General features: G+C 64.7%; 49 protein-coding genes (2 of these 49 cut by a window edge). 19 read left to right on the top strand and 30 right to left on the bottom strand.

Features of this window, described 5'->3' with window-relative positions; translation table 11 throughout:
* The 11 genes from AC0L3S_RS14885 to hpaR form a co-directional block, all read right to left on the bottom strand.
* Positions 1-479 carry the 5' portion of an alpha/beta fold hydrolase gene (locus AC0L3S_RS14885; RefSeq protein ID WP_473279570.1) on the bottom strand. The gene continues 412 nt to the left of window position 1, outside the view, so only the first 479 of its 891 coding nucleotides appear in the window; its start codon is at positions 477-479; its stop codon lies beyond the left edge, outside the window.
* 12 nt (positions 480-491) lie between these two features.
* Positions 492-1319, bottom strand: coding sequence for a metal-dependent phosphohydrolase (locus tag AC0L3S_RS14880; RefSeq protein WP_473279569.1), 828 nt, complete (start codon positions 1317-1319; stop codon positions 492-494).
* Between the two features lie 210 nt (positions 1320-1529).
* Complete coding sequence (locus AC0L3S_RS14875; protein WP_473264041.1) at positions 1530-2408, bottom strand: transglutaminase family protein; 879 nt, start codon at positions 2406-2408, stop codon at positions 1530-1532.
* A complete protein-coding gene (locus AC0L3S_RS14870; protein ID WP_473264042.1) occupies positions 2405-4930 on the bottom strand; it encodes a circularly permuted type 2 ATP-grasp protein in 2526 nt (841 codons plus the stop codon). Before AC0L3S_RS14870 ends, AC0L3S_RS14875 begins: the two co-directional genes overlap by 4 nt.
* A gap of 27 nt (positions 4931-4957) precedes the next feature.
* On the bottom strand, positions 4958-8227 hold the full coding sequence (locus AC0L3S_RS14865) for a transglutaminase family protein (protein WP_473279568.1): 3270 nt from the start codon (positions 8225-8227) through the stop codon (positions 4958-4960).
* A gap of 248 nt (positions 8228-8475) precedes the next feature.
* On the bottom strand, positions 8476-9780 hold the full coding sequence (locus AC0L3S_RS14860) for a methyl-accepting chemotaxis protein (protein ID WP_473279567.1): 1305 nt from the start codon (positions 9778-9780) through the stop codon (positions 8476-8478).
* The gene (locus AC0L3S_RS14855) at positions 9758-10279 is read right to left on the bottom strand and encodes a PAS domain-containing protein (protein ID WP_473279566.1); all 522 of its coding nucleotides are present in this window, start codon (positions 10277-10279) and stop codon (positions 9758-9760) included. The genes AC0L3S_RS14860 and AC0L3S_RS14855 overlap by 23 nt, the downstream gene beginning before the upstream one ends.
* A gap of 186 nt (positions 10280-10465) precedes the next feature.
* Positions 10466-11989 (bottom strand): UxaA family hydrolase, encoded by a 1524-nt coding sequence (locus tag AC0L3S_RS14850; protein WP_473279565.1) that lies wholly within the window; start codon positions 11987-11989, stop codon positions 10466-10468.
* Positions 11990-12187: 198 nt separating this feature from the next.
* Complete coding sequence (locus AC0L3S_RS14845) at positions 12188-12964, bottom strand: HpcH/HpaI aldolase family protein (protein WP_018456947.1); 777 nt, start codon at positions 12962-12964, stop codon at positions 12188-12190.
* A gap of 141 nt (positions 12965-13105) precedes the next feature.
* Complete coding sequence (locus AC0L3S_RS14840; RefSeq protein ID WP_473279564.1) at positions 13106-14191, bottom strand: malate/lactate/ureidoglycolate dehydrogenase; 1086 nt, start codon at positions 14189-14191, stop codon at positions 13106-13108.
* 118 nt (positions 14192-14309) lie between these two features.
* The gene (gene hpaR, locus AC0L3S_RS14835) at positions 14310-14828 is read right to left on the bottom strand and encodes a homoprotocatechuate degradation operon regulator HpaR (RefSeq protein ID WP_473279563.1); all 519 of its coding nucleotides are present in this window, start codon (positions 14826-14828) and stop codon (positions 14310-14312) included.
* Between the two features lie 110 nt (positions 14829-14938).
* On the opposite strand from hpaR, the gene hpaH reads away from it, so the two are divergent.
* From hpaH to AC0L3S_RS14805, 6 genes are all read left to right on the top strand, one after another.
* Positions 14939-15745, top strand: a complete 807-nt coding sequence (gene hpaH / locus AC0L3S_RS14830; protein WP_473279562.1) for a 2-oxo-hept-4-ene-1,7-dioate hydratase — start codon at positions 14939-14941, stop codon at positions 15743-15745.
* A gap of 30 nt (positions 15746-15775) precedes the next feature.
* The gene (locus AC0L3S_RS14825; protein ID WP_473279561.1) at positions 15776-16174 is read left to right on the top strand and encodes a 5-carboxymethyl-2-hydroxymuconate isomerase; all 399 of its coding nucleotides are present in this window, start codon (positions 15776-15778) and stop codon (positions 16172-16174) included.
* The gene (gene hpaE, locus AC0L3S_RS14820; RefSeq protein ID WP_473279560.1) at positions 16167-17705 is read left to right on the top strand and encodes a 5-carboxymethyl-2-hydroxymuconate semialdehyde dehydrogenase; all 1539 of its coding nucleotides are present in this window, start codon (positions 16167-16169) and stop codon (positions 17703-17705) included. The genes AC0L3S_RS14825 and hpaE overlap by 8 nt, the downstream gene beginning before the upstream one ends.
* 127 nt (positions 17706-17832) lie before the next feature.
* Positions 17833-18816 (top strand): 3,4-dihydroxyphenylacetate 2,3-dioxygenase, encoded by a 984-nt coding sequence (hpaD, locus tag AC0L3S_RS14815; protein WP_473279559.1) that lies wholly within the window; start codon positions 17833-17835, stop codon positions 18814-18816.
* 3 nt (positions 18817-18819) lie between these two features.
* Positions 18820-19689 carry a fumarylacetoacetate hydrolase family protein gene (locus AC0L3S_RS14810; RefSeq protein WP_473279558.1) on the top strand — a complete coding sequence of 290 codons (870 nt, stop codon included), beginning with the start codon at positions 18820-18822 and terminating at the stop codon, positions 19687-19689.
* 25 nt (positions 19690-19714) lie between these two features.
* Positions 19715-21343: a thiamine pyrophosphate-dependent enzyme gene (locus tag AC0L3S_RS14805; RefSeq protein ID WP_473279557.1), complete on the top strand. Its 1629-nt coding sequence runs from the start codon at positions 19715-19717 to the stop codon at positions 21341-21343.
* On the opposite strand, the gene AC0L3S_RS14800 is transcribed toward AC0L3S_RS14805, so the two are convergent.
* The 5 genes from AC0L3S_RS14800 to AC0L3S_RS14780 form a co-directional block, all read right to left on the bottom strand.
* Entirely contained in the window at positions 21321-22562 is a 1242-nt protein-coding gene (locus AC0L3S_RS14800) for an MFS transporter (protein ID WP_473279556.1), read from the bottom strand. The two genes, AC0L3S_RS14805 and AC0L3S_RS14800, sit on opposite strands and share 23 nt — an antisense overlap.
* A 54-nt stretch (positions 22563-22616) precedes the next feature.
* On the bottom strand, positions 22617-23270 hold the full coding sequence (gene alkB / locus AC0L3S_RS14795) for a DNA oxidative demethylase AlkB (RefSeq protein ID WP_473279577.1): 654 nt from the start codon (positions 23268-23270) through the stop codon (positions 22617-22619).
* A gap of 9 nt (positions 23271-23279) precedes the next feature.
* The gene (locus AC0L3S_RS14790; RefSeq protein ID WP_473279555.1) at positions 23280-24026 is read right to left on the bottom strand and encodes a 2OG-Fe(II) oxygenase; all 747 of its coding nucleotides are present in this window, start codon (positions 24024-24026) and stop codon (positions 23280-23282) included.
* 156 nt (positions 24027-24182) lie between these two features.
* Positions 24183-24869, bottom strand: a complete 687-nt coding sequence (locus tag AC0L3S_RS14785) for a DUF2848 domain-containing protein (RefSeq protein ID WP_473279554.1) — start codon at positions 24867-24869, stop codon at positions 24183-24185.
* On the bottom strand, positions 24862-26211 hold the full coding sequence (locus AC0L3S_RS14780; protein ID WP_473279553.1) for an amidase: 1350 nt from the start codon (positions 26209-26211) through the stop codon (positions 24862-24864). The genes AC0L3S_RS14785 and AC0L3S_RS14780 overlap by 8 nt, the downstream gene beginning before the upstream one ends.
* Positions 26212-26384: 173 nt before the next feature.
* On the opposite strand from AC0L3S_RS14780, the gene AC0L3S_RS14775 reads away from it, so the two are divergent.
* From AC0L3S_RS14775 to AC0L3S_RS14760, 4 genes are all read left to right on the top strand, one after another.
* Positions 26385-26798, top strand: coding sequence for a Zn-ribbon domain-containing OB-fold protein (locus AC0L3S_RS14775; RefSeq protein WP_473264060.1), 414 nt, complete (start codon positions 26385-26387; stop codon positions 26796-26798).
* A gap of 4 nt (positions 26799-26802) precedes the next feature.
* Positions 26803-27942, top strand: coding sequence for a thiolase C-terminal domain-containing protein (locus tag AC0L3S_RS14770; RefSeq protein ID WP_473279552.1), 1140 nt, complete (start codon positions 26803-26805; stop codon positions 27940-27942).
* Positions 27943-27947: 5 nt separating this feature from the next.
* A complete protein-coding gene (locus AC0L3S_RS14765; protein ID WP_007593675.1) occupies positions 27948-28862 on the top strand; it encodes an SDR family oxidoreductase in 915 nt (304 codons plus the stop codon).
* 131 nt (positions 28863-28993) lie between these two features.
* Positions 28994-30106, top strand: a complete 1113-nt coding sequence (locus AC0L3S_RS14760; RefSeq protein WP_473264062.1) for an SMP-30/gluconolactonase/LRE family protein — start codon at positions 28994-28996, stop codon at positions 30104-30106.
* A gap of 121 nt (positions 30107-30227) precedes the next feature.
* On the opposite strand, the gene ppc is transcribed toward AC0L3S_RS14760, so the two are convergent.
* From ppc to AC0L3S_RS14745, 3 genes are all read right to left on the bottom strand, one after another.
* Positions 30228-33017 (bottom strand): phosphoenolpyruvate carboxylase, encoded by a 2790-nt coding sequence (ppc, locus tag AC0L3S_RS14755; RefSeq protein WP_473279551.1) that lies wholly within the window; start codon positions 33015-33017, stop codon positions 30228-30230.
* Between the two features lie 979 nt (positions 33018-33996).
* Complete coding sequence (locus AC0L3S_RS14750; protein WP_473279550.1) at positions 33997-34479, bottom strand: cupin domain-containing protein; 483 nt, start codon at positions 34477-34479, stop codon at positions 33997-33999.
* Between the two features lie 188 nt (positions 34480-34667).
* Entirely contained in the window at positions 34668-35546 is an 879-nt protein-coding gene (locus AC0L3S_RS14745) for an SDR family oxidoreductase (RefSeq protein WP_473279576.1), read from the bottom strand.
* 124 nt (positions 35547-35670) lie between these two features.
* Here AC0L3S_RS14745 and AC0L3S_RS14740 point away from each other — a divergent pair, with 124 nt between their 5' ends.
* A complete protein-coding gene (locus AC0L3S_RS14740) occupies positions 35671-36294 on the top strand; it encodes a TetR/AcrR family transcriptional regulator (protein ID WP_473279549.1) in 624 nt (207 codons plus the stop codon).
* A gap of 150 nt (positions 36295-36444) precedes the next feature.
* Here AC0L3S_RS14740 and AC0L3S_RS14735 read toward each other — a convergent pair whose 3' ends face one another.
* The 4 genes from AC0L3S_RS14735 to AC0L3S_RS14720 all read right to left on the bottom strand — a co-directional run bounded on the left by AC0L3S_RS14735 (position 36445) and on the right by AC0L3S_RS14720 (position 40219).
* Positions 36445-36624, bottom strand: a complete 180-nt coding sequence (locus AC0L3S_RS14735) for a hypothetical protein (RefSeq protein WP_473279548.1) — start codon at positions 36622-36624, stop codon at positions 36445-36447.
* A 596-nt stretch (positions 36625-37220) separates the two neighbouring features.
* On the bottom strand, positions 37221-37625 hold the full coding sequence (locus tag AC0L3S_RS14730) for a YccF domain-containing protein (protein WP_473264068.1): 405 nt from the start codon (positions 37623-37625) through the stop codon (positions 37221-37223).
* Positions 37626-37726: 101 nt separating this feature from the next.
* Positions 37727-39271, bottom strand: a complete 1545-nt coding sequence (locus AC0L3S_RS14725; RefSeq protein ID WP_473279547.1) for an acyl-CoA synthetase — start codon at positions 39269-39271, stop codon at positions 37727-37729.
* A gap of 138 nt (positions 39272-39409) precedes the next feature.
* Positions 39410-40219: a crotonase/enoyl-CoA hydratase family protein gene (locus AC0L3S_RS14720; RefSeq protein WP_473279546.1), complete on the bottom strand. Its 810-nt coding sequence runs from the start codon at positions 40217-40219 to the stop codon at positions 39410-39412.
* A gap of 116 nt (positions 40220-40335) precedes the next feature.
* On the opposite strand from AC0L3S_RS14720, the gene AC0L3S_RS14715 reads away from it, so the two are divergent.
* Both AC0L3S_RS14715 and AC0L3S_RS14710 read left to right on the top strand, forming a co-directional pair.
* A complete protein-coding gene (locus tag AC0L3S_RS14715) occupies positions 40336-41208 on the top strand; it encodes an SDR family oxidoreductase (protein ID WP_473264071.1) in 873 nt (290 codons plus the stop codon).
* A gap of 221 nt (positions 41209-41429) precedes the next feature.
* A complete protein-coding gene (locus AC0L3S_RS14710) occupies positions 41430-43010 on the top strand; it encodes a fatty acid--CoA ligase (RefSeq protein WP_473279545.1) in 1581 nt (526 codons plus the stop codon).
* Positions 43011-43174: 164 nt separating this feature from the next.
* Here AC0L3S_RS14710 and AC0L3S_RS14705 read toward each other — a convergent pair whose 3' ends face one another.
* Entirely contained in the window at positions 43175-44449 is a 1275-nt protein-coding gene (locus AC0L3S_RS14705) for an acyl-CoA dehydrogenase family protein (protein WP_473279544.1), read from the bottom strand.
* A gap of 210 nt (positions 44450-44659) precedes the next feature.
* On the opposite strand from AC0L3S_RS14705, the gene AC0L3S_RS14700 reads away from it, so the two are divergent.
* Positions 44660-45439, top strand: coding sequence for an enoyl-CoA hydratase-related protein (locus tag AC0L3S_RS14700; protein WP_473279543.1), 780 nt, complete (start codon positions 44660-44662; stop codon positions 45437-45439).
* Between the two features lie 154 nt (positions 45440-45593).
* On the opposite strand, the gene AC0L3S_RS14695 is transcribed toward AC0L3S_RS14700, so the two are convergent.
* The 3 genes from AC0L3S_RS14695 to AC0L3S_RS14685 are packed head-to-tail and all read right to left on the bottom strand — an operon-like array spanning position 45594 to position 47745.
* Entirely contained in the window at positions 45594-45971 is a 378-nt protein-coding gene (locus AC0L3S_RS14695) for a DUF6285 domain-containing protein (RefSeq protein ID WP_473279542.1), read from the bottom strand.
* 2 nt (positions 45972-45973) lie between these two features.
* Positions 45974-46960, bottom strand: a complete 987-nt coding sequence (locus AC0L3S_RS14690) for a phosphotransferase family protein (protein WP_473279541.1) — start codon at positions 46958-46960, stop codon at positions 45974-45976.
* Positions 46957-47745: an enoyl-CoA hydratase/isomerase gene (locus AC0L3S_RS14685; protein WP_473279540.1), complete on the bottom strand. Its 789-nt coding sequence runs from the start codon at positions 47743-47745 to the stop codon at positions 46957-46959. The genes AC0L3S_RS14690 and AC0L3S_RS14685 overlap by 4 nt, the downstream gene beginning before the upstream one ends.
* Before the next feature lie 167 nt (positions 47746-47912).
* Between AC0L3S_RS14685 and AC0L3S_RS14680 the strand changes: the two genes are divergently transcribed.
* The 3 genes from AC0L3S_RS14680 to AC0L3S_RS14670 all read left to right on the top strand — a co-directional run bounded on the left by AC0L3S_RS14680 (position 47913) and on the right by AC0L3S_RS14670 (position 50735).
* Entirely contained in the window at positions 47913-48692 is a 780-nt protein-coding gene (locus tag AC0L3S_RS14680) for an SDR family NAD(P)-dependent oxidoreductase (protein ID WP_473279539.1), read from the top strand.
* Between the two features lie 108 nt (positions 48693-48800).
* On the top strand, positions 48801-49181 hold the full coding sequence (locus AC0L3S_RS14675; RefSeq protein WP_063993157.1) for a VOC family protein: 381 nt from the start codon (positions 48801-48803) through the stop codon (positions 49179-49181).
* A gap of 276 nt (positions 49182-49457) precedes the next feature.
* Entirely contained in the window at positions 49458-50735 is a 1278-nt protein-coding gene (locus AC0L3S_RS14670; protein ID WP_027568951.1) for an acyl-CoA dehydrogenase family protein, read from the top strand.
* 167 nt (positions 50736-50902) lie between these two features.
* Here AC0L3S_RS14670 and yghU read toward each other — a convergent pair whose 3' ends face one another.
* Complete coding sequence (yghU, locus tag AC0L3S_RS14665; protein WP_473279538.1) at positions 50903-51784, bottom strand: glutathione-dependent disulfide-bond oxidoreductase; 882 nt, start codon at positions 51782-51784, stop codon at positions 50903-50905.
* A gap of 303 nt (positions 51785-52087) precedes the next feature.
* Between yghU and AC0L3S_RS14660 the strand changes: the two genes are divergently transcribed.
* Together AC0L3S_RS14660 and AC0L3S_RS14655 are read left to right on the top strand one after the other, a co-directional pair.
* The gene (locus AC0L3S_RS14660) at positions 52088-53221 is read left to right on the top strand and encodes a nitronate monooxygenase (protein ID WP_473279537.1); all 1134 of its coding nucleotides are present in this window, start codon (positions 52088-52090) and stop codon (positions 53219-53221) included.
* Between the two features lie 168 nt (positions 53222-53389).
* Positions 53390-54898, top strand: a complete 1509-nt coding sequence (locus tag AC0L3S_RS14655) for an acetyl-CoA acetyltransferase (protein WP_473279536.1) — start codon at positions 53390-53392, stop codon at positions 54896-54898.
* Positions 54899-55044: 146 nt separating this feature from the next.
* Here the strand turns inward: AC0L3S_RS14655 and AC0L3S_RS14650 are convergent, their stop codons facing one another.
* Both AC0L3S_RS14650 and AC0L3S_RS14645 read right to left on the bottom strand, forming a co-directional pair.
* Complete coding sequence (locus AC0L3S_RS14650) at positions 55045-56247, bottom strand: efflux RND transporter periplasmic adaptor subunit (protein WP_473279535.1); 1203 nt, start codon at positions 56245-56247, stop codon at positions 55045-55047.
* Positions 56234-57671, bottom strand: the final stretch of a protein-coding gene (locus AC0L3S_RS14645; protein WP_473279534.1) for an efflux RND transporter permease subunit. 1742 nt of this gene lie beyond the right edge of the window; 1438 of the gene's 3180 nt are visible here — the last part of the coding sequence; the start codon falls outside the window, past its right edge; its stop codon occupies positions 56234-56236. The genes AC0L3S_RS14650 and AC0L3S_RS14645 overlap by 14 nt, the downstream gene beginning before the upstream one ends.

The raw sequence follows: 57671 nt of genomic DNA, 5'->3' as shown, positions 1-57671 counted from the left end.
CGGCCGCGCTCGTTGTGGAAGAGATATTGATACCAGAGCGCCGCCTCCTCCGGTGGCGAAGCCGGCTCCATCGAACGCGCGATGTTCTGGATGTTGTAGGAATTGCCCGAGACGAGGCCGATCACGCGCTCCGGATGCAGCACCGAGACCACGCAGGCCGCGCGCCCGCCCCAGTCGTAACCGCCGACCACCGCGCGCGAGATTCCAAGCGCATCCATGAAAGCCAGGAGATCGGCGCCAAGCGCCGCCTGCTCGCCGGAGCGCAACGTCGCAGCGGAACGGAATCGCGTCGGCCCGTAGCCGCGCAGCCAGGGCACCAGCACCCGCGCGCCCGCCTGCGCAATGATCGGCGCGGTCTCGGCATAGGCGTTCACGTCATAGGGAAAGCCGTGACCCATGATGCAGGGCCAACCGTCCGGCGCACCGTATTCGCGATAGGCGATGTCGAGGATATCGGTGGTGATTGTTTTGTGTTGCATTAGAAGGCGAAGCTATTTTTGCGGGCCCGACAACGTGATATCACGCTCGGCGCGGAACACGTTGCTGTAGAGGTTGGCGATCCACTGCCGCCCAATCTCGGTCTTGTTGAGGTAGCCGATCTCGGTCTGGATGTGCGGCGCGACGCTGTTCCAGTAGAACTGAGGATAGCGGTTCACGATGTCGGCGGGCGAATCGTAGCCGAGCTGGCGGTTCATACCGACTTCTTCGAATTCGTAGTAGAGCGCGTTGGCCTTGCGCAGATAATTGGGGTCGCCGAGCTGGCCGATGAAGTCGGCGGCGCGCAGGATCGAGGCGTCGTCGTCATAGTCCTGGCCCTGGCGGGCCGGAAAGCGGGTGCCCTCGATGGCGCGGGCGATGCGTTCCGGATCAAGCCCTGGGATATGCTGCAGGCGGCGCATGACGTACAGCTTGGACCGGTCGACATGATACATCATCAGGCTGGCATCTGATGAGCCGCGGGGCAGCGAGACCTTGGTGCCTGCCGCATCGACCACAAAACCGTCCTCGTCATCCTCCTCGAACAAGCCGCGGACATAACCGATGTCATGGGCAAGACACGCGATCAGGACGTGGACGTAATCCTCGGCCGAGAGATGAATATGAAGATACCGGCCGCTCAGGATGGAATGGCCCGCCAGCGTGACCAGCATCGTATGTTCGATATTATGATAGAGAGCGTCGCTGTTTCCGATGCATTCCATCGCGGTACGGGTCGCGCTCTCGACTATGTTTGCCGGAGAATCGCCGTACCTGCGGCGCATGAACGAACCCAGCGTTTTCTCCAGGGATTCCGCCGCCAGTCTCGGTAACGTCATCATGGATGCAGCCCCGTCTGTCGGTGGTTTTCCACGCCAATACCCGACGTCTCATTCTCGTCCTCGACGCAGGCGCCAGCATAGCCCATCTTGGCCGACTGGCCAAACCCGGGAGCGTAAACACGGAAATATGTTGCGGTTTGTGCCCCGCGATATCACGGTTGCGCTGCGGGCCCGACACACCTTGGCAGGGCGTCGCCGGAGGGCCCGCAATCATTCCACCAGCAGCACGTCGACGGCGACGTCGAGCTTCTGCTTTGGCGAACCGACGATGATGCCGTCGACCGGTGAAACGTCGGAAAAGTCGCGGCCGACCGCGAGCACGATATGGTCGCCAGCAACCATGAGATCGTTGGTCGGATCGAAATCGACCCAACCAAGCTCCTCCCCGCACCACAGCGACACCCAGGCGTGGGTGGCATCGGCGCCCTGCAGGCGCGGCTGGCCCGCCGGCGGAATGGTGCGAAGATATCCACTGACATACGCGGCGGGTAAGCCCAGCCCGCGCAAGCCCGCAATCATCACATGGGCAAAATCCTGACAGACGCCATGGCGCTTGACGAAGACCTCGTCGAGCGGCGTCGAAATCACCGTCGCCTTCGGGTCGTAGCGAAATTCGGCGCGGATGCGATGCATCAGATCGACCGCCCCGCCGAGGATGCCCGCGCCGGGCGCGAAGCTTTCCGCCGCATAGGCGCTGACCGGTCCCAGCACCGGCACCAGCGGGCTCGCAAAGACATAGCCGACCGGCGAGGACGGCCCGAGGCTGGTCGCCTCGAAGGCGATGTCGCGAATGCTCTCCCAGCCCGGACTGGCAGCGGCGCGCGCCGGCGGCTGGCGCGACACCTTCACGCGAGAGCGGGAATCGATGCGCAGAGTGCGATGCGCGGCCTCGATCACGACACTCTCGGTCAGGGTGCCGAAGAAATCGCGCCGGACGCTACGCTCCGCGGCGCGCGGACGAATCTCGACCTTGTGCGAGATCAGCTCCTGGCCATGGCCGCTCCTCGGCTCCAGCCGCAGCGTGCAGCGGGCGAAGCTGACCGGGCTCTCGTATTCGTAGGTGGTGAGGTGACGGATATCGTAGATCACGCCAACCCCGTCAGCTTTTCCGGCCGGCTCGCATTGGGACCGTGCGGGAAGTAGTGCTGCCCGACCGCCTCGGCGAGGCTGAGCAGATCCTGCTCCAGGGCGAACAGCGTCTTGACCTCGAGCTTCTCGGCCTCCGCGGTCGCGAGCATCGCCTGCATCGCGACCGCAAGCCGCTGCGGCTTCTCGATCAGGCCGTGCTCCTTCAGGCTCGGCAGCGCGGCGATATGCTCGTTCAGCGCCGTCACCTGGAACGCCACCGAGCGCGGATTGTAGCTGTCGAGCACGGCGAGGTCGCGCACCGGCGCCAGGATCGGCGCCAGCAGATAACGCGAGCGGTACGTGATCTGGCAATCCACCAGCGTCAGCAGAATATCGAGATCCTCGTCGCCGGCCTCGTCATAGGCAAACTGCCGGGCAAAACGCGTGGTGTTGATGGCGCGCTCGGTGCGCCGACCGATATCGAGGAAGCGCCAGCCGGCCGCACGGTTCATGTTCTCATGCGCAAGGCCGGCAAAGCTCGCGAGCTCCTGCAAAGTCAGCTCGGCCGCGCTCAGCACGCTGTCGTCGTCCTCGACCTCGACGGCAAGACGCTCGGCCATCTCGGTGATGACTTGCCAGGCATCGGGCGACAGCCGCTCGCGCAAGGAGGTCGCCGTGCGCTGGGCCGCGCGGACCAGCGACAGTGCCGAGCCGAAACGCTCCGGGCTCTGCAGTGCTTCGGCGACGATGCGGCCGGGCGCCGCGCGCGAGGTCTGTGAAATCGCGCCCCAGGTCACCAGCAGGCGCTGGATACGCTCCGCCGATTGCAGCGAGGCCGCGGTGCCCTTGTTGGGCCCGCTCGGCGAGCCCAGCGCCCGCACCAGCCGCAACGTCGCCTCGGCGCGTTCGAGATAGCGGCCGAGCCAGAACAGATTGTCAGCCGCGCGGCTCGGCAGCACGCCGGCGATACGGCGGATGCGCACCTTGTCGGTGGCGGGCAGCAGCGTCGCGGTCGAGACCTGCTTGTCCGAGACCACCCAGACGTCGGCGGAACGCGCGCCGTCGCCCATCGACACCGCACGCGCATCGGGCTGCTCAGCGATCCGGCAGAAGCCGCCGGGCATGATGGCCCAGCCGTCGGGCGTCGCGGCTGCGAACACGCGCAGCACGAAGGGACGCGGCGTGATCTGCCCCTGCTCCCACACCGGCATGGTCGAGAGCCGCACCACCTCCTGGCCGACATAGTCCATGCCGCGCGCGGCGATGGCGTCGCTCAGGCGCCGGCGCCCGGCGGCGTCGAGCTCGCTCGCGAGCACGGGACCGTTGCTGTCGAAACCGGGAACGCCGCGCCGATAGGCGCCTTCGATCGCGACCTCGTCGAGCCGCGACAACACCTCGTCGCGCGCCGAGCGCTGGCCGCACCACCAGGTCGCGATGTGCGGCATCTTCAGCTCTTCGCCGAGCAGGCGACGGCTGAGCGCCGGCAGGAAGCCGAGCATCGCCCGCGCCTCCAGCACGCCCGAGCCCGGCATGTTGGCGACGACGACGCCGTCCTTGCGCAGCACGTCGATCAGGCCGGGGACCCCCAGCCGCGAGGAGGCATCGAGCTCGAGCGGATCGAGCGAATTGGAATCGACACGGCGCAGCAGCACGTCGAGGCGCTTGAGCCCCGCAACCGTGCGGATGTGGATATGGTTGTCACTGACGGCGAGATCGTCGCCCTCGACCAGCAGGAAGCCGAGATAGCGCGCCAGCGTCGCGTGCTCGAAATAGGTCTCGCTGAAGCTGCCCGGCGTGAGCACGCCGATCCGCGGCTCGTCGCGGTCGGCGCGCGCACGAAGGCTGTCGCGAAACGCCTCGAAGAACGGCGCGACACGCGGCACGTTCATCGACTTGTAGAGATCGGAGAAGGCGCGCGAGAGCACCAGGCGGTTCTCCAGCGCATAGCCCGCACCCGACGGTGCCTGCGTGCGGTCGCCGAGTACCCACCAGCGGCCGTCGGGCCCGCGGCCCACATCGGCGGCATAGAGCGAGAGATAGCGCCCTCCCGGCGGCGGCACGCCGCAGACGGGACGGAGATATTCGGGGCTGCCGGCGATCGCGGCCGCCGGCAGCGCGCCTTCGGCGACGAGGCGGCCCTCGCCATAAATGTCGCGCAGCACGAGCTCGAGCAGCTCGGCGCGCTGGGTGATGCCGTCGGACAGCTGCTTCCAGTCGGCCTCGTCGATCAGCAGCGGCAGATGGCTGATCGACCAGGGCCGGTCGGCGCTCTCGCCGGGCGCGCGATAGGTGACGCCGGCCTCGCGGAGATGACGGTCCGCCATGCCAAACCGCCGCTCGACCTCGTCGGGCGCGAGCGCGCCGAAAGCATCGAAGAAGCGGCTCCAGACCGCGCGGGGCTTGCCGTCCGGGCCGAGAAACTCGTCGGGGATGCCAGGCAGGCGCCTATAGTCGCGGACCCATTGCGCGAAACGGCGCTGGCCGTCACGTTGACCTTGCGCCTGACCCGCCTTGTCGTCCTCTTCGGCTGCGCCCTCGGCCATGCGCCTCTCCCTGCCCCCGCATCATACTCATTGCAGGAGCGGGGACCGCAAGTCGAGGGTCAGCGGAAACTCATTTGTGCGTTCCTCGGGCGGCGGCTGCATCGGGCCCGGCGTATGGCCGTGGTCCTGGAATCGCGCCAGCCGCCGCGCCTCGGCCTCGTAGGTGTTGACCGGCTTGGTGTCGTAGCTGCGGCCGCCGGGATGGGCGACGTGATAGACGCAGCCGCCGAGCGAGCGGCCGTTCCAGGTGTCAATAAGATCGAATGTCAGGGGCGCGTGAACGGGAATGGTCGGGTGCAGGCCGGAGGCCGGCTGCCAGGCCTTGAAGCGGACGCCGGCCACGGCCTCGCCGGAGCGGCCGGTGGCGGTCATCGGCAGGCGGCGGCCGTTGCAGGTGACGATATGGCGGCCCTCGACGAAGCCTTCCACCTTGACCTGGAGCCGCTCGACCGATGAGTCGACATAGCGCACGGTGCCGCCGGCCGAGCCCTCCTCGCCGAGCACGTGCCAGGGCTCCAGCGCCTGCCGCAGCTCCAGCGTGACGCCGCCATGATGGATGCGGCCGAAGGCGGGGAAGCGGAATTCGAGCTGGGCCAGATACCATTCAGGCTCGAACGGATAGCCGGACTGCTTCAACTCGGTCAGCACTTCGAGGAAATCTTCCCAGATGAAGTGCGGCAGCATGAAGCGGTCGTGCAGCGCGGTGCCCCAGCGCACGAACTTGCCTTGTTGCGGCTCACGCCAGAATTTTGCGATCAGCGCGCGGATCAGCAGCTGCTGCGCTAGCGACATGCGCGGATCCGGCGGCATTTCGAGCGCGCGAAATTCGACCAGGCCGAGGCGCCCGGTCGTGCCGTCCGGTGAATAGAGCTTGTCGATGCAAATCTCGGCGCGATGGGTGTTGCCGGTGATGTCGACGAGGAGATGCCGGAACAAGCGATCCACCAGCCACAGCGGCGCCTGAGTGCCCGGCGGCGGCACGTGCGTGAGCGCCACCTCGAGCTCGTAAATGCTGTCGTGGCGGGCTTCGTCGATGCGCGGTGCCTGGCTGGTCGGGCCGATGAACAGGCCGGAGAAGAAATAGGACAGCGACGGATGACGCTGCCAGTGCAGGACCAGGCTCTTCAACAGATCAGGCCGGCGCAGGAACGGCGAGTCCTGCGGGCTCGATCCGCCGACCACGACGTGATTGCCGCCGCCGGTGCCGGTGTGGCGGCCGTCGACCAGGAAGCGATTGGCGCCGAGGCGCGTTTTGCCGGCATCCTCATAGAGCCCGGCGGTGATCTCGACCGCCTCGCGCCAGTTCTTGGCCGGCTGGACGTTGACCTCGATCACGCCGGGATCGGGCGTCACCTTGATGACGTCGACACGCGGATCGAACGGCGGCGGATAACCCTCGACATGGACCTGGAGCTGCATCTCCTCGGCCGTCGCTTCGAGCGCCGCGATCATCTCGAGATAATCCTCGATCTGCTCGACCGGCGGCATGAAGGCGCAGAGCACGCCGTCGCGGACCTCGACCGACATCGCGGTGCGAACCGGCACGGAGGTGTTGAGCTCTTCGGGCTCGAGCCGCTCCGGCGAGTCCGGACGCGCCGGAAGGCTGAACACGGGCAGCTTGCCGCGGGCCTCCATCGGATCCCGCTCGACGATGTAGGGATATTGATCGGGCGGGACATAGCCGAGCGAGTCCAGCGGCAGGCGCAGGCCGAGCGGCGAATCCCCCGGCATCAGGAACAGATGACTGCGCCGGAGCTGCCAGCGCTCGCTGCGCCAGCGTGGCGCCGCATTCCAGCGCTGCACGGGCAGCACGAAGCCGCGAGGATTGTTGAGCCCCTGCTCGAACACCCGCGCCATTCGCGCGCGGGCCTCCGGATCGGACAATTTGGAATCGGACGGATCGACGTTGACGGGAAGCTCGGCTTCCTTCTGCAGCCAGTACGCGGTGTCCTCAAAGGCCGGCATGATGTAGCCGGGATCGAGCCCGAGCCGCAGCGCCGTGCCCTCCACGAACGCCTTGACGTCCTTGGCCTGCGCCGGCCGCGGATTTTCGATGCTGGCAATGAGGTCGGCATTCTTCCAGATCGGCACGCCGTCCTTGCGCCAGTACAGTCCAAACGCCCAGCGCGGCAGGCTTTCGCCGGGATACCATTTGCCTTGCCCGAAGTGCAGCAGGCCCCCGGGTCCGAAACGCGCGCGCAGGCGGCGGATCAGATCGTCGGCGAGCCCGCGCTTGGTCGGACCGACCGCGTCCGTGTTCCACTCGGCGCCTTCGAGATCATCGACGGAGACGAAGGTCGGCTCGCCGCCCATGGTCAGACCGACGTCCTGCGCTGCAAGATCGCCGTCGACCTGCTCGCCGAGATCGTTGAGCCGTATCCAGGATTCGTCCGAAAACGGCTTTGTGATGCGCGGCGCCTCGCGAATGCGCTTGACGCTCATGTCGAAGGCGAATTCGACCTCGGCGAAGCCGGCGCCGCCGGAGATGGGCGCGGCCGAGCGGTAATGCGGCGTCGCCGCGACCGGGATGTGGCCCTCGCCCGCCAGCATGCCCGAGGTCGCGTCGAAGCCGATCCAGCCCGCGCCCGGCAGGTAGACCTCGGCCCAGGCGTGCAAATCGGTGAAATCGTTCTCGACCTCCGGCGGCCCCTCGATCGGATCGATGTCGGGACGGACCTGGATCAAATAGCCGGAGACGAAACGGGCGGCGAGACCGAGGTGACGGAAGGTCTGGATCAGAAGCCAGGCAGAGTCACGGCATGAGCCGGCCGCGGAGGAGAGCGTCTCCTCCGGCGTCTGCACGCCCGCCTCCATGCGGATGACGTAGCCGATCCTTTTCTGCAGCTCCCTGTTGAGATCGACCAGGAAGTTGACGGTGTTCGGGGCTTCGGGCGGGATCGTGTCGAGATATTTCGCGAACAGCCGATCGGGCTTGACGGTCTCGAGATAAGGCGCGAGCTCCGTCTTGAGATCTTGCGTATATTCGAACGGAAAGCTGTCGGCATAGGGCTCGACGAAGAAGTCGAACGGATTGACCGTGGTCATCTGCGCCGTGAAATCGACCTCGATCTTGAGCTCGGTCGTCTTCTCCGGGAAGACGTAGCGCGCGATCCAATTGCCCAGCGGATCCTGCTGCCAGTTCACGAAATGATTGGCCGGAGTGACCTTGAGCGAATAACTCAGGATCGGCGTGCGGGTATGCGGCGCCGGCCGCAGACGGATGGTCTGCGGGCCGAGATCGATCGGACGGTCGTATTTGTAGTGCGTGACGTGGTGTAATGCGACGTAGATCGACACGGGGTGCGGTACTCCAGCAGCTTTTTTGAGCAGAACACCGCTGGTGACCTCGATCAAGCACTAACAACGGGCAAACGGTGCCTACGAAGTATCTCCGTTGTCCACGGAGCAATCGCAGCGTCATGGCCGGGCTCGTCCCGGCCATCCACGACCTTCACGGTCCCCAAGAACGTGGATGCCCGGGACGTCTAGCGCGAAGACGCGCTTCGCGCTTCTGCCCGGGCACGACGACCTCATGCGGGGTAACGTTACGCCGCTGAGGTCAACCGTTGCAGGAACTGCGTCACCTCGCGCCGGAGCGTCTCGACCTCGCCATGGACGCGTTCGGAGGCGCTGTTGACGCGGCTCGCCACACGGCCGGTGTCGGCGGCGGCTTCGCTGATGCCTGTCACGTTGGAGGACATTTGCGAGGTGCCGGCGGAGGCTTCCTGGACGTTGCGGGCGATCTCCCGGGTGGCGAGACCCTGCTGTTCTATCGAGGCCGCGATCGAGGCGGTGATGCCGTTGATCTCGGTGATGGTCTGCGCGATCGCCTCGACGGCGGCGACCGAATTGGTGGTCGATTGCTGCATCTCGCCGACCTTGGCGCTGATCTCCTCGGTCGCCTTCGCGGTCTGGTTGGCGAGGCTCTTGACCTCGGATGCGACCACGGCGAAGCCCCGGCCGGCCTCGCCTGCCCGCGCGGCCTCGATGGTGGCGTTGAGCGCCAGGAGATTGGTCTGCTCGGCGATCTCGCTGATCAGCTTGACCACGTCGCCGATCCGCATCGCCGCATCCGCGAGCGTGCGGATCTCGCTGCCGGCACGATTGGCTTCGTTCACCGCCCGCCCCGTGCTCGCGGTCGAGCCCGCGACCTGGCGGCTGATCTCGGCGATCGATGACGCGAGCTGCTCCGCGGCGCTCGCGACGGTGGCGACGTTGCGCGAGGCCTGGTCGGACGCACTGAGCACGCCGGAGGTCTGCCGGCTGGTCTTCTCGGCCGCGGCCGCCATCTGGCCGGCGTCGGATTCAAGATCAGTTGCCGCGCCCATCAGCGTGCCCGCGACCTGGTCGAGATGCGTGCCGAACTGCTTTGCGAGGTCCGCGATTTCGACCACGCGGCGGCCGAGGCTGTCGGTGCCGGAATTGATGACCGTGGCCGAACGGCGGAACGAGCCGGGTAGTCCGCGTGCGAGGATCTTGCGGAAATATTTACCGCGGCTCGCATAGTCCATCGACGCCGAAGCTTCCCGCAAATAGGCATCGGTGATGTCGAGCATGTCGTTGACCGACTTCTGAATGGCGCCGATGCGTCCGGCCTGGCGGATGCTGAGGATCCGCGCCTCGAGGTCGCCACGTGCGGCCTTGCGGCACACGTCCGCCGCCTCGTCGACGGCCACCGCCGTGCGATGCTGGCACCAGACGGCATAGGCGAGCAGCGCGACCGTAACGCCTAACAACGCCGCGCCGGAAATTCCGGTTGCCCCAGTCAGCGAGAGCACGAACGCAACGACGGCAAGAACGGATGCGAGCGCGGTCGCTCCCTGCGCCTTAGAGAGAGAGCACAAATTCATCGTAACCGACACCCTGTTTGTTGAGCAGCCTGACCATCGCCTCGAAGCTCGCATGCATGCCGTCCTTGGCATTGGCATGCCGCGCCTCCTCCGCGAACAGCGCCTTGTAGATCGGCTTGACACGCTCGATCTGCGCCGGATCGGGCTTGCGACGGTTGGAGTGATAGCCGACGATATTGCCACGCTCGTCGAATGTCGGCGTGACGTGGGCGACCACCCAGTAATGGCTGCCGTCCTTCGCGAGGTTGACGACGTAGGCGAAGATCTCCTGTCTGGACTGAACCGTGTCCCACAGCAGCTTGAAGACGGAGCGCGGCATCTCGGGGTGGCGGATCAGGCTGTGGGGCGCACCCATCAGCTCCTGCCAGGAGTACTTCGCCATGCGGATGAAGACATCATTGGCGTAGGTGATGCGGCCCTTGAGATCGGTCTTCGACACGATCAGCTCCTCCTCACCGAGGAGATTTTCCACGCCGGTCGGCCGTATCGTACGCGTCATCGTTGACGAATCCTCACGAAGGGCGAACGCCCCGAATGAGTGGAGCTCGCATCCTCCCAGGGATTACGGCAGAAGATGTTAATCAGGTGTGACCGCGGGAGCCCCCGCGATCGCTTGACGGCTCCGTATCATTACTTAGGAGCGTCGCTTGCAGTGCGGTGCTACCGCCGACGCGCAACGACGGGATTACATCGTCGCGCCCAGCACCCACGGCGCGAACTCGGCGCCGCCGAAATCAAAACTCTCGCTCTTGGTTGGCTGTCCGGACGCGGTCTTGAGGATGAGATCGAAAATGCGCTGGCCGCACTGCTGGACGCTCTCCTCGCCTTCGAGGATGGTGCCGCAATTGACGTCCATGTCCTCTTCCATGCGCTTGTACATGGGCGTGTTGGTGGCGAGCTTGATCGAGGGCGCCGGCTTGCAGCCGAACACGCTGCCGCGGCCCGTGGTGAAGCAGACCAGATTGGCGCCGCCGGCGACCTGCCCGGTCGCGGCAACCGGATCGTAGCCGGGCGTGTCCATGAAGACGAAACCCTTCTTGGTGATGGGTTCGGCGTAGCGCAGCACCTCGACGAGGTTGGTGGTGCCGGCCTTCGCCATCGCGCCGAGCGACTTCTCCAAAATGGTGGTGAGACCGCCGGCCTTGTTGCCCGGGCTCGGATTGGCGTTCATCTCGGCGCCTTCGCGCGTCGTGTATTCGTCCCACCAGCGCATGAGATCGACCAGCTTCTCGCCGACCTCGCGGCTGACGGCGCGGCGCGTGAGCAGATGCTCGGCGCCATAGGTCTCCGGCGTCTCCGACAGGATCACGGTGCCGCCGTGACGTACGATGAGATCGCTGGCCGCGCCGAGCGCTGGGTTGGCGGAGACACCGGAATAGCCATCCGAGCCGCCGCATTGCAGCGCCACGGTCAATTCGCTGACCGGAACGGACTCGCGCTTGACCTTGTTGGACTCCGCGAGTGCCTCGCGCACGAAGGCGATGCCGGCTTCCACCGTCTTGCGGGTGCCGCCGACCTCCTGGATGTCCATCGCGCGCAGGCGGCCGGCGAGCTTCTGCTCCTCCATCAAGCCGCCGATCTGGTTCACCTCGCAGCCGAGGCCGAGCACGATGACGTGGGAGAAGTTCACGTGCCGCGCATAGCCACCGAGCGTGCGGCGGAGCAGCGCCAGGGGCTCGTTCTGCGTCATGCCGCAGCCGGTCTTGTGGGTCAGCGCGACCACGCCGTCGACATTGGGGAAGTCGGCCAGCGGATTGTCGCCGGTGAACGGATTCTTCTTGAACACGTCGGCGACGAGGCTTGCGACATGCGCGCTGCAATTCACCGAGGTGAGGATGCCGATGTAGTTGCGCGTGGCGACGCGGCCGTCCGGGCGGCGGATGCCTTCGAAGCTCGCCGGCAGATCGAAATTCGGCGTCGGCTTGACGTCGGCGCAATAGGCATAGTCCTTGGCGAAATCGCCCATGCCGCAGTTCTGCACGTGCACGTGCTGGCCCGGCGCGATCGGCACCGTCGCAAAGCCGATGATCTGGCCGTAGCGTATCACCGGCTCGCCAACTGCGATCGGCTTGATCGCGACCTTGTGGCCGGAAGGAATGCGCTCGACCGTGGTCACGCCGTCGGCCACTACCGTTCCCGGCGGCAGACTCGCGCGCGCGATCAGCACGCCATCATCGGGATGCAGGCGAATGACGGGGCTGATGGTCATGGGAGGTCTCCTTGGTCTTCTTTCTTCACCTCTCCCGGTTCTTACGGAGAGAGGTCGGATCGCGCCCGGCGATGCATCGTCCGGGGCGATCCGGGTGAGGGGCAAGCGGCGCGCTCGATCGATGGATTAGTCGTGTTGAGAGAGCCCCTCACCCTAACCCTCTCCCCGTAAGAACGGGGAGAGGGAAAAGGGAAGAGATCAGGCCTTGCCGCCGGAATCCTTCCGCGTGGCATTCACCTGCATCTTGGCGTAAGTCGTCATCAGGCCGACCTCGTTCGAGAGCGTCACCAGCTTGAAGCCCATGTTGATGGCGCGTGCGGCACCCTCGGCGCCGCTGCAATGGATGCCCGGGTTGAGGCCGCGCTTGCCGCACTCCTTGATGATCTTCTCGTAGATCGCCAGGATCTCCGGCTCGGTGCGATCGAGCTTCGGTTCGAGGCCGTAGGAGAAGCCGAGGTCGGACGGGCCGATATAGACGCCGTCGATGCCTTCGACGTCGAAGATCGCTTCCATGTTCTCGACCGCGGTTTTGGTCTCCATCATCGGCAGCAGCACGATGTCGTCGTTGGCCGTCTTCTGGTAGGAGCCCGCGGTGCCGTACATGCCGGCGCGGATCGGGCCGTTGGAGCGCACGCCCTTCGGCGGGTACTTGGCATAGGAGACGAGGTTCCTGGCTTCCTGCGGCGTGTTGACCATCGGGCAGATCACGCCATAGGCACCGCCATCGAGCACCTTGCCGATGATGCCGGGCTCGTTCCAGGGCACGCGGACCATCGGCGTGATCGGGTGCTTGTCCATCGCCTGGAAGCACTGCACCATCGACAGATAATCCTGCACGCCGTGCTGCATGTCGACGGTGACGCTGTCGAAGCCGCATTGCGCGATCATCTCGGCCGAGAAGCCGGAGGGAATCGCGAGCCACGCGTTGACCACGGCCTTGCCCGACTTCCAGATTTCCTTGACCTTGTTCGCCACGTTGCCTTCCTTCTTTGTTGTTTGGACCGTGTTATTTGGACCGTGTGATTTGGACTATCGTCACCATGACGAGCGTCGCGACAGCACAACCGCTGTTACCGCGAACTGGCGCGTCGCGCTACGCTCGCAATGACGCAAGACCTATGCGGTCGCCCTCTGGATGCTGACTTCGCTGACGCCGACCTCGCGGGCGGTATTCACTATTGCCGCCCAGGTGTCATCCGGCAAGGGGATGCCGTTTTGGGTCCGCTCAGCCCGGGTTTTCCGCTCGGGATCGCCGGGGATCAGCACCTGGTCGACCCCGGCCGCCGGCTTGGTGGCACGGATGAAGTCGGCATAGCGCGACACCTCTGCGTCGAAGACATGGGAGGTATCGACCACTTTCGGATCGACGTAGAAGGCCAGCATGCCGTTGGCGAAGCGTCGACCGCCGGACGTGGCCCCGGTTCCGGTCAACGCGCCGCCGAGCAGCTCGCACATGAAGGCAAGGCCCGAGCCCTTGTGCTCGCCGAACGCACGGATCGCGCCCGTTCCCTTGGTGTGATCGCGCGGCCCATCCGGCGTGTAGGGGCCGTAGAGCACGGCCGGCTCCTCGCTCAGGCTGCCGTCGGCATCGACCAGCGCGTCCTTCGGCAACTTCTTGCCGCCGCGGCTTGCGACCAGCACCTTGCCCTCAGCCACGACCGAGGTTGCAAAGTCCAGCACGATCGGATCCTGGCCCTCGCGCGGAATGCCGACGCAATAGGGTGCGGTGGAGAGCCGTTTCTCCACGCCGCCGAACGGCGCCACCAGCAACGAGCCTGCGGCATTGACGAAATGAACCGAGATCAGTCCTTCGGCGGCGGCCATCTCGGCCCAATCGCCGACCCGGCCGATATGGCCGGCATTGCGCAGCGCGACTGCGGCAAGTCCCGCCTTCCTGCACTTCTCGATGCCGATCCGGACCGCTTGCGGCGTCACGGTCTGGCCGTAGCCGAACTTGCCGTCGATCACCGCGAGCGAAGGCGTGTCGAGCACCAATTCGGCGTTCTGGTTGGGCACGACCGCGCCGGACCTCTGCCAGCGAATATAGACGGGGACGCGGATCACGCCGTGGCTGTCATGGCCGGTCAGATTCGCCGTGGTTAGATAAGTGGCGATGCGCCGGGCTTCGTCGGGCGACGACTGCGCATGCGCGAAGACCTCGGTGACGAAGTCGATCAGCTTCTGAACCTGGATGGTGACCATGAGGGTCTGTTTGCCTCTACCTCGGCGCCGATTTTGCAGTCATCGGCTTGAGCGGCACTTGAGCGAAAAAAAGCGGCGATGTCCACGATTGTTGCCGCGCTCTTGCGCATATCAGCTTTCACTCCTCGGCACTTGCCTCCTCGCTCGCGCCGAGCCCTGCGAGACTCTGTTCGAGCTCGCCGAGCATCTCCTGCAACTCGACGAGCTTGCGTGCGCCAAAGCGTCGCGTGATCTCCGCATAGATCGCTTCGGAGGACGGCGCCACGGAGGCCATCAGCTTCACGCCCTTTTCCGAGATCGAGACCATGCTGCGGCGCTGGTCCGCCTTCGCGGTCTTGCGCTCGATCAAATTGCGCGCCTCCAGATCACGCAGGATGCGCGACAGGCTCGGTCCGAGCAGGAACGCGGTGCGCGCCAGTTCCGTGACCTCGACCGTGTCGATCGCCGCCAGCGCGCGCAGAATGCGCCATTGCTGCTCGGTCAGGCCATGCTCGCGCAACGAGGGACGGAATTGCCGCATCACCGCTTCGCGTGCCCGCAGCAACGACATCGGCAGCGAACGCGAGAAGTCGCGCATCGGCACCTGCCGGACGGCGGGCTCGCTTCCGTTCGCAGGATCAGCCGGTCTCTTCGTCATGACGCCCTTTCAAGCCGCGAAACGTTTGCAGTGCAGCAAGCCAATTTGCGATTGACGCATTCACTTAACATGTTAAGTATCTTCCCGCACCACGGTTTGTAAGATCACAAATGGCGCTTTCCAACGACGATATCCGAGCTTGCGCGAGCCGTCTGCACCAGGCGGAGAAGACCCGTACGCAGATCCGGCAGCTCTCGCAGGACTTTCCCGACATCAGCATCGCTGACGCCTACGCGATTCAGAAGGCCTGGGTCGACGTCAAGATTGCCGAGGGGCGCATCGTCAGGGGGCACAAGATCGGCCTGACCTCGAAGGCGATGCAGAGCGCGCTCGGCATCAACGAGCCGGATTCCGGCGTGTTGCTCGACGACATGTTCTTTGCCGATGGTGGCCTCGTCCCGACCGAGCGCTTCATAGCCACGCGCGTGGAAGCCGAGCTCGCCTTCGTCATGAGCAAGCGCCTCGCGGGCCCCGACTGCACGCTGTTCGACGTGCTCAACGCCACCGACTTCGTGGTACCGGCGTTGGAGATTCTGGACACGCGCATCGAGCGCGTCGATCCCCGGACCAAGGCGACGCGAAAGATCTTCGACACCATTGCCGATAACGCGGCGAACGCCGGCATCGTGCTCGGCGGACGGCCGATCCGCCCGCTGGAGGCTGATTTGCGCTGGATCGGCGCGCTGTGTTTCAAGAACGGCCAGCTCGAAGAGACCGGACTTGCCGCCGGCGTGCTCAACCATCCCGCCACGGCCGTTGCCTGGCTCGCCAACAAGATCGCGCCGCTTGGGCTAGCGCTCGAGCCCGGGCAGGTCGTGCTCGCCGGCTCCTTCATCCGTCCGATCGAGACCCGCAAGGGCGACACAATTCAAGCCGATTATGGCGCCTACGGCTCGGTCAGCTGCTACTTCGCTTAGACGAACAAAAAGACAGGGAGTGAAACCGCGATGCCGCATTTCACGATCGAATATTCGGCCAATCTCGACGACCGCCTCGACATCGGCGCGGCGTGCGAGGTGGTGCGCAAGGCCGCGGTCGAGACCGGCATCTTCCCGCTCGGCGGCATCCGCGTCCGCGCCGTCAGATGCGTGCATTATGCGATTGCGGACGCGCGGCAGGACTACGGCTTTCTCGACATGGTGCTGCGCATTGGCGAGGGCCGCGATCTGCCAACCCGCAAGCAGGCCGGCGAGCACGTGTTCCAGGCGCTCTCACGGCATCTCGATCCCGTCTTCGCAAGCTCGAAATTCGCGCTCTCGTTCGACATGCAGATCAACGACAAGGACACGAGCTGGAAGCGCAACAACATCCACGACGCCCTGAAAGCGGAGGCCGCCCATGGATAAGCCCACGCCGAAAACCGATGTGTTCCAGGCCAATCGCGACCGAATCGCACCGCTGCTGAAGACGCTGCGTGCCGACGGCATCGGGCACATGATCGACGGCAAGATCGTGCCGTCGATTTCAGGCGAGACCTTCGAGACCAAGTCGCCGGTCGACGGCGCGACACTCGCAAGCGTCGCCCGCGGCAATGCCGAGGATGTCGATCGCGCCGCCACCGCTGCTGCGCTGGCCTTCAAATCCTGGCGCGACATGGGCCCAGTGATGCGGAAGAAGCTGCTGCATCGGGTCGCCGACGCCATCGAGGACAATGCCGAGGACATCGCGGTGCTCGAATGCATCGACACCGGCCAGGCCTATCGCTTCATGGCCAAGGCCGCGATTCGCGCCGCCGAAAATTTCCGCTTCTTTGCCGACAGGTGCGGCGAGGCGCGCGACGGCCAGAACACGCCGAGCGACGAGCATTGGAATGTCTCGACGCGCGTGCCGATCGGCCCGGTCGGCGTGATCACGCCGTGGAATACGCCGTTCATGCTTTCGACCTGGAAGATCGCCCCTGCCCTCGCCGCCGGCTGCACCGTCGTGCACAAGCCGGCGGAATGGTCGCCGGTCACGGCGGCCATTCTTGCAAAGCTCGTCAAGGAAGCCGGCGTGCCCGACGGCGTGCTCAATACCGTCCACGGCTTTGGCGAAGAGGCCGGCAAGGCGCTGACCGAGCATCCCGCCATCAAGGCGATCGGCTTCGTCGGCGAAAGTTCGACGGGCTCCGCGATCATGGTTCAGGGCGCGCCCACCTTGAAGCGCGTGCATTTCGAGCTCGGCGGCAAGAACCCGGTGATCGTGTTCGACGACGCCGATCTCGACCGCGCGCTCGATGCCGTCGTGTTCATGATCTACTCGCTCAACGGCGAGCGCTGCACGTCGTCGAGCCGCCTGCTGATACAGGCCGGCATCGCCGAGAAGTTCACCGAGAAACTCACGGCGCGCGTGAAGGCACTGAAGGTCGGCCATCCCCTCGATCCCGCCACCGAGATCGGGCCGCTGATCCACGAGCGGCATCTGGCAAAGGTGTGCTCCTATTTCGACGTCGCACGCCAGGACGGCGCGACCATTGCGGTCGGCGGCAAGGCTTATGATGGCCCCGGCGGCGGCCATTATGTCGAGCCGACCCTGGTGACCGGTGCACACGGCAAGATGCGCGTGGCGCAGGAAGAGGTGTTCGGCCCCTTCCTGACCGTGCTGCCCTTCAAGGACGAAGCAGACGCGATCGAGATCGCCAACGACATCCGCTATGGCCTGACCGGCTATGTCTGGACCAACGATGTCGGCCGCGCTTTGCGTGTCGCGGATGCGCTGGAGGCCGGCATGATCTGGCTGAACTCGGAAAACGTCCGCCATCTGCCGACGCCGTTCGGCGGCATGAAGGCATCAGGCATCGGCCGCGACGGCGGCGATTACTCGTTCGATTTCTACATGGAAACCAAGCACGTCTCGCTGGCGCGGGGCACGCACAAGATTCAGAAGCTGGGAATCTAACTGTCATTCCGGTGCGGCTCGAAGAGCCGAACCCGGAATCCATCGCGCAGCAGAGTTCGTGGAAGAATGGATTCCGGGCTCGCGCTCCGCGCGCCCCGGAATGACAAGAGCCGAGAGGGGAAACGCAATGCCCGTACCGCAACATGTCTTCGAGCCGCCGTTCAACATCATCCGCTCCAGCCACGCTGTGCTGGACGTGACCGATCTGAAGCTCAGCCGCGAGTTCTATGAAAGCGTTGTCGGCCTGCATGTCGAGGACGCCGACGACAAGGTCGTCTATTTGCGCGCGGCCGAGGAGCATCAGCATCACTCGCTGGTGTTGCGCAAGGCGGCGGCGCCTGCCTGCAACCGCCTCGGCTTCAAGGTCGGCAATGACGGGGATCTGGACAAGGCTGCAAAGTTTCTGTCCGAGAACGGCCTGGGCTACGCTTTCGTCGATCAGCCCTTCCAGGGCCGCACGCTGCAATTCACCGACCCCTTCGGCTTCCAGATCGAGCTGTATGCGTCGATGGACCGGCGGCCGCACCTGCTGCGCCGCTATGACCTCTACAGGGGTTGCCATCCGCAGCGGCTCGACCATTTCAACGTGTTCGCCGCCGAGGTGCAGGACACCGTCGAATTCTATGCCCGGCTCGGCTTTCGCCTCACCGAATACGCCGAGGAGGACGGACCGAACGGGCGCATTGCGGCTGCCTGGATGCATCGCAAGGGCAATGTCCACGATTTCGCCATCACCAACGGCAAGGGCCCGCGGTTGCACCACTTCGCGTACTGGACGCCGACGGCGATGAACATCATCCATCTCTGCGACGTGATGGCCTCGCAAGGGTTCGTGAAGAACATCGAGCGTGGCCCCGGCCGCCACGGCATCTCGAATGCGTTCTTCCTCTACGTCCGCGACCCCGACGGACACCGGCTCGAGCTCTACACCAGCGACTATTTCACCGGCGATCACGACCACGAGCCGCTGCGCTGGTCGTTGCGCGATCCGCGCCGCCAGACATTGTGGGGCGCGCCCGCCCCGCGCTCCTGGTTCGAGCAGGGCTCGCCGTTCTCCGGGCAGACGGTGCGCGAGCCGAAGTTCGTGGCCGACGTGCTGGTGGCGGATTAAGCAATGAACCTCCCTCGCCTCACCACCTATTCCGTCAAAGGTGCAACGAAGTACGGCGCCGTCGTCGACGGCGGCATTGTCGATCTCTCCGCGCGCCACGCCAAAGATTATCCGACGTTGCGCGAGGTGATCGCCGCAGGAAAGCTCGCGAGCCTCGCCGAAGAGGCCGCCGGCCGCACGCCCGATCACGCGCTCGGTGACATCACCTGGCTGCCGCCGGTGCCCGCGCCGGAAAAGATCATCTGCATCGGCGTCAACTATCCCGACCGCAATGCGGAGTACAAGGACGGCCAGGACGCGCCGAAATATCCGAGCATGTTCATGCGCTCACCGCGCTCCTTCGTCGGCCACGACACGCCGCTGGTGCGCCCGCGCGCCTCCGCGCAGCTCGACTATGAGGGCGAGATCGTGCTGGTGATCGGCAAGCAAGGTCGGCACATTCCGGAAAGTTCTGCGCTCGACCACATCGCCGCGCTGACGCTCTGCAACGAAGGCTCGGTGCGCGACTGGCTGCGCCATGCCAAGTTCAACGTGACGCAGGGCAAGAACTTCGATTCCAGCGGCAGTCTCGGCCCGTGGCTGGTGCCCTACACACAGGAATCGCAGGTCGCCGACATCTGCCTCACCACGCATGTCAACGGCGAGCTGCGGCAGGACGACCGCACCAGCCGATTGATGTTTCCGTTCCGCTATCTCATCAGCTATATCTCGACCTTCGCAACGCTCGTTCCCGGCGACGTCATCGTCACGGGCACGCCAACCGGCGCCGGTGCGCGGTTCGACCCGCCGCGTTATCTGAAGCCCGGAGATGTTATCGAAGTCGCGGCCGAGGGCATCGGATCTTTACGCAACGGCGTCGTCGACGAAGCCTGAACAATAATCGAAATGGAATAGTGCCATGACCACCCTCACCGGCGGCGAAGCGATCGTAAGCGGCCTTGTCGCCCACGGCGTCGACACCGTGTTCGGCCTGCCCGGCGCGCAGGTCTACGGCCTGTTCGACGCCTTCCACCAGGCGCAGCTCAAGGTGATCGGCGCGCGGCACGAGCAGGCCTGCGGCTACATGGCGTTCGGCTATGCGCGTTCCAGCGGCAGGCCCGGCGTGTTCAGCGTGGTGCCCGGCCCCGGCGTGCTCAACGCCAGCGCCGCGCTGCTCACCGCCTTCGGCTGCAACGAGCCGGTGCTGTGCGTCACCGGCCAGGTGCCGACGCAGTTTTTGGGCAAGGGCCGCGGCCATCTGCACGAGATGCCGGACCAGCTCGCGACCCTGCGCACCTACGTGAAATGGGCGGATCGGATCGAATATCCCGGCAACGCGCCGACCACCGTCGCGCGCGCCTTCCAGGAGATGACGTCGGGACGACGCGGCCCCGCCTCGGTCGAGATGCCCTGGGACGTCTTCACCCAGCGCGCGGATACGGCCGCCGCAAAGGTGCTGGAGCCTTTGCCGGCGCCGCAGCCCGACCCCGATATGATCAAGCAGGCGGCAGCGCTGATCAGGAACAGCAAGGCGCCGATGATCTTCGTCGGCAGCGGCGCAATCGAAGCGCGCGAGGAGATTCTCGAACTGGCCGAGATGATCGACGCCCCTGTCGTCGCCTTCCGCAGCGGTCGCGGCATTGTCTCCAATGCGCATGAGCTTGGGCTCACGATGGCGGCGGCCTACAGACTGTGGCCGACAACCGATGTGATGATCGCAATCGGCACGCGCGCCGAGCTGCCGGCGTCGGGCTTCCGCTGGCCGTATCAGCCGAAGGGGCTGAAATCCATTCGTATCGATATCGATCCGGCCGAGATGCGCCGGCTCGCTTCCGATGTCGCTATCGTCGCCGACGCCAAAGCCGGCACGGCCGATCTCGTCGCAGCCGTGACGAAGGCCGGCTATGCCAGGACCAGCGGCCGGCGGGGAGAGATCCGCGAGGCGACTGCGAGCGCGCAAGCCGAGATCCAGCGCATCCAGCCGCAGATGGCGTATCTCAACATCCTGCGCGAGGTGCTGCCGGCGAACGCGATCGTGACAGATGAGTTGTCCCAGTTCGGCTTCGCCTCCTGGTACGGCTTTCCGATCTACGAGCCGCGCACCTTCATCACATCAGGCTATCAGGGCACGCTCGGCTCGGGCTTCCCGACCGCGCTCGGCGCCAAGGTCGCCAACCCCGACAAGCCGGTGGTGGCGATCACCGGCGACGGCGGCTTCATGTTCGGCGTGCAGGAGCTTGCCACCGCCGTGCAGTTCAACATCGCCGTGGTGACGCTGGTGTTCAACAACAACGCCTACGGCAATGTCCGCCGCGACCAGCGCGAGCGCTTCGACGGCCGCGTGGTGGCGTCCGATCTGGTCAATCCGGATTTTGTCAAGCTCGCGGAGTCCTTTGGTGTCGCGGCTGCGCGCGTCACCGCACCGGATCAGTTCAAGGCGGCGATGGAGAAGGCGCTGGCGCATGGCGGGCCGTATCTGATCTCGGTGGAAGTGACGAGGGATTCGGAAGTGAGCCCGTGGGCGTTCATTCACCCGCCGAAGCCTTGAGGTGAACGCCGCCCTGTAGCCGCGCTGCCGCGATAACCAGCAAGCCCGCGCCTGCGACCGCCCAGCAGGCGACCGGGGCCCAGTGCAGCAGCGGCGCGTATTCAGGCATTTTCTGCAAGCCGCCGGCGACCGCCGCCATTCGCGCGAAGGTCCCGAGTGCCAGCGCCGAGAAGACGAGGCCGGTCACCTTTCCTTCCGCGCCGGTCGAGCCGATGGCCAACGCAGCCGAGATCGCGCTCATCAGCATGCAGCCCCACGCCGCTCCGGCGAGAAACTGCGCGACGATCAGCGTGTTGAGGCTGCCGGCGAATTCGGCCGCAGCAATCGCGACGGCTCCAAGCAGTCCGGCCGCGCCCATCACGATCACGCCGCCACGGTGCTTGACGACGAGGCTTGCCGGAAACATCGCAATGCTGAAACCGATCCAGAACACCGGCATCAGCCATTGCAGCTCATCCGGCTTGGCAAAGCGCAGATAGAACGGCGCGCTGTTCAGAGCGAAGTGCAACTGATAGCCGAGCGCGAGCGCCACCATCGCGACGATGAAGGCGATCGGCACGAGGCCAAGCGGCTTTGCCGCTTCGGCCGGTGTCGGCGGCGTGGTGTCGCGCGCCACCTCGTGCTCGATCTGTGACAGTCCGAGCGCGGTCAACAGCAACACTGCGCTCGATATCACGAACGGCAGCCGCGCATCATGCTCGCGCATCACCACACCGAGATAGGGCGAGACTGCGCCGGCGACGCCATAGCCGAGCATCGCGAGCGCGGCGAGGAACGGCACCTGCGGCCGGGCGCGGTATTTGCCGAGCAGGGTCAGCGGCGGCGCGCGCAGTGCGGACGAGGCGATCGACCAGACCACGATCAGGGCAATGAACCACCCCTGCGCGGCCACGCCGCGTCCTGCGACGAAGGGCAGCGCGACGAACGCGCCGCAGGAGATCGCGGCCAGGAGCCCGACGAACAGGCCAAGCCTGCCGAGATGGGGCGCGATCTTGTCGGCGGCGATCCCCATCGCGGTGTCGGCGATGGTGAAGATCGCCTGGTCCAGCATCAGGATGAGGATGACGGCCGATGGCGCGATGCCGACTTCAGCCGCGAGCTTTGGCAGATAGATGACGTAGGTGGTCCAGCCAAGCGTGAACGCCAGTTGCAGCACGGCCAGATACAAGCCGGTACGGTTGGCCGCGCCAGTGCCGGCCGAGAGCCGTGTGGTCGCCATATCGCTGTCTCCCCCGCCGGAAGCTTAGACGAGCGGCGGCTGCGAGGAAACGCGTCAGCGGACCTTTCGGAACGTCAAATTAATCCGCTTCCGCCCCAGCAGCGCGTGCTCGCCGTCTGCGAGCGGCGCGACGCCGTGATAGGCGAGCCTGCTGGGCCCGCCCCAAACTACGACATCCCCATGCACCAAGCGGAAGCGGCGCGGCTTGTCGCTGCGTGCCAGGCCACCGAACAGGAAAGTCGCAGGCAGGCCGAGCGAGACCGAGACGATCGGGGCCGAATAATCCAGCTCGTCCTTGTCCTGATGCAGCGACAGTCGTGTGCCGGGCTCGTAGCGGTTGACGAGGCAGGCATCGGGCGCAAAGCCTGTAAAGCCGCCCTGCTCCGCGGCGCGCAACGCCAGATCGCGGAGCACCGGCGGCATCGCCGGCCACGGCGCCCCGGTTCCCGGGTCGATGGGATCATAGCGATAGCCGGTATGATCGGTGATCCAGCCGCGCTCGCCGCAATTGGTCATGGCGACCGACATCAGATGCCCGCCGGGCGTGGTCATGCGCCGGAACGGCGACTGCGCCACGATGGCGCGCACGGCTTCGATCAACTCGCTCTCGATCGGCTTGACGAAGCCGCGCAGCAGAACGGCGCCGTCGGCGATCTCCTCGCGCGACGGCTGGGCTTCGGCGACATTGTCGAACAAATCCGCCATCAGCGGCAGCGTTTATTTCGCATCGTGAAAGATCACACCCAGTGTGTGGCGCTGGCCAGAGCGAATCCGGCTGACGCCATGGCGGAGATTAACGCGGTAGATGCCGCGTGTCCCCTGCACCGGACGGTGATGCACAGCGAAGGCCACGGCATCGCCCTGCGCGAGCGGAACCACTTCGGCGCGGGACTGCATGCGCGGGCGCTGCTCGGTCAGCACGAACTCGCCACCGGTGAAATCGCGGCCGGGCTCGGACAAGAGGATCGCGACTTGGAGCGGGAACACGTGCTCGCCATAGAGATCCTGATGCAGGCAGTTGAAATCGCCCGCCTCGTATTGCAGCAGCAGCGGCGTCGGCCGCGCCTGCCCGGCCTGGTGGCAGCGCTGCAGAAACGCCGCGTGTTCGGCGGGATAGCGGATGTCGATCCCCATCGCCTCGTTCCAGCGATTGGCGATGCCCTGGAGATGCGCGTAGAGCGCCGGGCGCAATTGCGCGATCAGATCGGGCAGCGGGTAGGAGAAATATTTGTACTCGCCGCGGCCAAAGCCGTGGCGGCCCATGACGATGCGGCTGCGGAAGTTGGCGTCGCCGGGATAGAGCGCAGCGACGGCGCGGCATTGGTCCGGCGTGAGCAGGCCCTTCAGGAGCGCGCAGCCGTGGGTGTCGAGTTCGGCGGTGATCTGGGGCCAGTCCAGGGTATCGACATGGGCGGCGAGGTCGGCTGTCGGGGATTGAGGCGATTTGCGTGCTGTTGCTGTCATGGTTCTGACCTTCGCAGGACCGCCCCGTCCTCTACCACCCGATTTCCGTCTCTCCCCCCGTCATTGCGAGCGAAGCGAAGCAATCCAGATTCCGTCCGCGGAACCAGTTTGGATTGCTTCGTCGCAAGGGCTCCTCGCAATGACGGCGGAGAGACTTCAGCCCCTCACCGGCAGCGTCACCACGTCGTAGCCGTGTTTGATCGTGCGCTTCAGCACCGGGTCTTCCAGCTCGAAATCGAAACGGTCGGCGGGGCGGATACCGCCTTTCGCCGCAAACGTACCGCCGAACATGGCGCAGCCGTCGGGGAGTTTTCCACCCTCGAAACCGCGCGCGATCAGGTCGGCGACCGGCAGCATCGCGTCGAGCATGCCCTCCTGATAGAGCACGCGCTCGCCCTTGATGGTGGCCCAGGAGCGCAGGATCATCTTGTCCCAGTGGCCGATGACGTCCTCCAGCTCCCACAGCGTGGATGCGATCGGCTTGTCGCACATCTGCTTGGACACCGTGACGTTATAGGCCTCGACCTTGCGGTCGGTGTGGTCGGAGCCGCAGCCGACGAAAATGCGGCCCTGCCAGCCGATCAGCACGAACTCGACCTCGCCAGAGGAATCGCCGCCGGTGCATTCGATGCTGTCTTCCATCGTCAGCCGCCGCGCCGAGGCGCGATAGTAGATCGGCGTCGAGGCCGGCGGGGCGATACCCATCTCCTGCAGCTCGGCAATGTGCTTGTCGCGCGCGACCGGATCGCGGCCGGTCCAGCCGGCGATGACCATTTGGTCGATCGCCAGCGTCAGCGGCGTGGTGGTGTCCTGGGCGTCGACGGTGAAAGTCAGGTCAAACACGAATTACGGCCTCCATGCCGGCAGCAAGCTCGAAGATACGGCGGTCCGATCCGCCCGCGCCTGCCAGCATCAGGCCGACCGGAATCTCACCCTCGCGATGCGCAGGCAGCGAGATGGCGCAGCCGTCGATCATGTTGATCAGGGTGCAATTGCGGAGCGCCCGCAGGTTTTCCCTGGTGAACGCCTTGTCGTCGGCAAGATCCGAAATTTTCGGCGGCGTGTTGGCGGTGGTGGGCAGCACCAGCCCGTCATAGGGGGCGACGCGCGCATTGACGCGGGCGATCAGCGAGCGGCGCTCGTGGAGAAGATCGATGTAGTCCGCCGCGCTCTGCGCCTCGCCACGCATGATGCGCACGGAGACTCGGGGATCGTAGACGTCGCCCTTGGACGTGAGGAGATAGCGATGCCAGGCATAGCTTTCGGAAGCCGCAAAGCCGCCCTTGGCGTTCATCGGTCCGATGTCGTGGAATTCGGCCATCTCGATGCGCTCGATGATCGCACCGTGATCGGCAAGGCTCTTGAGCGCCCGCTCGAATGTCGCGGCCACGGCCGCGTCGAGATCGTCCAGCGCAATCGTGGTCGGCACCGCCAACCGCATGCCCTTGACCGGGCGCGGCTTCAGCGGAGCGATCGGCTCGTTGGCGAGCACGGCATCGAGAATGGCACAGCAACTGACCGATCGTGCCAGCGGCCCGATGCTGTCGAGCGAGAACGACAGCGGCACGGCCCCGTCGAGCGGCACGCGCCGCTGTGTCGGCTTGTAGCCGACGATGCCGTTATAGGCCGCCGGAATCCGGCAGGAGCCGCCGGTGTCGGTGCCGAGCGCGCCATGCGCCATGCCGTCGAGCACGGAGACCGCGGCGCCCGAGGACGAACCGCCGGGCACGTGGCCCTCGGCCCGGTTCCAGGCGCCCTTTGGCGTGCCGTAATGCGGATTGATGCCGATGCCGGAATAGGCGAACTCGGTCATGTTGGTGCGCCCGATCACGACAAAGCCGGCCTTGCGCAGCCGCGCCACCGTGGGGGCATCCTGTTCGGCCGGCGAGGAATCGTCGAGCGCGCGGGAGCCGGCGCGCGTCACCTGGCCCTTGATGTCGAAGAGATCCTTGATCGAGACCGGGATACCGGCATAGCGCGATGGCGCCGCCTTCACCTTGCGCAACCCGTCCATCGCATCCGCCGCAGCGAGCGCGGCATCCTTGTCGACATGGATGAAGGCACGCTGCCCCTCGCCGGCCGGATCGCCGATTTTGGCGAGGCACGCCTCGACCAGCTTGCGGGAGGTGGTGCGGCCGCTTTCGAGGTCTTCGGCGAGCTTCTTCAGTGTCGAAAAATCAGGCATGTCTGTCTCACGGAATATTTGCGCGCAATGTATAGCGCTGCCTCACTTCGACACAAGCATTGTGCGCATGATGGCATGCATGCGCATTGCTGGACCGTTGACGCGCCATGGTCGATTGTCGCATCAAGATCGCAACAGCCGGGCTCAGCTTGGCCTTGGGAGGACCTGCCGAGATGGCCGAACCGCAGCGCGCGCGACCGAAACCGACGCCGGAGACCCAGCATTTCTGGGACGGCACCAGAGCGGGCGAGTTGCGCCTGCAGCGCTGCGACGCCTGCGCGCATGTCTATTTCCCGCCTCGCCCGTTCTGCCCGTCCTGCGCCTCGCGCAAGGTCAGCATCTTCAAGGCGAGCGGCAAGGGCTTTCTCTACAGCTACGTGATCAACCACCGTCCCGCCGCGCCCGGCTTCACGCCGCCTTACGCCATCGCGGTGGTCGAGCTCGACGAGGGGCCGCGGATGATGAGCAACATCATCGACTGCCCGCAGACGCCGGAGGCGCTCGAGCTCGACATGAAGCTCGAGGTCACCTTCGAGGCACTCGACGACAAGATCACCCTTCCCGTATTCCGTCCGGCGAAGGGGTAAGCCCATGCGCAGCAACCAGGTTGCCGTCGTCGGCGCGGCCGAGACCACCGAGCTCGGTGTCATCCCCAACGCCTCGCAGCTCCAGCTTCACGCGGATGCGGCGCTCAATGCCATCGCCGATGCCGGACTGAAACTGTCGGACATCGACGGCTTCGCCACCGCGGTCGAGACACCGCAGCAGGTCTGCCACTATCTCGGCATCAAACCGACCTGGGTGGACGGCACCTCGGTCGGCGGCTGCTCCTTCATGCTGCACGTGCGCCATGCCGCCGCGGCAATCGAGGCCGGCCTGTGCAAGACCGTGCTGATCACCCATGCCGAGAGCGGCAAGTCGATGATCGGCAAGGCGCCGCGTTCGATCCCCACCGACAGCCTGCAAGGCCAGTTCGAGGCGCCGTTCGGCGTCTACGGCCCGCCCAGCATGTTCCCGATCCCCGTGCTGCGCTTCATGAAGACCTATGGCATCACGCAGGAGCAGCTCGCCTCGGTCGCGGTGGTGCAGCGGGAATGGGCGGCGAAGAATCCGCGCGCGATGATGAAGGATCCGATCACGGTCGCAGACGTCCTCAACTCGCGCATGATCGCCTATCCGTTCCGCCTGCTGCAATGCTGCCTCGTCACCGACGGCGGCGGCGCGCTGATCCTGACCTCGGCGGACCGTGCCCGGGATTTTCCGCGCAAGCCGGTCTACATCATGGGCACCGGCGAGAGCGTGGAGACGCCGATGGTCAGCCAGATGGAGACTTTTAATTCCTCGCGCGCGTTCAAGACCGCGGGACCGCTGGCGTTCAGGGAGGCCGGCATCGCACACAAGGACGTCGACCATCTCATGATCTACGACGCCTTTGCGCATCTGCCGCTGTTCGGCCTCGGCGATCTCGGCTTCATGCCGCACGAGGAGACCGGCAAGTTCATCGCGGACGGCAACACGCGCCCGGGCGGCAAGCTTCCGCTCAACACCAATGGCGGCGGCTTGAGCTACATGCATTCGGGCATGTACGGCATGTACGCGCTTCAGGAGAGCGTGCGGCAGATGCGCGGTATTGCGCCGGCGCAGGTCGCCAACGCGAAGATTTCGGTGTGCCACGGCGTCGGCGGCATGTTCGCCGCGTCGGGCACGATCGTGTTTACGAACGAGAGGTAATCCACATGACGAAATCACTGCAAGACAAGGTCATCATCGTCACCGGCGCAGGCCGCGGCATCGGGCGGGAGATTGCGCTGCTTTGCGCTGGCGAAGGGGCCAAGGTCGTCGTCAACGATCCCGGCGTCGCCGCTGACGGCGCCGGCACCAGCGCAGCGCCAGCCGAGGAGGTGGTCGAGGAGATCAAGAAGCGCGGCGGCACCGCCGTCGCCAATTTCGAGTCGGTGGCCGAAGCCATCCCCGCCAGCAAGATCGTGAAGACCGCAACCGATCATTTCGGCCGGCTCGACGGCGTCGTCAACAATGCCGGCATCCTGCGCGACATGATCTTCCACAAGATGAGCGTGGAAGCGTTCGAGGCCGTCATCAAGGTTCACCTGATGGGCTCGTTCTACGTCAGCCACGCCGCGGCGCGGATCTTCCGCGAGCAGGAGTCCGGATCGTTCGTGCACTTCACCTCGACCTCCGGCCTGATCGGCAACTTCGGCCAAGCCAATTACGCCGCCGCCAAGCTCGGCATCGTCGGCCTGTCGAAGTCGATTGCGCTCGACATGGGCCGCTTCAACGTTCGCTCCAACTGCGTCTCGCCGTTCGCCTGGACCCGCATGATCGGCACCATCCCGACCGAGACCGAAGCCGAGAAGGCGCGCGTCGAGAAGATCAAGCAGATGGGCCCGGAGAAGATCGCGCCGGTCTGCGCCTATCTGCTCTCCGATGCCGCAAAGGACGTCTCCGGGCAGATCTTTGGCGCGCGCATGAACGAGCTGTTCCTGTTCAGCCAGAACCGCCCGCTGCGCTCGGTGCATCGGAGCGAAGGCTGGACCCCGCAATCGATCGCGGAGCACGGCATGCCGGCGCTGAAGGGATCGTTCTACAAGCTCGACCGCTCCGCCGACATCTTCCCGTGGGATCCCGTGTAAGGAATCTCGTCTGACCGTATTTCCGGCATTTCTGCCCTGCGATCTCCGGTTATCTTAGTCCGGAGATCGCTCCGCTTTACGCCCGATTGCTGGCGGATCATTTCCTCCCAACACAACTTTGGGAGGAAACCATGACAAGAATACTGACCGACTCCGACGACACGACTGCAAGCAGCGGCCTCGCCCGCCGCACTCTGCTCAAGGGCGCCGCGACCGTTGCCGCATCCGCCCTGCTCGCCTCGAACGCCGACGCTCGTGACTTCGGCGCCAATGCCGAGCCGCAGCGCTATCCCGACCCGGATATCGTTGCCATCGATCCCAAGCGCTTCAAGGCCAAGGTCGGCAACACCGCAATCAAGCGGCTCTATACCGGCTGCCTGTGGGCGGAAGGACCGGCGTGGAATGCGCAAGGGCAATATCTGGTCTGGAGCGACATCCCTGCCAACCGCCAGCTGCGCTACCTCGACGACGATGGCCACATCTCCGAACAGTTCCACAAGCCGTCGAACGAGGCCAACGGCAACTCGTTCGACACCGAGGGCCGGCAGATCAGCGCGGAGCGCACCCGCCTCGTCCGCTACGAGCATGACGGTTCGGTCACGACGCTGGCCGAACAGGCCAACGGCAAGCCGCTCAACGGCCCCAACGACATGGTGGTGCATCCCAACGACAAGGCGATCTGGTTCACCGATCCCGGTTATGGCGCGATCAGCATCTACGAGGGCAAGCTTGCCAATACCGGCTCGCTGCAGCCGTATCAGAAGGAAGCGGTTTATCGCATTGATCCGCAGAGCGGCCAGGTCGCGAAGGTGGCCGACGAGCCGTTCAAGCCGAACGGCATCGCTTTCAGTCACGACTACAAGAAGCTCTATGTCTGCGACACCGGCATCACGCATTATCCCGAAGCCAAGAACGTGGTGTGGTCCTACGACATCGACGGGACGAAGCTGTCGAACCCGAAGAAGCTGATCGACATGACCCTCGACGGCAAATCAGGCTTTCCGGACGGCCTGCGCGTCGATACCGAGGGCAACATCTGGGTGGGCGCCGGCTGGGTCGGCCCCGGCTATGACGGCGTGCAGGTGTTCGCGCCGAACGACGGCGCGCGCATCGGGCAGATCCTGTTGCCCGAGACCTGCGCCAATGTCTGCTTCGGCGGCAAGAAGCGCAACCGCCTGTTCATGACCGCGAGCCAGTCGCTCTATGCGGTGTATGTGGAAACGCAGGGCGCGCATTTCTGTTGAGGCCGTGCTCTCACCACGCGTCATGGCCGGGCTTGTCCCGGCCATCCACGACCTTACGCGCTGCACCTAGAACGTGGATGCCCGGGACGAGCCCGGGCACGACGACTGAGGGTGGGTCGCCTTACCCCGTATTCCTCAACCCCGCCGAGATCCCGTTTATCGTCAACTGAATCCCCCGCAGCACCTGTTCGTCCGGGTTCTGCGCGCGGTGCTCTTTCAGCAATTCGACCTGCACATGGTTGAGCGGGTCGAGATAGGGGAAGCGGTGGCGCACCGAGCGTTCCAGCAGCGGGTTGCCTTGCAGCAGCCGGTCCTGCCCCATGATGTCCAGCAGCGTCTCGATGCAGGAATGCCATTCGCGACGGATGCGACCGAAGATCTTTTCGCGGAGCGCTTCGTCGGGCACGAGCTCGGCATAGCGCGAGGCTATCGCGATCGAGCTTTTCGCCAGCACCATGTCCATGTTCGACAGCAGCATGCGGAAGAACGGCCATTCCTTGTAGAGCTCTTTGAGGAACGGCATGCCCTTGTCGGGATGCTCCGCGATCCATTGCTCGACCGCGCTGCCAAAGCCGTACCAGCCCGGCAGCATCAGGCGGCATTGCGCCCAGGAGAACACCCAGGGAATCGCGCGCAAATCCTCGATCGCACGCGTCTTCTTGCGCGAGGCCGGGCGGCTGCCGATGTTCAGCGTCGCGATCTCGTTGATGACGGTGGACGCCCAGAAATAATCGACGAAGCCGTCGGTCTCGTAGACGAGGCCGCGATAGGCCTTGAAGGCGAGGTTCGAAAGCTCGTCCATCGCGGTCAGATAGTCGCGCCGGGGCGCGCTCTGGCGCGGATGCAGCAGGCTCGCCTCCAGCGTCGCGGCGGCAAGGATCTCCAGATTGTTGCGGCCGACTTCGGCGTTGGAATATTTCGACGAGATGATCTCACCCTGCTCGGTGATGCGGATCTGGCCATTCACGGCGCCACCGGGCTGGGCGATGATGGCGTCATAGCTCGGGCCGCCGCCGCGGCCGACCGAACCGCCGCGGCCATGGAACAGGCGCAGGCGCACGCCATGGCGCTCGAACACGTCGACGAGGCCGATCTCGGCCTTGTAGAGCTCCCAGCCCGAAGTGACGAAGCCGCCATCCTTGTTCGAGTCGGAATAGCCGAGCATGACCTCCTGCACGCTGCCGCGGCTGTCGACGAGGCGGCGGTAATCGTGCAGCGACAGCATGCGGTCCATGATGGTGGAGGACGCTTGCAAATCCTCGATGGTCTCGAACAGCGGCACGATGTTGATGGCGCTGCGCCCGGAGGGATGGACGAGGCCAACCTCCTTCAAGAGCACCGCGACCTCGAGCATGTCGGACATGCCCTTGCACATTGAGATAATGCATTGGGGAATGGCGTCCGAGCCGAACTTCGCGTGCGCCTCTGCTGCGGCATGGAACACGTTGAGCTCGCCCATGGTCTCGTCACTGTATTTGACGAACGGCGACACCAGCGAGCGCGTCGAGCGCAGCTCGTTGGTGAGCAGGGAGATGCGCGCGTCCTCGCCGAGGGCGAGATAGGACATGCCGGGGTTGGCGGCGTCCATCAGCTCGGCGATGGTACGCTCGTGCACCGCCGAGTTCTGGCGGATATCGAGCCGGGCCAGATGGAAGCCGAAGCAGTCCACCGCACGCCGCAGCAGCCGCAGCCGGCCGCGGGCGATGACGCCGGCGTTGTTGGAGATCAGCGAGCGGTGCAGCACATCGAGATCGGCCTTGAACTCCCCGACGCTGTCGTACGGCGCGCCCTTGCCGACCGGCCGCCGCGTGATCTCGACCTGAAGCATCTCAGCCGTGGCGGTGAGGCGCGCATAGATGCCGGAGACCGCAAGACGATAGGGCTCGCCGCTCCGGTGCGGCGAGGTATCGGGCGAGCGCTCCGCCAGCGTGCGCAACTCCTCGGACACGTCGGCGAGATGCGCCGCGATCGACAGCTCGGAGCCCAGCACGTGCAGCTCGTTGAGATAGAACTGCATCACCCGGCTCGACTGCAGCCGCAGCGTGCCGCGCATCACGTCGGCGGTGACGAAGGGATTGCCGTCGCGGTCGCCGCCGATCCAGCTGCCCATGCGCAGGAACGAGGCGAGCTCGCCTGCCGCCTGCTCGCCGTCCTCCTGCAGCCGGTCCTCCAGCCCGTTGACCAGCCGCGGCACCTCGCGGAGAAACGTGTAATCGTAGAAGGACAGGCCGTTGGCGACCTCGTCGAGCACGGTGAGCTTGGTCCGGCGCAGCAGATTGGTCTGCCACAGCGTCAGCACCTCGCGACGAAGCTGTTCGTCGCTGGCGGCGGCCTCCTCCGCCGTGAGCGCGACGCGCTCGCGACGATCGAGCAGGCTAGCGACCTCCATCTCGCGGTCCATCGTGCTCTTGCGGCGGACCTCGGTCGGATGCGCGGTCAGCACCGGGCTGACCAGCGCGCTCTTGAAGAAGTTGCGCAGGGCATCGGCACCGATGCCCGCAGCTCTCGCATGGGCGAGCGTCTCAGCCAGCACGCCGGAGCCGCCGCCCTTGTTGGCGCGCATCTGGCGAATGTTGTTCTGGTCTTCGGCGATGTTGGCGAGGTGGGAGAAATAGCTGAAGGCGCGGACGATCCGCACCGTCTCCGAGGTCGACATGCTGTCGAGGATCTGCTCGAGCTCGCGGCGGGCGAGCCGGTCCTCGTCGCGGTGGAATCGGATCGAGGTCTGCCGGATGCGTTCGACCAGATCGAACAATTCAGGCCCCTCCTGGTCGCGCACCGTGTCGCCGAGCATGCGCCCGAGCAGGCGGATGTCGTCGCGCAGCCGCGCATCTGCTTCCAGCGCCTGGACATCCTCGGGGCGGTTGGGGCGCTGATCGGCGGTGTCGGATGGTAATGTCTGGAGGGACATTGCTCGCTCCCCTTGTAGAGCTCCCTATGGCTCCCCGGCCCGGTCGAGTGTGCGATATTCTTCTACCGCAGTGCAAGGTGAACTTGGTGGCGACGCACACGTCCGCGGTCTCGCGGCGCGGGCGCCCGAGTTTTGCTGTCCGTTTCGCCCTCGTCGAGAAGAAAGGGCGCAGGGAAGGCCGGGCGCCGGCTGGCACCCCAGGTCCGCACGCGAGAAACGCACGCGGGGGTGACCACAGGTGATGCCGGAACATCCGGCCTTCCCTGCGCAATGGTTTTACGGCTTATGGCGCGCTCTCCCCGGGGAGCGATGCACTATTGCCCCCGTCGCCTTGCGGACGATCGATGCACGCACCCGGTCGGGCCGCACATCACCGCAAGCCTTGACGCACAGACCCCGGGCGTCAGGACCACACGCTTTTGCCGTCCGCGGACGTCCCTCCCCGGACATCCGGAAGCTCGCGCGTGCTCGCCTCCGAAGCCGAAAAGAACCGCTGTGACAGCGCCGGGTCGTTCGCGCAGATCGCGATGGCTCACAGGGGTCGCCCGCCCTGCCACCTCGTCACGCGCCGGCGCTGCCGCGTCCATCGCATCCCGGCTCACGTATCGTGACGATCGCGAAACGCCCTTTTTAGCGGGCCGGAATGTCTGCGGTTTACCCGAATCTATGAATTCGGTCAATCAGAATATTTGGCAACACAGTCCTTGACCTGTCTGTGGCGTGTTTTGCCTGCCGGGCAACGCGAGGGATGGTGGGCGGAAGGTGCTTGAGCGCAACGGCCTCGCCGGATGGGGCGACGACGCACGGATCATCAGACCGGCCCCCTCGGCCTGCGGATAGCCGCTAAGTGTTGCGCATCGCGCCTGGACTCGCCAGCTCCGGCGGACGGTTCAATAGGTCTCGGTGACGCTCTCCCCATCCTACGAGTTCTGACGCGCACGGCGGTCGGCCATGTACTGACAACCGAAGGAGCACAACTTTATTTTTGCTTTCGTGGATCATCCTCGGCGTTCAAATAGTCGATGCCGGTCGGTCCGATCCCGGTGATCTCGAAGATCACCTCTTCATCCCTGGTTTCCGCAAACTGCCACACCTTTGGCGGCACGTGCGAAAACGTACCGGGAGGAAAGCTCAGGAGTTTCGATGCATCGACCTTGTCGCCGAGCGCAGAATAGTATGTTCCCGAAATGATAACGCGAACGCGTTCGTCAGGGTGTGAGTGCACAGGCATCTTGGAGTTCGCCGGTACTTTGAGTCGAACAGTATACAGGCCAGGCTTGCCCGGATTGCCGTGGAGCACCACCGATTGCGTCCCTCTGGGCATCGAAGCCAGCGGGCTCCACTTCAAGGCGGTCGCCGTCACGCGGTTGTATTCAAGTGAACTATCTTCCGCCAAGGTCGCACAAAATCCACTCGCCGCAAGGACGGCCAAAAAAGCGATCCCAAACTTGAAAAAGGACATCTCGCGCTCCGCTGAAAATATCCGGCGCGGCTACTCTACTCCAAGTGGTCTTTCTCTGCCATGGGTCGTAGCCACGCATAGGAAAGGTACAGCCCTTGCGAAACCCATCATGCTTCGTCATCGCTGACGGTGATGGGTTTCGCTCTCTATCCTTCCTACGAACTGACAGTGTGCTTATCGTCTTCGCGTCAAATCATGCTCGCCATGCCGAGCGCGCGAAGGAGGTCGTTCTGGATCGGCGCGACGGCCTCGTTCAGCCGCTCGACACCGAAATCCATGCCTTCGGGCATCACGACCGTCCGCAGAGGCCGCCGTTCCGTGGCCTCGACCAGCTGCGCGATTGCATTCGCGACGCGCTGGGGCTGTGGCGGATTCTGCGGATCATTTCCATCGTTGGAGTGCTGCTTGATCTGACCCGGGATCGCCGCAACACCGCCATAGGTTTTCAGCACGTCCTGGTCGGACGGTTCGGGGCTGGATGGAAGAAGGTTGCTCGGGAACGGGCCCGGCTCGACGATGACCGAATCGACGCCGAAGCTCGAAAGCTCGTAGCGGTAGGCTTCCGCGAGGGCTTCGAGCGCGAACTTGCTGGCGGAATAGACACCGAAGAACGGGAAGACCACCCGACCCATGAGCGACGTGACATGGATGAGGACCCCGCTGCCGGCGGCCCGCATGTGCGGCAGAACGGCGCGATCGGTGCGAACGGCGCCGAAGAAGTTCACGGCGAACTGCGCTTCGATTTCCTTGACCGTATAGGCTTCCGTGACGCCGACGGGCATCATTCCCGCGTTGTTGACCAGGGCATCGACCCTGCCGTGCTGCCGGATGACATCCGCGATCGCGGCGTTGACGGATCGTTCGTCGGCGACGTCCATCTCGAGGACCTGGAGCGCATGCCCTTCAGCCTTTGCCGCCTCGACAAGCTCATCGCGAACACGGCTATTTCTTCCTGCGACATCGCGCATGGCAGCAACCACCGTGTGGCCCCGCTTTGCGAGTTCCAAGGCGGTGAGTTTTCCGAAACCACTGCTTGCACCCGTCACAACCACAACTTTTCCGCTCATTTCAGCTCTTTCTTTGAAATCCAAGGAACGACGGAACTTGTAGACAGACCTGTATGTCTTTGCAATCCCAAACTTGACAGAATAGTCTGTCCAGCGACGCAAACGGCTCGGTTAAGGATGATCGATGGGCACGCTGCTTGATTTCGTGGACGTGGATATTCAACCGCTCGATGCGCTCGCCCCGCGCGAGCGCATTTTGAAGACGGCGTCAGACCTGTTTTACCGGTTCAGCATCAACTCTGTCGGCATCGACCGGATCATCGCCGAAAGCGGCGTAGCCAAGATGACGTTCTACAAGCACTTTCCCTCGAAGGCCGACCTCATCGCCACCTACCTGCGCTATAAGAGCGCCGTCTGGTTTCAGATGCTTTCGACCTCCACGGAGCGAGCCGGTCTCACGCCAGTGGAGCGCGTTCTCGCTGTTTTCGACGCACTCGAACAACCGCTCCTTTCGCCTTCGTTCCGCGGCTGTCCGTTCGCGAAAGGCATGGCCGAATTCGGCCCGGAGGCAAACTCGCCGGGCGTAGAGGCGACCATCGCAGCGTATTTTACAAAGTTGCACGACTTCGTTGCGTCACTCATTGAGCCGTTGTCATTGAGCAAACCCGAAAGGGCCGTGATCCAGATCCTGTCGCTGTTCGAAGGCTCGCTCGTGATCGCACAGTCAACGCGTGATCCCGCCATCGTCGGGGCTAACCGCGAGGCAGCCAGAGTGTTGCTGGAACAAGGGATCGCATCGTCGTCTTAATCTGGAGCCCTTGCGAAACTCTTCCTTCTTCGTCATCGGCAAGCGGACTGATGAGTTTCGCTTCGCCTACCCATCCAGCGGGCTATAGACTGTTTCTCTGCCCAAGAAAATTGTCCCACTCCTCCCTGAGGATTGTGCGTTAGTTGGTGATCAAGCTCCCGGATGTGCTTCGCGGTACGTATTAGCGCGGTCACCAACTCCGATCTCGGGACAATAGTGACGCTTACGAGTGGTGATGGTGCCGCCAGCCATAATGATGGCCTCGACCTCTGCCCCAACCGTAATGATGACCACGGCCACCGTGATGACCCCAGCCGTGGCCACCACCATGTCCGTGGCCGCCCTTGACCTCGATAGTGGCAGTCTGAGACGCGCCCAGTGCGTCCGGCTTGGCAACGGGCATCGCCGAAGCAGAAGGTGTGGGTGTTAAAGCAACGGCCCCCGCCACAAAGCCGACCAAGCAAAGCCACTTCATGCAATCGCCTCTCGATAAGAATGAGCCAAGGGCCAGCCAGCCGCGGCACATTGCGGCCGCGTTCGCTCTCGTTCTTCAACAATGAAGCCGGGAAAAGTTGCAATGAAATCTGACGCATTGCCGAGGGGCGGGATAGCTATGCCGGTTGAAAGCAGTCTCGGTCCACTTCGAACCAGCGCGTCGGATGGGTTGAGCCCTTGCGAAACCCATCATGCTTCATCATCGGCGGACGGATTGATGGGGTTTCGCTGGCGTTCTATCCATCCTACAAGCGGAGCAAGCCCCTCGTCCTTCGAGACGACCGCTTCGCGGTCTCCTCAGGATGAGGCTGAGCTGCGTCGGGACTCGTTGCAGGTGCAGCCAAGTGTTCGGCCCTCATCCTGAGGGCCCGCCGAGGGCGGGCGTCTCGAGGATGTGCCACGAGGACGCTGCTTCAAAACGCGTCCGCGCCTTAAGCCGGCACGATCACCTTGCCGATCGGCCAGAGCGCGATGCCCGCGAGCTTGAGATGGGCCCAAGCGAAGGGGATACCGATGATGGTAATCGCGAGGGCCAGGGCGGTAAGGAGATGGCCGAGCGCCAGCCACCAGCCGGCCAGCACGAACCAGATGATGTTGCCGATGACCCCGAGCGGGCCGGTGCCGATATCGCTCATGCCGGTGACCTCATAGCGGCTGACGGCCCGCGAGCCGAACGGCATCAGCGTGTAGACCGCGATGTTGAACGCCGCCCGCGCCCAAGGCAGGCCGATGATCGTGACCGCCATGATGACCGCGGCGACCAGCCAGCCGAGCGACATCCAGGCGCCGCCGATGAGAATCCAGAGCAGGTTTAGCAGGATGGAAACGGGAGCCATGGGATATCCGAAGGTCGATGATCCCGTTGGTATAGCACGATGAGCGAGGTTGCGGTCCATGAAGCCGCTCACGAATTCGCGGTCTCGTGTACTACGCACCGTCAGATCTTCCGCCCCGCCTGCTCCCAATAGGGATCGCGCAGGCGGCGCTTGAAGATCTTGCCGGAATCTTCGCGCGGCAGCCCGGCGCGGATCTCGATGTGCTTTGGGACCTTGTAGTCGGCGAGCGACGCCTTCAGCCGCGTGCGAATATCGCCGGCGTCGAGCGCGATGCCCGCCTGCGGCTCGACCACCGCCATCAGCGCTTCGCCGAACTCGGCATCAGGAATGCCGAACACCGCGCAATCATGCACGCCGGGGACGGCGTGCAGCACGGATTCGATCTCGGCCGGGTAGATGTTGACGCCCCCCGAGATCACCATGTCGCGCTTGCGGTCGCAGATGAAGACGTAGCCCTCTTCGTCGATGTAGCCGACGTCGCCGGAGGTGATGAAGCCGTCGCGATCGATCTCGGCGCGCTTCTCCGGCTTGTTGTGGTAGGTGAAATCAGCCATCCCGGCCATGCGCGAGTAGATCTCGCCGATCTCGCCCACGCCCAGCAGGCTTCCGTCCTCGCCTATGAAGCGCAGCTCGGCGCCGGGCGATATTTTGCCGACAGTGCCGGGTTTCCTCAGCGCATCCTCGGAGGTTGCGAAGGTGACGGCGCTGGATTCGGTCGAGCCGTAGAATTCGTAGATCACCGGCCCCCACCATTCGATCATGGCGCGCTTGACGTCCGCCGGACAGGGTGCTGCGGCATGGATGATATGGCGGAGCGAGGAGACGTCGTATTTGTTGCGCACCTCCTCCGGCAGCTTCATCAGGCGGATGAACATGGTCGGCACCATGAAGATGGTGTCGATCCTGTACCGCTCGATCAACTGCAAAAACTCCTCCGGCTCGAAGCGCGGCATCAGCACCAGCGCACCGCCAAGCTTGCCGGCGCGGATGCCGAACGAGTTCGGCGCGGAATGATAGAGCGGGCCCGGCAGGATCGTGCGGGCGCCGGGCTTCAGCCCGTAGATCATCGCGCGCATGCGCTCGCCGGCGGCCGCCTGCTCCGGCGTCGGCGCATTGCGCCGCACGCCCTTGGGGTGGCCGGTCGTGCCCGAGGTGTAGATCATGTTCATGGGCTGCGGCACGATCGGACCGTCATAGGGCTGGAATGCCGCGAGCCATGACTCGAAATCGATCGCGAAGTCCGGCGTCTTCAGATGCTCGGGATCGATCTTGTAGCTGGACAGGATCTCCGGCGGCGTCGGCACGCTGAGCACGGTGACGGCTTTCGGGATCGCATCGCGCAAGGCATGCAGCATGTCGGCATGCCCGATCAGCACGGAGGTGCCGGTATCCTCAAGGATGTAGTCGATCTCATCCGGCTTGAAGTGCCAGTTGATCGGCACGCCGTAGGCGCCCAGCCGCATGGCGGCGTAGGCGGCTTCCAGAAAGGCGATGTCGTTGCGCATCAGCATGCAGACGCAAGCGCCCTGCCTGACGCCGATTTGGCTGAGACCGCTCGCGATGCGATCGGCACGATCAGCGACCTCGGCATGGGAGCGGCTGCGCTCGCCGGAGACGATGCCGAGGAAATTTGAGGTTTCGCTCATTTGTTTTTCTTTGTTGTTTAGCGACGATGTCCGCTAGTCGTCATCACCGGGCTTGTCCCGGTGATCCACGTTCTGCTTCGTCGCCTTGCCAAAGAACGTGGATGGCCGGGACGAGCCCGGCCATGACGGAGAAAGTCGCTAATCCGCAAACCTCGGCGCGCGCTTCTCCAGATTCGCGCGCACCGCTTCGGTCTGGTTCGCACTGCCGATCAGCTTCTGCTGCTCGACGGACTCGGCGAGCAGCGCGGGGCCCGGATCGACCGAGAGATTGTTGAGCAGGCGTTTGGCGGCGCGGATCGCATCGGGGCTCTTGCCCGCGATCTCGCGCGCGACTTCGAGGGCGCTCGCGCGCGGGTCGTCGCAGATGCGCGTGGCGAGACCGTAAGCCATCGCCTCCTGCGCGGAGAAGATCCGGCCGGTGTAGGTGAGATCGCGCAAGATGTCGTCGCGCACGAGCGAAGCCAGGATCGGTGTGCCCGCCATGTCGGGCACCAGGCCCCATTTGATTTCCATCACCGACATCCGCGCATCGGGGGTGAGGAAGCGCATGTCGGCGCCGAGTGCGAGCTGGAATCCGCCGCCAAAGGCGACGCCCTGGATCGCTGCGATCACCGGCACGGGAAGCTGTCGCCAACCCCACACCGCCTGTTGCGCAAAATTCGCCTGGCCGTGCGTACGCTTGGTGAGATCGCGATTTTCGCCACCCGGAATTCCGTTGCCGCCCTTCTCCTTCATGGCGGCAAAACGCCCCATGTCGAGACCGGCGCAGAAGGCACGGCCTTCTCCGGACAGCACCACGACGCGCACGCCTTTGTCCTTTGAAAGCCGATCCGTTGCGGCAACAAGCGCCTCGAACATGGCCTGATCCAGCGCATTCATCTTGTCCGCGCGCACCAGGCGCACGTCGGCGACGCCTTCCGAGATCGAGATCGAGACGCGCTCTTCCATGGATGAATTCTCCCCTGGTTCCCTGCTGTTCTTGTTCGGTGCCGCTTTACAGAAAGACGGCGGCCGGATTTAGTCAATCGACCAATTAACTGACAATCCCTGCGGAGGAAACAGCCATGTTCAAGGAAAACCTTCTGGCCGGCCGCAACATCCTCGTGACCGGCGGTGGCACCGGGCTCGGCAAGTCGATGGCGGCGCGCTTTCTCCAGCTCGGCGCAGAGGTGCACATCTGCGGCCGGCGCAAGATCGTCTGCGACGAGACCGCGACCGAGCTGATGGCCGAGTATGGCGGCCGCGTGAGCAGCCACGGCGTCGACATCCGCAACGCGCTCGCGGTCGAGGAGATGATCGAGACCATCTTTCGCGACGCCCCCCTCACCGATCTCATCAACAACGCCGCCGGCAATTTCATCTCGCGCAGCGAAGAACTGTCGCCTCGCGGCTTCGACGCGGTCGCCAACATCGTCATGCACGGCACGTTCTACGTGACGCAGGCGGTCGGCAAGCGCTGGATCGCCTTGAAGCAGCCCGGCAATGTCGTCTCGATCACCACGACCTGGGTGCGCAACGGCTCGCCTTACGTGGTGCCGTCGGCGATGAGCAAGTCCGCGATCCATGCCATGACGATGTCGCTCGCGGCCGAATGGGGCCGCTACGGCATCCGGCTGAACACGATCGCGCCGGGCGAGATCCCGACGGAAGGCATGAGCAAGCGCATCAAGCCCGGCGACGAAGCCGGCGCGCGCACCAAGGCGATGAACCCGATGGGCCGCGTCGGCACCATGGAGGAACTGCAGAACGTCGCGGTGTTCCTGATTTCCGGCGGTTGCGACTGGATCAGCGGCGAGACCATCGCCATGGACGGCGCGCAGGCACTCGCGATGGGCGGCAATTTCTACCAGCTCCGCGACTGGAGCGACGACGATTGGAAAACCGCGCGAGAGAGCATCATGGCGCAGAATGAGAAGGATCGGGCGAAGCGGGGGTAGTTGTTGTCGTCCCGGCGAAGGCCGGGACCCATAACCACCGAATCTTGTTTGGCGAAGATTGGCCATGGCCAGTCTTCGCCAAATTGCGTTTTGTGGCTATGGGTCCTGGCTTTCGCCAGGACGACGGCGTGGAGGCGTCAGCGCGACCCCCTCCCGTCTTGTCATCGCCCGCGGATGACGCCACACTCCGCACCATAAAAACAAGACGTCACGGGAGAGACATGTCCACCACACAGCCATTGGCTAATCTCGCCGACATGGTGCGCGAGCGCGCGACGAGCCGCGGCGACGCCATCGCCTTCGAGTTCGAGGGGCGCGCCACCAGCTTTGCCGAATTCGACGTCAAGACGAATAAAGTGGCCAACGCGCTGATCGCGATGGGTGTGAACAAGGGCGAGCGCATCGCCTATCTCGGCAAGAACAGCGACATCTATTTCGAGCTGCTGATGGGCGCGACGAAGGCCGGCGTGGTGATGGCGCCGGTGAACTGGCGGCTCGCCGGCCCCGAGGTCGCCTTCATCGTAAGGGATTGCAAAGCGCCGGTGCTGTTCGTGGGACCTGAGTTCATCACCCAGGTCCGCCAGATCAAGGACCAATTGCCGGGCGTGCGCAGCGTCATCACCACCGAAGGCGGCGCAGCGGAATGGCAGGATTTTACAGTCTGGCGCGATGCACAGAGCGGCGACGATCCCAAGGTGCCGATCGCGACGCGGGACATCGCGATTCAGCTCTATACGTCGGGTACGACAGGCAAGCCGAAGGGCGCGATGCTGTCGCATGCGAACTTCCTCAACCTGGTGCAAACCGGCAATGCCGAGGACAAGCCCGAGTGGAATCGGTGGTCGACCGATGACGTGTCGCTGGTGGCGATGCCGATCTTCCATATCGGCGGCTCCGGCTGGGGCGTGATGGGGCTCTACCACGGCGCCCGCGGCGTGATCGCGCGCGAGTTCGATCCAACCAAAGTGCTGGATTTCTTCGAACAGTCCGGCATCACAAAACTGTTCATGGTGCCGGCCGCGATGCAGTTTGTGGTGCGGCAGCCACGCGCGAAAACGGTCGATTTCTCCCGGTTGAAATACATGCTGTACGGCGCCTCGCCGATCCCGGCGGCGCTGCTGAAGGAATGCATCGAGATCTTCAAATGCGGCTTCGTGCAGATGTACGGCATGACCGAGACGACCGGCACCATCGTCGCGCTGCCGCCGGAGGATCATATCGAGGGGCTGGAGCGGATGCGCTCGGCCGGCAAGGCGCTGCCGGGCGTCGAGATCGCGATCCTCGATGTCGACGGCAAGCCGCTGCCGCCGCGCGAGGTCGGCGAGATCGCGACGCGCTCAGGCTCCAACATGGCTGGCTATTGGAATTTGCCCGAGGCGACCGCCGCGACGCTCCGTGGCGACGGTTGGCTGCGCACCGGTGACGCCGGCTACATGGACGAGGACGGCTATCTCTACATCCACGACCGCATCAAGGACATGATCATCTCCGGCGGCGAGAACATCTACCCGGCCGAGGTCGAGAGCGCGCTGTGCGATCATCCCGACGTCGCGGAAGCTGCCGTGATCGGCATACCCGACGACAAATGGGGCGAGGCGGTGAAAGCCGTCGTGGTGATGAAGCCGGGCAAGCAGGCGACCGCCACCGACATCATCAACTTCACCCGCGAGCGCATCGCCGGGTTCAAGACGCCGAAGAGCGTGGAGTTCCTGCCGGCGCTGCCGCGCAATCCGTCAGGCAAGATCTTGCGGCGGCAGTTGAGGGAGCCGTATTGGGCGGGGAAGGATAGAAGGGTGAATTAGGCCCGCCTGCCTCCACATCGTCGTCCCGGCGAAGGCCGGGACCCATAACCACCGAACGCAGTTTGGCGAGGGCTGACAATTACCAGTTCACCCAAACCCCTCCCTGGGGTTATGGGTCCCGGCCTTTGCCGGGACGACGTGGAGAGATAGTTCGCAACAATCCCCTAATGCTTCCCGGGCCCCATATGGCCGAACAAAAATCCCGCCACCTTGCGGATCTGGATCTCCTCGCTGCCCTCGGTGATGCGGTAGCGGCGGTGATGGCGGTAGATGTGCTCGAACGGCTTGTGTCGTGAGTAGCCCATGCCGCCGTGGACCTGCATGGCGCGGTCGGCGGATTCGCAGCAGAGGCGGTTTGCCCAGTAGTTGCACATCGAGACGCGGTCGGAGAGCGTGCGCTCGATCTGCTCCTCGGTGAGCTTGTCCATTTCCCAGGCGGTCTTGCGGATCAGCAGGCGCAGCATCTCGGCCTGTGTCGCCAGCTCGACCAGCGGGAACTGGATCGCCTGGTTCTCGGCCAACGCCTTGCCGAACGGTTTGCGCTCGCGCGCATATTTCACGCTCTCGTTGATACAATAGACAGCCGCGCCCAGCGAGCTCGCCGCCTGCCGGATGCGGTTCTGATGGACAAAACACTGCGCCAGCGACAGGCCGCGGCCGACCTCGCCGAACAGCGCGTCCTCCGGCACGAACACGTCCGTGAAACTGACGCGCGGATGATCAGTCGGCATGTTGAAGGTCCACATGTACTCTTCGATCTTCACGCCGAGGCTCTTGGCAGGCACCAGGAAGCAGGTGATGCCGCGCGCATCGCCGTCATTCCCTGACGTCCGCGCGAACAGCGCACAGTGCGTGGCGACGTGCATGCCGGTCGTCCACATCTTCTCGCCGTTGATGATCCAGCCTTTCACGTTGTCGCGGGTCGCGGGCACTGCGCGCGTTTCCATGTGGGTGGCGTCGGAGCCATGATTTGGCTCGGTCAGGCCGAAGGTGATGCGGTACTTGCCCTTGATCGAACCGTCGATCATCGCCTTCTGGTCGTCGCGTCCATAGCGATCGAGCATGGTGGCGACGGGGAAGTTGCCGACGATGGAATGCTCGTTCTGGAGGTCGTTGTGCAGGCCGAGCCCCTTGGCGGCAAAGTGCTCGCGGATCACGGCCATCCAGAGGTTGGAGCCGTCCTTGCCGCCATATTGCTTCGGCACCGGAAACCGCAAATGACCGGCGGCGTCCGCGAGATCCTTGGCCTTGCGCAGCAGCGCTTCCCATTCGTGGCGCGGCAGGCCGCCGTTCTCGAAATCGGTACGCGCCCATTCGCGGCGGTGATCGAAGAAGCGGATATTGTCGTCGGCCGCTTCCAGCGGCTTGATCTCGCGTTCGATGAAACGGTCGAGCTCTGCGAGATAGGCGACGAGATCGGCAGGCAGTGAGAAATCCACGGCTCTCTCCCGGGTGTTTTTTTCGTTTTGCGTTAAGGCGCTGGGCGCAGCTTTGCTTCGCACGATTAAGGTGAGAAGAGCGCCGCCAAGTCAAGCAATGCGAGGCGTGTGAGACGCGCAAGGCGCGCCCGCGCAATTCGATGGTGCTGAAACGCGCCCGCGCGCTAGTATAGCCGCAATATTCCTTCACGAGAAAAAGCGGGAGCGACCATGGAGCTGAAGTTCTCAAAGGTGGAACGCAAGGGGCCGACTACGATCGTCACGCTGTCGCGGCCCGAGGTCTACAACGCGCTGCACACCGATGCGCATTTCGAGCTGCAAAAGGTGTTCGACGATTTCTCCGCCGATCCCGAGCAGTGGGTCGCGATCGTCACCGGCGCCGGCGACAAGGCGTTCTGCGCCGGCAACGATCTGAAGTGGCAGGCGGCCGGCGGCAAGCGCGGCTGGGACAAGGGCGGCTTTGCCGGCCTCACCGCGCGCTTCGACTGCGACAAGCCGATCATCGCCGCGGTCAATGGCGTTGCCATGGGCGGCGGCTTCGAGATCGCGCTGGCCTGCGACCTCATCATTGCCGCGGAGAACGCGACCTTCGCCTTGCCCGAGCCGCGCGTTGGCCTCGCCGCACTCGCCGGCGGCCTGCACCGGCTGCCGCGGCAGATCGGCTTGAAGCGCGCCATGGGCATGATCCTCACCGCGCGCCATGTCAGCGCCAAAGAGGGACTCGAGCTCGGCTTTGTCAACGAGGTGGTGCCGCAGGGCGAGGCGCTCACGGCCGCGCTGCGCTGGGCCGAGATGATCACCAAGAATTCGCCGATGTCGATCCGCGCTTCGAAGCAGGCGATCCAGAAAGGCCTCGGCGTGTCGCTGGAGCAGGCGATCGAGGAGCAGCGCGAGTATCCGGCCGTGAAGGCGATGGTGGCCTCACAGGACTACATCGAAGGCCCGAAGGCGTTTGCGGAGAAGCGGCCGCCGAAATGGGTGGGGAAGTAAACTGTTTCCGTCATGGCCGGGCTTGTCCCGGCCATCCACGCCTCACCGCACGGCACGAAGAACGTGGATGCCCGGGACGAGCCCGGGCATGACGATGCGGAGAGAGTAGCGCGCCTGCTTCGTCGCTACGCTCATCGCAATGACGAGGAGAGGTCTACCCACCTCGCGACAACTCCCGTTTGTACGACGCATAATTCGGCTGGTCGACTGCAAGCTTGTCCATCGTGGTCGCCCACAGATGCTCGGCAAGGCCGGGCGTCGCCAGATCGGCCTCGCCCTTGGCGATGCGCTCGGCGAGTGCGCGGTTGAGATCGGTCACCGAGCCGTCCATGCCGAGCAGAGCACGCAGCCGCTCCATCTCCGCACCGTTGCTCCCCTCTTCCTGCGTCAACTGCCGCGTCACGAGGTCGAGGATGTTGATGGCCACGCGCAGCTTGAAGGCCTGGTGGCCGGAGATCAGCGGCGCGATGTCGTTGCGGAGGAAATCGGAGACCGATTTGGTCAGCTCGATCGGGGTCGGCTCGTCCTGCATGGTCAACTCCCCCGCGGCGCCAGCAGCCGCAACAGATCGATCTCGGTCTCGGAAGCGCGACGACCGATCATGGCGCGTTCCATCGAATGGTCCGGGCCTTCGCGAAATCGCTGCATCATGCCGCCGCACATGATACCCCAGCGTAGCGTGCCCATCACTTCCCAGAATTTGACACGCGATGGATCGACCTTGCGCCCTGCCGCCTCATAGCCGGCGAACAGCTCCTCACGCGAGCCAAACCCGCCGACGGGCTTGTCGATCTCGCCAAAGCGCCAGGAGTTGACGCAGACCCAGCCGAGATCCTCCATGGGGTCGCCGAGATGAGCGAGCTCCCAGTCGAGCACCGCGCGCACGCCGTCGGCGCCGATGATGAGATTGCCGTTGCGGAAATCGCCATGCACCAGCGTGGTCTCGGCCGAAGGACCCGGGTCGTGGTCGCGCAGCCAGCGCAGCGCCAGCTCGAACACGGGTTTTGGCCAGTCCAGGCTGCGATAGTCGCGTTCGAACTCAGAAATCTCCTCCGTCGCGGACCGGCTGCGCAGCTCGGGCAATTTGTCCCGCGGCAGCCCGTGCAGCTTCGCGAGCACGCCGCCGATCTGCCGTGCGAGATGCGGCCGCGCCGCGGCGAACTCGTCGTCGCGCAGGATCTTGCGTGCGATGGTCTCGCCCTCAACCCGCTGCATGATGAAGCCAGTGCCGAGATCGTCGCCTGGCGTGAGCACATGCATCACGCGCGGCGACGGCACGTCGGCCTCATAGGCAAGTTGCATCAGCTGCGCTTCCGCACCGAGTCCTGCCGCGCGCGTCGGCGCAGCGCCATACCCCTTCGGCGAGCGGCGCAGGATCGCACCGATCGGCCCATCGGGATGCGCGATATCGAAGCGCCAGGTCTCCTGGCTGGCCCCGCCGGACAGCTTGGCCGCGCCGGTCACGCCGGTCGCCCCCCCGCACCAGCGCGCAACACTGCGGGAAAGCTCCGCCTCGATCATTTGCCCTTGAACTGCGCCGGGCGCTTCTCCAGGAAGGCGCCGACGCCTTCGCGGAAATCATCCGTGTCGCCGGCGCGGAGCTGGCACTGGAATTCGAGATTGAGCTGATCCTCGAAGGAATTCTCCGGGCTGTCCCAATAGAGCTTGCGGATCAGCGACAGCGCGACCGTCGGGCCGCTGGCGAGGTCGTGCGCGAGCTTCATCGCCTCCTCCATCAGCACGCCGTCATCGTAGACGCGGTTGACGAGGCCCCATTCCAGCGCCTTCTCGGCAGGGAGCCGCTCGCCCATCAGCGACAATTCGATCGAACGTGCCTTGCCGATCAGCCGCGGCAAGAGCCAGGTCGAGCCGCAATCCGGCACCAGGCCGATGCGGCGGAAGGCTTGCAGGAAATAGGACGAGCGCGCGCACAGGATCATGTCGCCGAGCAGCGCGAAGCTCATGCCGGCGCCGGCCGCCGGGCCGTTGACCGCGGTCACGATCGGGCAATGCAGATTGCGAATGCGACGCAGGAAGGGATGGAAGCCGGTCTCGAGCGTCAGGCCGGCCTTGGTCTTCTTCGACTGGTTGTTGCGGCCCTGGAGATTCGCCCCAGTGCAGAACGCCCGCCCCGCGCCCGTCAGCACGACGCAGCGCACCCCGTCCTTCTTTTCCTCGATCGCGTCGAGCGCTTCCGCGAGCCCGCCCAGCATGTCCACGGAGACCGCGTTCATCACCTCCTGATGGTCGAGCTTGAGGATCGCGACCGAACCATCGAGATCGAGCGTGACGTGTTTGAACTGCATGGTTTCCTCGTGAGTTGCGGCCTGCACCAGTTTCGCAGACCGGAATTGCTTTTGCCGGGGCGCATATTTGATTTTTGGCGCGGTCTTGTCCATGGTGATCGGAGCATAGCAAGCAATCTTGCGCGCAGCGGCTGATGCGCGACCCAAGCAAAAACAGGAAACGCGCCATGAATCTTTTCGACCTTTCAGGCCGGGTCGCCGTGATCACCGGCGGCAATGGCGGCATCGGGCTAGGCATCGCGCAGGCGCTCGCCGGCCAGGGCTGCAACGTCTCGATCTGGGGCCGGAATGCTGACAAGAACAAGGCCGCTGCCGCGAGCCTGGCGGGGCTATCCGGCAAGGTCGACGCGCGGGTCTGCGACGTCACCGACCCGGCCTCGGTCAATGCCGCGATGAAGGCCACACTCGAAACATTCGGCCGCGTCGACGGCTGCTTCGCCAATGCCGGAATCGGCGGCGGCGGCCGGCGCTCCTTCATCGAACGCACCGAGGAAGAATGGCGCACGATGTTTGCGACCAATCTCGACGGCGTGTTCCACGCGTTCCAGGCGGCCGCAAAACACATGACCGCGCGCGCCGAGACTGGCGATCCCTTCGGCCGGCTGGTGGCGACTTCGAGCCTCGCCTCGATCTTCGGTACCGCCCGCAACGAGCACTACGCGGCGACCAAGGCCGCGATCAACGCGCTGGTCCGCGCGCTCGGCGTCGAGCTGGCGCGCCACGGCGTCACCGCGAACGCGATCCTGCCCGGCTGGATCAAGAGCGACATGACCTCGGGCCTGATGGCCAACGAGAAGTTCGTGGCCAACGTGATGCCGCGTATTCCGGTGCGCCGCTTCGGCGAGCCCAGCGATTTCGGCGGCATCGCGGTGTATCTGATGAGCAAGGCCTCGTCGTATCACACCGCGGATACGTTCGTGATCGACGGCGGCTATACGGCGTTTTGAGTCTCGTAGCCCGGATGGAGCGCAGCGCAATCCGGGACCGCCAAAAAGGCAAACAAGACCCGGATTTCGCTTCGCTCCATCCGGGCTACAAGATGAGGGAACGGCAAAATGTTTTCACACGTGATGATCGGCACCAACGACCTCGACAAGGCCAAGGCCTTCTATGACAATTTGCTGACCACGCTCGAGGTGCGGCCGGCGCGCGTCGACGGCCATCGCATCTTCTACATCACCAAGACCGGCGTGTTCTCGGTGACGAAGCCGATCAACGGTGAGGCGGCAACGCCAGCGAATGGCGGCACCATCGGCTTTGCCGCCAACTCGCCTGAGCAGGTCAATGCATGGCATACGGCCGGCATCGCCGCCGGCGGCGTTCCTTGCGAAGATCCTCCCGGCATCCGCCAAGGCCCCGGCGTCAACCTCTATATTGCGTATTTGCGTGACCTCGACGGCAACAAGATCTGCGCGATGCACCGGATGGCGAACTGAGCCAGCCGCAACCACCGCTGTCATGCCCCGGCTCGACCGGGGCATCCAGTACGCCGCGGCCTCTCCATGAATCACCGACGCCTCGGAGTACTGGATCGCCCGATCAAGTCGGGCGATGACAGCGAGAATGCAGCCCCATTCAAACAACATTTCAAACGCCCTCGCGAAATTCCATCACGTGGCATGGCTCGCGTTGGAAAAATGCGCGCTCGCACTTTGGCGACGCTGCGACTATTCTCACGTCCAACACGATCTCAGCGCCCCCCGGGAGGAACAATGACAAAACACACCTATATTCCCCGCACCACCAACTACACCCTCAATCCCGGCGACGAGCTCAACGACCTCCGGATGTCGGACCAGGTCCGGCCGCTCTATGATCACGTCAGGAAATTCATCCGCGACACCGTCGAGCCGATGTCGATCGAGTTCGCCAAGGCCGGCGAAGGCAAGCAAGACCGCTGGAGCTTCACGCCGAAGCAGCTCGAGGTGCTGGAGAAGGCCAAGAACAAGGCAAAGCAGGAAGGCCTCTGGAACTTCTTCCTGCCCGACGACGAGACCGGCCAGGGCCTGAAGAATCTCGACTACGCCTATATCGCATCCGAACTCGGCAAGAGTCCGCTCGCCTCGGAGAGCATGAACTGCTCGGCGCCTGATACCGGCAACATGGAAGTGCTGGAGCGCGTCGGCACCAAGGAGCAGAAGGAGAAGTGGCTGAAGCCGCTGATGAACGGCGAGATTCGCTCGGCCTATGTCATGACCGAGCCGAACGTCGCCTCTTCCGACGCCAAGAACATCTCGACGAGCGCAAAGCTCGTCGGCGACGAATGGGTCATCAACGGCGAGAAGTACTACATCTCCGGTGTCGGCGATCCCCGTTGCAAGATCCTCATCGTGATGGTGAAGACCAATCCGGATGCGGCGCCGAGCAAGCAGCAGTCGCAGATCCTGGTGCCGCGCGACACGCCCGGCGTCGAGGTGCTCGGCCCCATGTACGTGTTCGGCCAGGACCACGCGCCGCGCGGCCACATGCACATGCGCTTCAACAATGTGCGCGTGCCCAAGGAGAACATTCTGCTCGGCGAAGGCCGCGGCTTCGAGATCTCGCAACTTCGGCTCGGTCCGGGCCGCATCCATCACTGCATGCGCACCATCGGCAAGGCCGAGAAGGCGCTCGATTTGATGGTGCAGCGTGGCCTCACCCGCGAAGCCTTCGGCAAGAAGATCGCCCATCTCGGCGGCAACATGCAGATCATCGCGCAGGCACGCTGCGAGATCGAGGCGATGCGGCTGATGGTGCTGAAGGCCGCCAAGGCCATGGACGTGCTCGGCAACAAGGAGGCTCGTGTCTGGGTGTCCATGGTCAAGGCCATGGTGCCGGAGCGCGCCTGCAAGATCATCGACCAGTCGATCCAGATGCACGGCGCCACCGGCATCTCGCACTGGACCCCGCTGGCCGAAATGTACCAGGACGTCCGTCATCTCCGCTTCGCGGACGGTCCGGACGAGGTGCACTGGATGGTGGTGGGACGCCACGAGCTGAGCATGGCGTGATCTTTCTTCCCCTTCTCCCCGCCTGGGGGGAGAAGGTCGGGATGAGGGGGAGTCTCCGCGGGGACGCTGTCAGTGGGACTCGCGGAGACTCCCCCTCACCCGGATTGCATCTTCGATGCAATCCGACCTCTCCCCGCAAGCGGGGCGAGGTGAAGTTGGCACCGCCCTTACGACGCGGCCACCTCGCCGATCTTGTCCTGCGTCCTGGTCTCGAAATCGCTGGCGTCGTGCCGCTCGTGGAGCTGGCTGGCGGGATCGCCGGAGACACGGTTGACCATGCGGCCACGCTTGACGGCCGGACGCTTGGCGATCTGGTCGGTCCAGCGCTGCACGTGCTTGTAGTCCTGCACGGACAGGAATTCGCCGGCGCCGTAGACCAGCCCCTTGGCGAGCGCGCCGTACCAGGGCCACACCGCCATGTCGGCGATGGTGTAGTCGCTGCCGGCGAGATATTCGTTGTCGGCGAGCCGGCGGTCGAGCACGTCGAGCTGGCGCTTGGTCTCCATCGCGAAACGGTCGATGGCATATTCGATCTTGGTCGGCGCGTAAGCGTAGAAATGGCCGAAGCCACCGCCGAGATAGGGCGCGCTGCCCATCTGCCAGAACAGCCACGACATCGCTTCAGTGCGGCTCTTGATGTCCTTCGGCAGGAAGGCGCCGAACTTTTCGGCGAGGTAGAACAGGATCGAGCCGGACTCGAAGACCCGGATCGGCTCCGGGCCGGAGCGGTCCGTCAGCGCCGGGATCTTGGAATTCGGATTGATGTCGACAAAGCCGCTGCCGAACTGGTCGCCGTTGCCGATCTTGATCAGCCAGGCGTCATACTCCGCGCCCTTGTGGCCGAGCGCCAGAAGCTCCTCCAGCATGACCGTGACCTTCACCCCGTTCGGCGTCGCCAGCGAATAGAGCTGGAAGGGATGCTTGCCGACCGGCAGCTCCTTGTCATGGGTGGGACCGGCGATGGGACGGTTGATGCTGGCGAACTGTCCGCCGTTCTCCTTGTTCCAGGTCCAGACTTTCGGCGGCACGTAGGTGGGGGCGTCGGTCATGAGAGGGCTCCGGCGAAAAGATGCGCCTGCATTAATTAGCCCACGGACGGCCGATGGCAAGCCCTGCCGGCCCTGCGTCCTGCGCGGGCCTCGCGACCGCGTCATGCATCCGACGTTGCCGAGGACGGCCATCACGAGAATCCGCTTCTGTCGAGCCAGGCGTACGGCTTCGCGCAACACGGCGTGTGCACGCAAGATGCGCTGCCAAATCCGGATTGGCATTGCGCAAGACGATGGTCTAGCGTCGATGAGCCTTCGCTCAAGATTGCAACGACAGCAACGCGAGGCCGCCGGGAGAGAACGATGAAATCGCCGATCTGCGACATGCTGGGCATCGATTTCCCGCTGCTCGCCTTTAGCCATTGCCGCGATGTCGTCGCCGCCGTCAGCCGTGCCGGCGGCTTCGGCGTGTTGGGTGCGACCGTGCACACGCCTGAGACCCTCGAACGCGAGCTGAAATGGATCGACGAGCACGTCGACGGCAAGCCCTACGGCATCGACGTGCTGATCCCCGAAAACATCTCGACTGCGGGCGAAAAGGACGTCACCTGGAAGAGCCTTGAAGCGCGCGTGCCACAGGAGCACCGCAACTACACCCGCGATCTCCTGAAGAAATACGATATCGAACTCACGACCATCGAAGTCGCTGACAACCAGCCGCAGCCGTTCGATGGCAGGACCGCGCTGGAGCTGCTGGAGGTCTCGTTCAACCACCCGATCCGGCTAATCGCCAATGCCCTGGGCGTGCCGCCGAAGGCCATGATCGAAATGGGCAGGAAGCATGGCGTGCCGGTCGCGGCGCTGGTCGGCGCCAAGGAGCACGCGCTGCGCCAGGTCGCGGCCGGCGTCGATATCCTCGTGGTCCAAGGCACCGAAGCCGGCGGCCATTGCGGCGAGGTCTCGACCATGGTGTTGGTGCCGGAGGTGATCAAGGCCATCAAGAAGGTCCGCGACGTGCCGGTGCTGGCCGCCGGCGGCATCATGACGGGACGGCAGATGGCAGCCTGCATGGCGATGGGTGCCGCGGGCGCCTGGACCGGCTCGGTGTGGCTTGCCACCGTGGAGGCCGAGACCACGGAGATTTTTCGCGAGAAGATGATCGCGGCGTCCTCGCGCGATGCGATCCGCTCGAAGGGCCGCACCGGAAAGCCGGCACGGCAGCTTCGCTCGGTCTGGACCGACGCCTGGGACCGCGCACCCGAGAGCCCCGGCGCATTGCCGATGCCGCTGCAAAGCATCGTCAGTCGCGACGCCTTCAACTCGATCGACCGGGCGGCGGCGGGCGGCAACGCGAAGGCGCGCGATCTCGTGAGTTACTTCGTCGGCCAGGGCGTCGGGCTGATCGACAGCGTGAAATCGGCCGGCGCGGTGGTGCAGGAGTTCAAGGAAGAGTTCGCCGAAGCCGTCGAGCACATGAATGCGCTGGTGGCGGAGTGATGGTGTGTGTGGCCCATCCTTCGAGGCTCGCCAAGCGCCGCAAGCGTCGCTCGGCTCGCACCTCAGGATGACGCTTCCCCCGTAGCCGTCACCCTGAGGTGGCCGCTTCTTCAGCGGCCCTCGAAGGGCGACGGCCTGCCGAAGATCTAGAAAGCGAACCACGAAGAAATGACCAATACCCCCGAAGACCGCATCCCCGTCATCGTCGGCGTCGGCGAGATCGTCGATCGCCCCAAGGAGATCACCGATGGCCTCGAGCCGCTCGACCTGCTCGAAAAGGCCTTGCTGCGCGCGGAAGCAGATGCCGGCACAAGGCTGCTCGGCGAGGTGCAATCGCTCGACGTCGTCAACTTCCTGAGCTGGCGCTATCGCGATCCGGAAAAACTGCTGGCGCAGCGGCTCGGCATCACGCCTTCGCATTGCTATTACGGGCCGGTCGGCGGCGAGAGCCCGATCCGCTATATTCACGAAGCCGCAAAGCGCATCGCGCGCGGTGAATGCAGTGTTGCCGCAGTTTGCGGCGCGGAGGCACAGTCGACGGCGACCAAGGCCGAGCGCGCCGGCGCGAAGCTGCCATGGACGCCGTTCGCGCATGATGTCGAGGAGCCGAAGCGCGGCGCGGCATTCCAGAAGCCGCTGGCCGTGAAGCTCGGCGTGTTCCGGCCGGTCACGGTGTATCCGTTCTACGAGGCGGCCTCCTCCGCGCATTGGGGGCAGACGCCGCGCGACGCGATGGCAGAGTCTGGCGTGCTGTGGTCGCGCTATTCCGAAGCCGCCGCGCAAAATCCGAATGCCTGGCTGAAGCGGCGCTATGCGCCGGAGGAAATCACGACACCGACGGCGGACAACCGCCTGATCGCCTGGCCCTACAACAAGCTCATGGTTGCCAACCCTAGCGTCAACATGGGCGGCGCGCTGCTGCTCACCAGCCTCGCCAAGGCGCGCGCGGCCGGCATTGCCGAGGACAAGCTCGTCTACCCGCTCGGCGGCGCTTCGGCGGAAGAACCGCGCGACTATCTCTTGCGCGACCAGTTTTACGAGAGCCATTCGCAGAATGCCGTCTTGAAGGCCGTGATGGATCTCGCCGGCGGCGGCGGCAAGAAATTCGATGCGATCGAGCTCTATAGCTGCTTTCCGTGCGTGCCCAAGATGGCGCGGCGGACGCTGGGGCTGGATGCAGACGTGCAGCCGACCGTGACCGGCGGCCTCACCTTCTTCGGCGCACCGCTCAACACCTACATGACGCATGCAGCCTGCGCGATGGTGCGGCGTGTGCGCGACGGCGCAAAGCTCGGCCTGCTCTACGGCCAAGGCGGCTTCGTCACCAAGCATCATGCGCTGGTGGTGTCGAAGGTGCCGCCGCGTGAGGCATTGGCACAGGAGACGAGCGTGCAGGCGGCGGCAGACAGCAACAGGCGCGCGGTGCCGGAGTTCGTCACGGATGTCTCGGGCAAAGGCAAGGTCGAGAGCTTTACGGTGCTCTACGGCCGGGCCGGCGATGTCGAGCACGGCGTGGTGATGCTGCGGACGGAAGACGACAGGCGCACGCTGGCGCGGATTCCGGCGAGCGACACGGCGACGCTGGCGCATTTGCTCGACATGAACAGGACGCCGGTGGGTTCGCTGGGCGAGATCACGGTGGCCGCCGATGGCGTGCCGGAGTGGCGGGCGGCGTAGTGGTCTCCCTCGCCCCGCTTGCGGGGAGAGGGTGGGGTGAGGGGGAGTCTCCGCAAGGACGGTGAGAGTTGGACTCGCGGAGAGTCCCCCTCACCCGATCGCTTCGCGATCGACCTCTCCCCGCAAGCGGGGCGAGGTGAAGAAACCTACCCCTTCGGCGCCTGCTTCTCGGACGCGGTCGCCGGCTTGCCCTTGGCGCCGGCGCCGGTCACGCGGACCTGGTCGCCGTCGGAGAGGCCATCCGGTGGTGCCGTGATGACGCGGTCATCCGCTGCAATTCCGGAGGCGAGCTCGATCTCGCGGCCGAGATCACGGGCGATGGTCACGGGCTTGAACAGCACCTTGTCGTCCGGACCGACGGTTGCGACGCGCAGGCCGTTGCCGTTGAAGATCAGCGCGCTCGCGGGAATGCTGAGCGGCGCGGCATCGCGCTGCAGGCTGAGCTTCACGCTGGCGTAGCCACCGGGCATCAGCTCGCCTGAGGAATTGTCGAGACCGAGTTGCATGCGCGTCGTGCCGGAGGCGACATCAACCGCCTGGGAGGAGGCCTCCACCGTCGCCTGGAAGGTCCGGTTCGGATACTCCGGCAGCACGATGGCGGCCTTGGCGCCGATCTTGATCGCGGGCACGTAGTTCTGGGGAACGTTGATGTAGACGCGCAGCTTGGTGATGTCGGAGACCACGAACATCGCCGGGCCCGAGCCGCCGCCTGAATTGATCAGCGCACCGACGTCGGTGTCCCGCGCCGTAACCACACCGTCAAACGGAGCGGTGATCTTCTTGTAACCGGCGAGCGCCTCGAGCCGCTCGACATTGGCCTGGCCCGAGCGAACCGCCGCGTTCTTGTTGGAGAGATCGGCGGTACGCTCGTCGATCTCCTGCGCGGAGACGAAGTTGGAGGCGACCAGCGTCTTGCGGCGGTTGAGGGTGGCTTCCGACAGCCTGGCGCTGGACTGCTGGCTGGCGAGGTCGGCGCGGGCCTGAAGCAGTTGCTGGTCGAGGTCGGGCGCCTCGATCTCGGCGATCACCTGACCGGCCTTCACCCGCGCACCGATGTCGGCGCTCCAGCTTTTGAGATAGCCGGGAACGCGGGCAAAGATCGGCGCGCGATAATAGGCTTCGAGACGGCCCGGCAAGTCGATGGTCGAATTGAGAGCCTTGGCATTAGGCAGCGTCACCGCGACGCTGGGAACGGCCTGGTCATCGGTCCATGCCTTCAGCCTTGAGCCCTGCTCCTCGCGGGCACGGATGCCGGTGCCCACGACCAGCCCCGCCGCGATCAGCGCCATCACGCCGAAAATGCCCAGTTTCCGGTGCGACACCGGGGAGCGGGATTCAGTGGGCGACATGCGGGGTCTCCAGGGAGGCGGCCGCTTTGGCGCCTTGCTTCTTGTGTACCATGCTGAACACCACGGGAACAAACATCAGCGTGGCGAAAGTTGCAAAGATCAGGCCGCCGATCACGGCGCGGCCGAGCGGCGCATTCTGCTCGCCGCCCTCTCCGAGCCCCAAGGCCATCGGCGCCATGCCGATGATCATGGCGAGCGCGGTCATCAGCACCGGGCGGAACCGGACGAAGCCGGCTTCCAGCGCCGCGGCGATGGGATCGCCGAGCTCTTCGTAGCGCTCGCGCGCGAACGAGATCACGAGTACGCTGTTGGCGGTGGCAACGCCCATGCACATGATGGCGCCGGTCAGCGCGGGCACCGACAGCGTCGTCTCCGTGGCGAACAGCATCCAGACGATGCCGGCGAGCGCGGCCGGCAGCGCCGTGATGATCACAAAGGGATCGGACCAGGACTGGAAGTTCACGACGATCAGGAAATAGATCAGGACGACCGCTCCGAGCAGGCCGAACAACAAGCCGGTGAAGGCGCTGTTCATGGTCTGCACCTGGCCGAGCAGCACCACGGAAGAGCCTTTCGGCACCTCCTTCGCGGTGTCGGCGATCACCTGGCGGATGTCGGTCGCGACCGCACCAAGATCGCGGCCCGATGTCGTGGCGAAGATCTGCACCATCGACTGGATGTCGTATTGCGAGACCACCGCGCTCGAGGTCGAGCGCCTGATATCGGCGATGCCGCCGAGGATCGGCGACTGCGAATTGCCGACGGCCGTGATCGGCAACGTCTGAAGCGCGCTGAGCGAATCCATCTGGTATTGCGGCGTCTGCATTACGATCGAATAGGACACGCCGTTATCCGGATTGAGGTAATAGGTCGGCGCTACCTGCGAGGAGCCGGCAAGGTTGACCACGAGACTGTTGGTGACGTCGCGCTCGGTCAGGCCGACATATTGCGCGCGGGTGCGGTCGACATCAATGTTGAAGGTCGGATTGTTCGGCGACTGCTGGATGCGCGCATCCGCGACGCCGGGAATCCTGCGGACCCTGGCCAGCAGATTGTTGGCGTACGCGAAGTTAGCGCTGAGATTGGCACCGCGGATCTGCAGGTCGATCGGCGCCGGCGCGCCGAAGTTCAGGATCTGGCTGACGATGTCGGCGGGCAGGAAGGCGAAGCTGACGCCGGGGAACAGCCGCGGCAGTTGCTCACGCAGCACGCGCACATGCCCCTCCGTCGGCTTGTGGCCTTCCTTCAGCTTGATCTGGATGTCGCCATCCTGCGGGCCGATCACGCCGGTGTTGTTGTAGGTCATGTTGATGCCCGAGATCGGCATGCCGATGTTGTCGGTCAGCGTTTCGATCTCGCCCGGGATCAGCTTGCGGATCGCTTTCTGCACGTCGGCGAGCTGGTTTGCGGTCTCCTCCACGCGG

It is taken from the genome of Bradyrhizobium sp. Ken01 (assembly GCF_055807355.1).
Note: the sequence above shows the minus strand (reverse complement) of the source record. Positions and strands in the feature narration are given on the sequence as shown.

Excerpts from the sequence above, each read along its gene's own strand:
- AC0L3S_RS14800 (WP_473279556.1), bottom strand. The coding sequence starts at position 22,562 with ATGGCGACCACACGGCTCTCGGCCGGCACTGGCGCGGCCAACCGTACC.
- AC0L3S_RS14680 (WP_473279539.1), top strand. The coding sequence starts at position 47,913 with ATGAATCTTTTCGACCTTTCAGGCCGGGTCGCCGTGATCACCGGCGGC.
- AC0L3S_RS14870 (WP_473264042.1), bottom strand. The coding sequence starts at position 4,930 with ATGGCCGAGGGCGCAGCCGAAGAGGACGACAAGGCGGGTCAGGCGCAA.
- AC0L3S_RS14810 (WP_473279558.1), top strand. The coding sequence starts at position 18,820 with ATGAACCTCCCTCGCCTCACCACCTATTCCGTCAAAGGTGCAACGAAG.
- AC0L3S_RS14760 (WP_473264062.1), top strand. The coding sequence starts at position 28,994 with ATGACAAGAATACTGACCGACTCCGACGACACGACTGCAAGCAGCGGC.
- hpaH (WP_473279562.1), top strand. The coding sequence starts at position 14,939 with ATGGCGCTTTCCAACGACGATATCCGAGCTTGCGCGAGCCGTCTGCAC.
- AC0L3S_RS14750 (WP_473279550.1), bottom strand. The coding sequence starts at position 34,479 with ATGTCCTTTTTCAAGTTTGGGATCGCTTTTTTGGCCGTCCTTGCGGCG.
- AC0L3S_RS14775 (WP_473264060.1), top strand. The coding sequence starts at position 26,385 with ATGGCCGAACCGCAGCGCGCGCGACCGAAACCGACGCCGGAGACCCAG.
- AC0L3S_RS14660 (WP_473279537.1), top strand. The coding sequence starts at position 52,088 with ATGAAATCGCCGATCTGCGACATGCTGGGCATCGATTTCCCGCTGCTC.
- AC0L3S_RS14860 (WP_473279567.1), bottom strand. The coding sequence starts at position 9,780 with ATGAATTTGTGCTCTCTCTCTAAGGCGCAGGGAGCGACCGCGCTCGCA.
- AC0L3S_RS14650 (WP_473279535.1), bottom strand. The coding sequence starts at position 56,247 with ATGTCGCCCACTGAATCCCGCTCCCCGGTGTCGCACCGGAAACTGGGC.
- AC0L3S_RS14725 (WP_473279547.1), bottom strand. The coding sequence starts at position 39,271 with ATGAGCGAAACCTCAAATTTCCTCGGCATCGTCTCCGGCGAGCGCAGC.
- AC0L3S_RS14855 (WP_473279566.1), bottom strand. The coding sequence starts at position 10,279 with ATGACGCGTACGATACGGCCGACCGGCGTGGAAAATCTCCTCGGTGAG.
- AC0L3S_RS14690 (WP_473279541.1), bottom strand. The coding sequence starts at position 46,960 with ATGATCGAGGCGGAGCTTTCCCGCAGTGTTGCGCGCTGGTGCGGGGGG.
- yghU (WP_473279538.1), bottom strand. The coding sequence starts at position 51,784 with ATGACCGACGCCCCCACCTACGTGCCGCCGAAAGTCTGGACCTGGAAC.
- ppc (WP_473279551.1), bottom strand. The coding sequence starts at position 33,017 with ATGTCCCTCCAGACATTACCATCCGACACCGCCGATCAGCGCCCCAAC.
- AC0L3S_RS14655 (WP_473279536.1), top strand. The coding sequence starts at position 53,390 with ATGACCAATACCCCCGAAGACCGCATCCCCGTCATCGTCGGCGTCGGC.
- AC0L3S_RS14740 (WP_473279549.1), top strand. The coding sequence starts at position 35,671 with ATGGGCACGCTGCTTGATTTCGTGGACGTGGATATTCAACCGCTCGAT.
- AC0L3S_RS14825 (WP_473279561.1), top strand. The coding sequence starts at position 15,776 with ATGCCGCATTTCACGATCGAATATTCGGCCAATCTCGACGACCGCCTC.
- AC0L3S_RS14850 (WP_473279565.1), bottom strand. The coding sequence starts at position 11,989 with ATGACCATCAGCCCCGTCATTCGCCTGCATCCCGATGATGGCGTGCTG.
- AC0L3S_RS14720 (WP_473279546.1), bottom strand. The coding sequence starts at position 40,219 with ATGGAAGAGCGCGTCTCGATCTCGATCTCGGAAGGCGTCGCCGACGTG.
- AC0L3S_RS14765 (WP_007593675.1), top strand. The coding sequence starts at position 27,948 with ATGACGAAATCACTGCAAGACAAGGTCATCATCGTCACCGGCGCAGGC.
- AC0L3S_RS14695 (WP_473279542.1), bottom strand. The coding sequence starts at position 45,971 with ATGCAGGACGAGCCGACCCCGATCGAGCTGACCAAATCGGTCTCCGAT.
- AC0L3S_RS14790 (WP_473279555.1), bottom strand. The coding sequence starts at position 24,026 with ATGACAGCAACAGCACGCAAATCGCCTCAATCCCCGACAGCCGACCTC.
- AC0L3S_RS14670 (WP_027568951.1), top strand. The coding sequence starts at position 49,458 with ATGACAAAACACACCTATATTCCCCGCACCACCAACTACACCCTCAAT.
- AC0L3S_RS14715 (WP_473264071.1), top strand. The coding sequence starts at position 40,336 with ATGTTCAAGGAAAACCTTCTGGCCGGCCGCAACATCCTCGTGACCGGC.
- hpaD (WP_473279559.1), top strand. The coding sequence starts at position 17,833 with ATGCCCGTACCGCAACATGTCTTCGAGCCGCCGTTCAACATCATCCGC.
- AC0L3S_RS14805 (WP_473279557.1), top strand. The coding sequence starts at position 19,715 with ATGACCACCCTCACCGGCGGCGAAGCGATCGTAAGCGGCCTTGTCGCC.
- AC0L3S_RS14840 (WP_473279564.1), bottom strand. The coding sequence starts at position 14,191 with ATGGTCACCATCCAGGTTCAGAAGCTGATCGACTTCGTCACCGAGGTC.
- AC0L3S_RS14675 (WP_063993157.1), top strand. The coding sequence starts at position 48,801 with ATGTTTTCACACGTGATGATCGGCACCAACGACCTCGACAAGGCCAAG.
- AC0L3S_RS14735 (WP_473279548.1), bottom strand. The coding sequence starts at position 36,624 with ATGGTGGTGGCCACGGCTGGGGTCATCACGGTGGCCGTGGTCATCATT.
- AC0L3S_RS14880 (WP_473279569.1), bottom strand. The coding sequence starts at position 1,319 with ATGATGACGTTACCGAGACTGGCGGCGGAATCCCTGGAGAAAACGCTG.
- AC0L3S_RS14700 (WP_473279543.1), top strand. The coding sequence starts at position 44,660 with ATGGAGCTGAAGTTCTCAAAGGTGGAACGCAAGGGGCCGACTACGATC.
- AC0L3S_RS14710 (WP_473279545.1), top strand. The coding sequence starts at position 41,430 with ATGTCCACCACACAGCCATTGGCTAATCTCGCCGACATGGTGCGCGAG.
- AC0L3S_RS14730 (WP_473264068.1), bottom strand. The coding sequence starts at position 37,625 with ATGGCTCCCGTTTCCATCCTGCTAAACCTGCTCTGGATTCTCATCGGC.
- AC0L3S_RS14745 (WP_473279576.1), bottom strand. The coding sequence starts at position 35,546 with ATGAGCGGAAAAGTTGTGGTTGTGACGGGTGCAAGCAGTGGTTTCGGA.
- hpaR (WP_473279563.1), bottom strand. The coding sequence starts at position 14,828 with ATGACGAAGAGACCGGCTGATCCTGCGAACGGAAGCGAGCCCGCCGTC.
- AC0L3S_RS14770 (WP_473279552.1), top strand. The coding sequence starts at position 26,803 with ATGCGCAGCAACCAGGTTGCCGTCGTCGGCGCGGCCGAGACCACCGAG.
- AC0L3S_RS14685 (WP_473279540.1), bottom strand. The coding sequence starts at position 47,745 with ATGCAGTTCAAACACGTCACGCTCGATCTCGATGGTTCGGTCGCGATC.
- AC0L3S_RS14780 (WP_473279553.1), bottom strand. The coding sequence starts at position 26,211 with ATGCCTGATTTTTCGACACTGAAGAAGCTCGCCGAAGACCTCGAAAGC.
- hpaE (WP_473279560.1), top strand. The coding sequence starts at position 16,167 with ATGGATAAGCCCACGCCGAAAACCGATGTGTTCCAGGCCAATCGCGAC.